General features: G+C 36.2%; 53 protein-coding genes (2 of these 53 only partly in view). 27 read left to right on the top strand and 26 right to left on the bottom strand.

Features of this window, described 5'->3' with window-relative positions:
* Positions 1 to 170, bottom strand: the beginning of a protein-coding gene (locus PUH65_RS03450) for a Pnap_2097 family protein (RefSeq protein ID WP_305520355.1). The gene continues 931 nt to the left of window position 1, outside the view; the window shows 170 of its 1101 coding nt (coding positions 1-170); its start codon is at positions 168 to 170; the stop codon falls past the left edge of the window.
* Between the two features lie 146 nt (positions 171 to 316).
* On the opposite strand from PUH65_RS03450, the gene PUH65_RS03445 reads away from it, so the two are divergent.
* Entirely contained in the window at positions 317 to 997 is a 681-nt protein-coding gene (locus PUH65_RS03445) for a carbonic anhydrase (RefSeq protein ID WP_305520356.1), read from the top strand.
* A gap of 21 nt (positions 998 to 1018) precedes the next feature.
* On the opposite strand, the gene pth is transcribed toward PUH65_RS03445, so the two are convergent.
* From pth to mfd, 3 genes are read right to left on the bottom strand one after another with little or no spacing between them, the layout of a single operon-like run.
* A complete protein-coding gene (pth, locus tag PUH65_RS03440) occupies positions 1019 to 1582 on the bottom strand; it encodes an aminoacyl-tRNA hydrolase (RefSeq protein ID WP_305520357.1) in 564 nt (187 codons plus the stop codon).
* Positions 1583 to 1591: 9 nt separating this feature from the next.
* Positions 1592 to 2467 (bottom strand): hypothetical protein, encoded by an 876-nt coding sequence (locus PUH65_RS03435; RefSeq protein ID WP_305520358.1) that lies wholly within the window; start codon positions 2465 to 2467, stop codon positions 1592 to 1594.
* Positions 2468 to 2522: 55 nt separating this feature from the next.
* Positions 2523 to 5951, bottom strand: coding sequence for a transcription-repair coupling factor (gene mfd / locus PUH65_RS03430; protein ID WP_305520359.1), 3429 nt, complete (start codon positions 5949 to 5951; stop codon positions 2523 to 2525).
* A gap of 264 nt (positions 5952 to 6215) precedes the next feature.
* On the opposite strand from mfd, the gene PUH65_RS03425 reads away from it, so the two are divergent.
* The 5 genes from PUH65_RS03425 to PUH65_RS03405 all read left to right on the top strand — a co-directional run bounded on the left by PUH65_RS03425 (position 6216) and on the right by PUH65_RS03405 (position 9740).
* Positions 6216 to 6641 carry a hypothetical protein gene (locus PUH65_RS03425; RefSeq protein ID WP_305520360.1) on the top strand — a complete coding sequence of 142 codons (426 nt, stop codon included), beginning with the start codon at positions 6216 to 6218 and terminating at the stop codon, positions 6639 to 6641.
* A 225-nt stretch (positions 6642 to 6866) separates the two neighbouring features.
* Entirely contained in the window at positions 6867 to 7148 is a 282-nt protein-coding gene (locus PUH65_RS03420) for a hypothetical protein (RefSeq protein WP_305520361.1), read from the top strand.
* A 67-nt stretch (positions 7149 to 7215) separates the two neighbouring features.
* Complete coding sequence (locus PUH65_RS03415) at positions 7216 to 7584, top strand: hypothetical protein (RefSeq protein WP_305520362.1); 369 nt, start codon at positions 7216 to 7218, stop codon at positions 7582 to 7584.
* Positions 7584 to 8195: a hypothetical protein gene (locus PUH65_RS03410; protein ID WP_305520363.1), complete on the top strand. Its 612-nt coding sequence runs from the start codon at positions 7584 to 7586 to the stop codon at positions 8193 to 8195. The genes PUH65_RS03415 and PUH65_RS03410 overlap by 1 nt, the downstream gene beginning before the upstream one ends.
* 45 nt (positions 8196 to 8240) lie before the next feature.
* A complete protein-coding gene (locus PUH65_RS03405; protein WP_305520364.1) occupies positions 8241 to 9740 on the top strand; it encodes a GH3 auxin-responsive promoter family protein in 1500 nt (499 codons plus the stop codon).
* A 3-nt stretch (positions 9741 to 9743) separates the two neighbouring features.
* Here the strand turns inward: PUH65_RS03405 and PUH65_RS03400 are convergent, their stop codons facing one another.
* The gene (locus PUH65_RS03400; protein ID WP_305520365.1) at positions 9744 to 10082 is read right to left on the bottom strand and encodes a multidrug efflux SMR transporter; all 339 of its coding nucleotides are present in this window, start codon (positions 10080 to 10082) and stop codon (positions 9744 to 9746) included.
* A gap of 212 nt (positions 10083 to 10294) precedes the next feature.
* Between PUH65_RS03400 and PUH65_RS03395 the strand changes: the two genes are divergently transcribed.
* Positions 10295 to 11533, top strand: coding sequence for an MFS transporter (locus tag PUH65_RS03395; protein ID WP_305520366.1), 1239 nt, complete (start codon positions 10295 to 10297; stop codon positions 11531 to 11533).
* Positions 11534 to 11740: 207 nt separating this feature from the next.
* Here PUH65_RS03395 and PUH65_RS03390 read toward each other — a convergent pair whose 3' ends face one another.
* Genes PUH65_RS03390 through PUH65_RS03375 form a run of 4 tightly spaced genes read right to left on the bottom strand, consistent with a single transcriptional unit; the run spans position 11741 to position 14188 of the window.
* On the bottom strand, positions 11741 to 12415 hold the full coding sequence (locus tag PUH65_RS03390) for a T9SS type A sorting domain-containing protein (protein ID WP_305520367.1): 675 nt from the start codon (positions 12413 to 12415) through the stop codon (positions 11741 to 11743).
* 13 nt (positions 12416 to 12428) lie between these two features.
* Positions 12429 to 13007: a phage tail protein gene (locus PUH65_RS03385; protein WP_305520368.1), complete on the bottom strand. Its 579-nt coding sequence runs from the start codon at positions 13005 to 13007 to the stop codon at positions 12429 to 12431.
* A 35-nt stretch (positions 13008 to 13042) separates the two neighbouring features.
* The gene (locus PUH65_RS03380) at positions 13043 to 13621 is read right to left on the bottom strand and encodes a phage tail protein (RefSeq protein WP_305520369.1); all 579 of its coding nucleotides are present in this window, start codon (positions 13619 to 13621) and stop codon (positions 13043 to 13045) included.
* A gap of 24 nt (positions 13622 to 13645) precedes the next feature.
* A complete protein-coding gene (locus PUH65_RS03375; protein WP_305520370.1) occupies positions 13646 to 14188 on the bottom strand; it encodes a phage tail protein in 543 nt (180 codons plus the stop codon).
* A 285-nt stretch (positions 14189 to 14473) separates the two neighbouring features.
* On the opposite strand from PUH65_RS03375, the gene dnaB reads away from it, so the two are divergent.
* The 10 genes from dnaB (at position 14474) to PUH65_RS03325 (ending at position 26956) form a co-directional block, all read left to right on the top strand.
* Positions 14474 to 16069, top strand: coding sequence for a replicative DNA helicase (dnaB, locus tag PUH65_RS03370; protein ID WP_305520371.1), 1596 nt, complete (start codon positions 14474 to 14476; stop codon positions 16067 to 16069).
* Positions 16070 to 16071: 2 nt separating this feature from the next.
* Positions 16072 to 16554, top strand: coding sequence for a ribonuclease HI (gene rnhA, locus PUH65_RS03365; protein ID WP_305520372.1), 483 nt, complete (start codon positions 16072 to 16074; stop codon positions 16552 to 16554).
* 190 nt (positions 16555 to 16744) lie between these two features.
* Positions 16745 to 17374, top strand: a complete 630-nt coding sequence (locus tag PUH65_RS03360; protein WP_305520373.1) for an NAD(P)H-dependent oxidoreductase — start codon at positions 16745 to 16747, stop codon at positions 17372 to 17374.
* A gap of 33 nt (positions 17375 to 17407) precedes the next feature.
* On the top strand, positions 17408 to 18982 hold the full coding sequence (gene nadB, locus PUH65_RS03355; RefSeq protein WP_305520374.1) for an L-aspartate oxidase: 1575 nt from the start codon (positions 17408 to 17410) through the stop codon (positions 18980 to 18982).
* Complete coding sequence (locus tag PUH65_RS03350; RefSeq protein ID WP_305520375.1) at positions 18979 to 19821, top strand: sulfurtransferase; 843 nt, start codon at positions 18979 to 18981, stop codon at positions 19819 to 19821. Before nadB ends, PUH65_RS03350 begins: the two co-directional genes overlap by 4 nt.
* A 54-nt stretch (positions 19822 to 19875) precedes the next feature.
* Complete coding sequence (nadC, locus tag PUH65_RS03345; RefSeq protein WP_305520376.1) at positions 19876 to 20736, top strand: carboxylating nicotinate-nucleotide diphosphorylase; 861 nt, start codon at positions 19876 to 19878, stop codon at positions 20734 to 20736.
* A gap of 219 nt (positions 20737 to 20955) precedes the next feature.
* Positions 20956 to 24264 carry a TonB-dependent receptor gene (locus PUH65_RS03340; RefSeq protein ID WP_305520377.1) on the top strand — a complete coding sequence of 1103 codons (3309 nt, stop codon included), beginning with the start codon at positions 20956 to 20958 and terminating at the stop codon, positions 24262 to 24264.
* A 143-nt stretch (positions 24265 to 24407) separates the two neighbouring features.
* The gene (locus PUH65_RS03335; RefSeq protein ID WP_305520378.1) at positions 24408 to 24854 is read left to right on the top strand and encodes a hypothetical protein; all 447 of its coding nucleotides are present in this window, start codon (positions 24408 to 24410) and stop codon (positions 24852 to 24854) included.
* Between the two features lie 26 nt (positions 24855 to 24880).
* Positions 24881 to 25873 carry an aspartate-semialdehyde dehydrogenase gene (locus tag PUH65_RS03330; RefSeq protein ID WP_305520379.1) on the top strand — a complete coding sequence of 331 codons (993 nt, stop codon included), beginning with the start codon at positions 24881 to 24883 and terminating at the stop codon, positions 25871 to 25873.
* A 78-nt stretch (positions 25874 to 25951) separates the two neighbouring features.
* Positions 25952 to 26956: a cation diffusion facilitator family transporter gene (locus tag PUH65_RS03325; RefSeq protein WP_305520380.1), complete on the top strand. Its 1005-nt coding sequence runs from the start codon at positions 25952 to 25954 to the stop codon at positions 26954 to 26956.
* A gap of 32 nt (positions 26957 to 26988) precedes the next feature.
* Here PUH65_RS03325 and PUH65_RS03320 read toward each other — a convergent pair whose 3' ends face one another.
* On the bottom strand, positions 26989 to 27438 hold the full coding sequence (locus PUH65_RS03320; RefSeq protein ID WP_305520381.1) for an exosortase F system-associated protein: 450 nt from the start codon (positions 27436 to 27438) through the stop codon (positions 26989 to 26991).
* A complete protein-coding gene (xrtF, locus tag PUH65_RS03315; protein WP_305520382.1) occupies positions 27425 to 27967 on the bottom strand; it encodes an exosortase family protein XrtF in 543 nt (180 codons plus the stop codon). Before xrtF ends, PUH65_RS03320 begins: the two co-directional genes overlap by 14 nt.
* Positions 27968 to 28020: 53 nt before the next feature.
* On the opposite strand from xrtF, the gene PUH65_RS03310 reads away from it, so the two are divergent.
* From PUH65_RS03310 to PUH65_RS03290, 5 genes are all read left to right on the top strand, one after another.
* Positions 28021 to 29040, top strand: a complete 1020-nt coding sequence (locus PUH65_RS03310; protein ID WP_305520383.1) for an aminoglycoside phosphotransferase family protein — start codon at positions 28021 to 28023, stop codon at positions 29038 to 29040.
* Between the two features lie 35 nt (positions 29041 to 29075).
* Positions 29076 to 29480, top strand: coding sequence for an RNase adapter RapZ (locus PUH65_RS03305; RefSeq protein WP_305520384.1), 405 nt, complete (start codon positions 29076 to 29078; stop codon positions 29478 to 29480).
* 70 nt (positions 29481 to 29550) lie between these two features.
* Entirely contained in the window at positions 29551 to 30264 is a 714-nt protein-coding gene (locus tag PUH65_RS03300) for a nucleotidyltransferase family protein (RefSeq protein ID WP_305520385.1), read from the top strand.
* A gap of 33 nt (positions 30265 to 30297) precedes the next feature.
* Positions 30298 to 31026, top strand: coding sequence for a TIGR00730 family Rossman fold protein (locus tag PUH65_RS03295; RefSeq protein ID WP_305520439.1), 729 nt, complete (start codon positions 30298 to 30300; stop codon positions 31024 to 31026).
* Positions 31027 to 31068: 42 nt separating this feature from the next.
* Positions 31069 to 31539 (top strand): DUF6702 family protein, encoded by a 471-nt coding sequence (locus PUH65_RS03290; RefSeq protein ID WP_305520386.1) that lies wholly within the window; start codon positions 31069 to 31071, stop codon positions 31537 to 31539.
* A 100-nt stretch (positions 31540 to 31639) separates the two neighbouring features.
* On the opposite strand, the gene PUH65_RS03285 is transcribed toward PUH65_RS03290, so the two are convergent.
* The 8 genes from PUH65_RS03285 to PUH65_RS03250 form a co-directional block, all read right to left on the bottom strand.
* Entirely contained in the window at positions 31640 to 31969 is a 330-nt protein-coding gene (locus PUH65_RS03285; protein ID WP_305520387.1) for a metal-sulfur cluster assembly factor, read from the bottom strand.
* Complete coding sequence (locus PUH65_RS03280; protein WP_305520388.1) at positions 31966 to 33231, bottom strand: hypothetical protein; 1266 nt, start codon at positions 33229 to 33231, stop codon at positions 31966 to 31968. Before PUH65_RS03280 ends, PUH65_RS03285 begins: the two co-directional genes overlap by 4 nt.
* Positions 33232 to 34065: a DUF2249 domain-containing protein gene (locus tag PUH65_RS03275; protein ID WP_305520389.1), complete on the bottom strand. Its 834-nt coding sequence runs from the start codon at positions 34063 to 34065 to the stop codon at positions 33232 to 33234. It abuts the gene before it with no gap.
* Between the two features lie 5 nt (positions 34066 to 34070).
* Positions 34071 to 34556, bottom strand: a complete 486-nt coding sequence (locus tag PUH65_RS03270; protein WP_305520390.1) for a hemerythrin domain-containing protein — start codon at positions 34554 to 34556, stop codon at positions 34071 to 34073.
* 74 nt (positions 34557 to 34630) lie between these two features.
* Complete coding sequence (locus tag PUH65_RS03265; RefSeq protein WP_305520391.1) at positions 34631 to 35779, bottom strand: DUF2249 domain-containing protein; 1149 nt, start codon at positions 35777 to 35779, stop codon at positions 34631 to 34633.
* A gap of 52 nt (positions 35780 to 35831) precedes the next feature.
* The gene (locus PUH65_RS03260) at positions 35832 to 36266 is read right to left on the bottom strand and encodes an Rrf2 family transcriptional regulator (protein ID WP_305520392.1); all 435 of its coding nucleotides are present in this window, start codon (positions 36264 to 36266) and stop codon (positions 35832 to 35834) included.
* A 204-nt stretch (positions 36267 to 36470) separates the two neighbouring features.
* The gene (locus PUH65_RS03255) at positions 36471 to 37862 is read right to left on the bottom strand and encodes a DUF5689 domain-containing protein (RefSeq protein ID WP_305520393.1); all 1392 of its coding nucleotides are present in this window, start codon (positions 37860 to 37862) and stop codon (positions 36471 to 36473) included.
* Positions 37863 to 37892: 30 nt separating this feature from the next.
* Complete coding sequence (locus PUH65_RS03250; protein WP_305520394.1) at positions 37893 to 40757, bottom strand: carboxypeptidase-like regulatory domain-containing protein; 2865 nt, start codon at positions 40755 to 40757, stop codon at positions 37893 to 37895.
* A gap of 204 nt (positions 40758 to 40961) precedes the next feature.
* Here PUH65_RS03250 and PUH65_RS03245 point away from each other — a divergent pair, with 204 nt between their 5' ends.
* On the top strand, positions 40962 to 42158 hold the full coding sequence (locus PUH65_RS03245) for an endonuclease (protein WP_305520395.1): 1197 nt from the start codon (positions 40962 to 40964) through the stop codon (positions 42156 to 42158).
* A gap of 73 nt (positions 42159 to 42231) precedes the next feature.
* Positions 42232 to 42645 carry a DUF6146 family protein gene (locus PUH65_RS03240; RefSeq protein WP_305520396.1) on the top strand — a complete coding sequence of 138 codons (414 nt, stop codon included), beginning with the start codon at positions 42232 to 42234 and terminating at the stop codon, positions 42643 to 42645.
* A gap of 124 nt (positions 42646 to 42769) precedes the next feature.
* Here the strand turns inward: PUH65_RS03240 and PUH65_RS03235 are convergent, their stop codons facing one another.
* Both PUH65_RS03235 and rho read right to left on the bottom strand, forming a co-directional pair.
* The gene (locus PUH65_RS03235) at positions 42770 to 43366 is read right to left on the bottom strand and encodes a superoxide dismutase (protein WP_305520397.1); all 597 of its coding nucleotides are present in this window, start codon (positions 43364 to 43366) and stop codon (positions 42770 to 42772) included.
* Positions 43367 to 43537: 171 nt separating this feature from the next.
* Positions 43538 to 45382 (bottom strand): transcription termination factor Rho, encoded by a 1845-nt coding sequence (gene rho, locus PUH65_RS03230; RefSeq protein WP_305520398.1) that lies wholly within the window; start codon positions 45380 to 45382, stop codon positions 43538 to 43540.
* Positions 45383 to 45535: 153 nt separating this feature from the next.
* On the opposite strand from rho, the gene PUH65_RS03225 reads away from it, so the two are divergent.
* Positions 45536 to 45925 (top strand): DUF4293 family protein, encoded by a 390-nt coding sequence (locus tag PUH65_RS03225; RefSeq protein ID WP_305520399.1) that lies wholly within the window; start codon positions 45536 to 45538, stop codon positions 45923 to 45925.
* 130 nt (positions 45926 to 46055) lie between these two features.
* Positions 46056 to 47894 carry an ABC transporter ATP-binding protein gene (locus tag PUH65_RS03220; RefSeq protein WP_305520400.1) on the top strand — a complete coding sequence of 613 codons (1839 nt, stop codon included), beginning with the start codon at positions 46056 to 46058 and terminating at the stop codon, positions 47892 to 47894.
* 143 nt (positions 47895 to 48037) lie between these two features.
* Here PUH65_RS03220 and mutS read toward each other — a convergent pair whose 3' ends face one another.
* Complete coding sequence (gene mutS / locus PUH65_RS03215) at positions 48038 to 50623, bottom strand: DNA mismatch repair protein MutS (protein WP_305520401.1); 2586 nt, start codon at positions 50621 to 50623, stop codon at positions 48038 to 48040.
* A gap of 73 nt (positions 50624 to 50696) precedes the next feature.
* Between mutS and PUH65_RS03210 the strand changes: the two genes are divergently transcribed.
* Positions 50697 to 51233 carry an RNA methyltransferase gene (locus PUH65_RS03210; protein WP_305520402.1) on the top strand — a complete coding sequence of 179 codons (537 nt, stop codon included), beginning with the start codon at positions 50697 to 50699 and terminating at the stop codon, positions 51231 to 51233.
* A 68-nt stretch (positions 51234 to 51301) separates the two neighbouring features.
* On the opposite strand, the gene PUH65_RS03205 is transcribed toward PUH65_RS03210, so the two are convergent.
* The 4 genes in view from PUH65_RS03205 to PUH65_RS03190 are tightly spaced (at most 34 nt apart) and all read right to left on the bottom strand, a layout consistent with a single transcriptional unit that may run on beyond the window.
* Positions 51302 to 51826: a 2'-5' RNA ligase family protein gene (locus PUH65_RS03205; RefSeq protein WP_305520403.1), complete on the bottom strand. Its 525-nt coding sequence runs from the start codon at positions 51824 to 51826 to the stop codon at positions 51302 to 51304.
* 33 nt (positions 51827 to 51859) lie between these two features.
* Entirely contained in the window at positions 51860 to 53269 is a 1410-nt protein-coding gene (locus PUH65_RS03200; protein WP_305520440.1) for an efflux transporter outer membrane subunit, read from the bottom strand.
* Between the two features lie 34 nt (positions 53270 to 53303).
* A complete protein-coding gene (locus PUH65_RS03195; protein WP_305520404.1) occupies positions 53304 to 56456 on the bottom strand; it encodes an efflux RND transporter permease subunit in 3153 nt (1050 codons plus the stop codon).
* A 4-nt stretch (positions 56457 to 56460) separates the two neighbouring features.
* Positions 56461 to 57671, bottom strand: the 3' portion of a protein-coding gene (locus PUH65_RS03190) for an efflux RND transporter periplasmic adaptor subunit (RefSeq protein WP_305520405.1). It continues 19 nt past the right edge of the window; only the last 1211 of its 1230 coding nucleotides appear in the window; its start codon lies off the right edge, out of view — the gene reads right to left on this strand; it ends in the stop codon at positions 56461 to 56463.

Genomic DNA, 57671 nt, shown 5'->3' with positions numbered 1-57671 from the left:
AGATTACTGAACGCAAGCCATTCTTTATTAGGAATCATTTTGCCCAATCTATTTTCAACCTCCACGCGCAAGGAAACCAAATCAATACTGTCGATATTTAAATTCCGAAATTCATCAGCATAATTTTCTTCGGTAAGTGTGGGCAACAGTTTTTGGACAATCGTTTTCATTCAAATGTATTTACGTACAAAAATATCAATCTTTCTCTGAAGTCGCTTACATTTAGTACAAAAAACATATTTTTGTGTATCGAAAATTTCACTGTTCATTAATTAGCATTAATTGAACTTCAATAGTTACCAAATTCCATGTTTATATGAAAAAATCCTACGACGCTATTTTTGAAAATAATAGAAAATGGGTAGAATCGCAAGTTGCGGAAAATCCAGAGTTTTTTAAAAATTTATCACTTACCCAAACTCCAGATTTTCTGTACATCGGTTGCTCCGACAGTCGAGTTTCTGCAGAAGAAATGATGGGCATGAAACCAGGAGAACTCTTTGTTCATCGAAATATCGCCAATGTGGTAAATACTTTGGATATGAGCGCAACTGCCGTAATTCAGTATGCTGTGGAACATCTTCAGGTAAAACATATTATCGTTTGCGGACATTATGGTTGTGGTGGAATTAAAGCCGCAATGACGCCGGAAGATTTAGGTCTTTTGAATCCGTGGTTGAGAACGATTCGTGACGTTTACCGTTTGCATCAGTCAGAATTAGATGCGATTGCCGACGAGCAAAAACGCTACGACCGATTGGTAGAACTGAATGTTCAGGAACAGTGCATCAACGTTATTAAAATGGCTTGTGTGCAGGAAGAATATTTGGTTGATGAATATCCGATTGTGCATGGTTGGGTTTTCGATATGAAAACAGGAAAAATTATCGACCTAGAAATCGACTTTGAAAATATACTGAAAGACATTCAAAAAATTTACAACTTAACCAACTCAAATTGGGTAATGAGCAAACAGAAAAACAAAAATATGCAGTAAATTTAGAATAAAGAAAAAAACCTATTTACCATTAAAAGAGGTCATTGCATTCTGGATTCCGGCAAATACAAAAGACAAACAGGCTTTAGCAGACTTCTCGATTCGTTCGGGAAGTTTTTCTTTTTCTTCCCCTTCCCATTTTCCGAGAACATAATCAACTTGCTTTCCTTCGGAAAACTCAGCAGAAATCCCAAATCTTAAACGCGGATAATTCTGAGTTTGAAGTTGTTCCTGAATACTTTTCAATCCGTTGTGCCCTGCATCAGAACCTTTCATTTTCATTCTTAATGTTCCGAAAGGCAAAGACAAATCATCAGTTACGATCATTAAATTCTCTAAAGGAATATTTTCTTTCTGTACCCAAAATTTCACGGCATTTCCAGACAAATTCATGTACGTATCAGGTTTTAGAATAAAGACTTTTCTGCCTTTGTATTTCCCTTCTGCCATCAAACCAAAGTTGGAGGATTTAAAAGGTGCTTCAATAGTTTCGGCAATTTTCTCTGCAACTTTAAACCCAACATTATGCCGGGTTTCTGTATATTCTTCCCCTTTATTGCCGAGACCTACGATAAGGTATTTCATTTTAAAATCTTATTGATATTGAAATGTTAACGTTCCTAAATTATGATCAGCAACTGCTTTTGTTGGATAACCATCGTTATCATAAGTATAAACATAGGTCGCCGATTGGCCATCAACCGTAATTTTTCTATAGTTGTTCGCAGAAAAACCTGTCACCGCAGAACTTTCAAATCCGTAAAGTGAACTTATTATATTGTAAGTTTCAGGCAAAGTATTAAAAGGGTTTACTTTAGTGTCGTAGTCGCTAAGGTTACTTGTAATGACAATCGGGGGAATCGTAACTGGTGGCGTTGCAGGAAATATAGTAGAAAATTTCCAAGTGGAAATGTTATTTGATGTATAAGTGATATCGCTTTGTAAAGAAAACATATCGTAAGTAACAGTTGGATCTACACTATCCACCCCTACCATTTTAGATAAAATTTTCGATATTTTATTATTGGTATAACTCGCAGTTATGGTATTTTTAAAAGAGTTTCCGGTGTCTTCTTTACCCACTCCTCGCGCTTCAACAAATCGTCCATTATTATAGGTAATTGTAAAATTAGTCGTGGTTATTATAGAGCCGTCATTCTGTAAGATTTCTATTTTATTGATATTGTTGTTGTCATAGGACAAACTGTAAGAAATAGAGTTATCACTTGTTTGCACCTTGATCAATTTCCCCAGCCCATAAGTATAATTAAAAGTCACGATTTCACCGCTATCATCTTTTGAGGTTACCGATTTCAACTGCTTTACGACACCAGTTGTTCCACCTCCACCATTTTGATTTGGATTATTCACTCCAAAAAGCAAATCGCCATTTTCATCACGTCCCGGTTCGCAAGAGAACAGAATCACCAAACTGAAAACAAAACTTAGAAAACCTATAATTTTTTTCATTATTTAAAAACATTTGAGCAAAAGTACTCTTTTTTTAGAAATTATTTTTACTGAATTACGCTCCTAAAATCCTTTCCAAAACTGAATTCACCTCATCTACATTCTGCACATTTTCTTTGCGCATCATCAGTTGATTTCCCTCTTTACTGGTTTTCTCTTTCAAAGTCGCTTCTTTCGGATTTTTCGATAAGTAAGAAATGATATTCCTGAATTTTTCACTTTGATAGAATTTATCCTGAGGATTTGGCGGGAAATAACCGAGGAAAGTTCCGTTCTTCACTACGATTTTATCAAAACCAATATCAGCGGCAATCCATTTTAATTCGACAGATTTTAAAAGATTGATCGCTTCTGATGGCAATGCACCGAAACGGTCAATAAGTTCCAGTTCTAATTTATGCAGATCTTCTTTGTTTTCAATCTCTGCTAGTTTTTGATACAGTGACAATCGCTCTTCAATACTTTGAACATAGGAATCCGGCAACATCAATTCTAAATCGGTATCGATATTCACTTCTTTGGTTGACTTAAAGAGTTTTTTACGGTCTTCTTCATTATCAAATAAATCTTCGAATTCCTCATCATTCTGAAGTTCCTCAAGTGCTTCCTGCATGATTTTTTGGTAGGTATCAAAACCCATTTCATTGATGAAACCACTTTGTTCACCACCCAATAAATCTCCGGCACCACGAATTTCTAAATCCTTCATCGCAATCTGAAACCCACTTCCCAAATCAGAAAACTGTTCAATCGCTTCCAATCTTTTTCTGGCATCATTCGTTACCATATCAAATGGTGGCGTGATCAAATAACAAAATGCTTTCCTATTACTTCGTCCGACACGACCACGCATCTGGTGAACATCTGCCATTCCAAAACGTTGAGCATCATTGATGAAAATCGTATTCGCATTCGGAACATCAACTCCACTTTCAATAATCGTAGTAGAAACCAACACATCATATTTGCCTTCCATAAAATCAAGAACATTTCGTTCAAGTTGCTTTCCGTCCATCTGCCCGTGTCCTGTAATTACTTTAGCATCAGGAACTAATCGTTGAATTAAACCCGCGATATCTTTTAAATTTTCAATTCTATTATTAATGAAATAAACCTGTCCATCTCTTTGAAGTTCATACGAAATCGCATCCCGAATCATCTCCTCATCCCAACCAACAATCTGCGTTTCCACAGGTTGACGGTTTGGTGGTGGAGTTTTGATGACTGATAAATCCCTCGCCGCCATTAATGAAAATTGCAAAGTTCTCGGAATCGGTGTCGCAGTTAAGGTTAAAGTATCAACATTACTTTTAATGGTTTTCAATTTGTCCTTAACTGAAACTCCAAACTTATGTTCTTCATCAATAATTAAAAGTCCGAGATCTTTAAATTTCACCGAACTTCCCACCAATTGATGCGTTCCAATAACAATATCAATTTTACCGGATTTCAATCCTTCTAAAGTTTCTGCTTTTTGTTTTGCCGATCGGAAACGGTTCATATAAGAAATCGTCACCGGAAAATCTTTCAGTCGTTCTGTAAAACTTCGATAATGTTGAAATGCCAAAATCGTAGTCGGAACTAAAATTGCAACTTGTTTTCCATCGGTTGCGGCTTTAAATGCAGCTCTAATTGCAATCTCCGTTTTTCCGAAACCTACATCACCACAAATCAAACGATCCATTACGGTATCGTTTTCCATATCTGTTTTTACATCAACCGTCGCTTTTTCCTGATCGGGCGTATCTTCATAAATAAAACTGGCTTCCAGTTCATTTTGTAAATAAGAATCGGGTGTGAAGGCAAATCCTTTCGCAGTTTTTCGCTGTGCATATAAACGAATCAAGTCAAAAGCGATTTGTTTTACTTTGGCTTTTGTTTTCTGTTTTAAAGCTTTCCAGGCAGGAGAACCGAGTTTCGATAAAACAATTTCACGACCGTCTGGACCGTTATATTTTGAAATTTTATTTAAGGAATGAATACTTACATACAGCAAATCCCCATTTTTATAAGTTAGTTTAAAACATTCCTGAACTTTTCCATTATTGTTTACTTTTACCAAACCCATAAATTTTCCAATTCCATGGTCGATGTGTGTAATATAATCGCCGACTTTCATCTGCATTAAATCTTTCAGTGTAATCTGTTCTGATTTGGCAAAAGAGTTTTTGGCTTTAAATCTTTGGTAACGGTCAAAAATCTGGTGATCGGTGTAAACCGAAATTTTATAATCTAAATCTACAAAACCTTCGTGAAGCTCCGATTTAAAGGATTTAAACAAGAATTTTGATTGCTTCTCCGAAAGATTTTTTGCGTCGGTCTCATCCTCTGAAGAAGATAAAGAAGTTTGTTGCGAAATCAAATCTTCAAAAATCGATTCTAAACGCTCTTTCTGCTTCTCGGTAGAGAAAGAAATCCAGGTTTGGAAACCATCATTTTGTTTTTCCTCTAAATCTTCTAACAGGAGTTCAAACTTTTTATGAAAACTCGGCTGTGGCGTTTGATTCAATTGAATAATTTCGGCGTCGCTTCCTTTTACTTCTTGTAAAGTAAAATCGATCCACTCAAATTTATTGATGTCTGTGATGAAATCTTCCTCTGAAACAAATAAATCTTCCGGTTTCAAATGCCTGATTTCTGTACCTAAAGTTTCGAACTTCGTTTGTGCTTTCTCGTAAAAGTTTTTAATAAAATTAAAACCTACAAAAGCGTTTTTAGTAATTACAACTAAATCTTTCGGTGCTAAATCAAATAAAGAAACTTTGGTTCCCTGAGCAGAAAAATTCATATTAGAAACCAACTGAAATTCTTTAATCTTCTCTTTTGAAAGTTGAGTTTCAATATCAAAAGTCTTGATGCTTTCGACTTCATTTCCGAAAAAAGTAATTCGATAAGGCTCTTCATTAGAGTAGGAGAAAACATCTACAATTCCACCTCTCACTGAAAACTCGCCTGGTTCAGACACAAAATCGGTATGGTTAAAATTAAACTGATGAACCAATTCTTCGGTAAAATTAAAATCCAGTTGATCGCCTGTTTTAATCGTGTGAGAAATTGCTTTGAAATCATCTTTCTTCATCACCCTTTCCGCCAAAGAGGCAAAAGGCGCAATCATGACTCGAGGTTTTTTATCGTTATGAATTCTATTTAAAACTTCAGTTCTTAAAACCAAATTGGCATTCTGCGTTTTCTCAATTTGATAAGGCTCCAAATGTGTTGGCGGAAAATAAAGCACATTTTCCTTGCCCAATAAATCCTCTAATTCCGACGTAATATATAAAGCGTCCTCTTTATCATCGGTTAAAAACAGAAGCGATTTCTTTTTAATCAAAAACAATTCTGCGGCAAAAACTGTAGGAGAAGAACCTGCAAAAGACTTTACAGCAAGGTGTTTGTTATGATCGAGTTGCGTAAACAATTCCTTTCCAAATCCTAAATGTAGAAGTTGAGGTAGAAATGTTTCGGTGATGTTTTTTAACTGCATATAATATGATGACGGCTCAAATCGTCTTTAAAAATGAAAAGTCTGAAACGGCAAAAGCGATTTCGGGACTAATCCGAAATCGTTTGAAGGTGCAAATTTAGGGATTATTTTTTATCGGTATAAATTCAATTCGAGGATGTTTAAAGTTTCAATAAAATGGTAATTTTTATTAAATACTATTAAATTTTGCTAAAGTCTAGGCGCTAAAAAGCGGACGGCACAAAGTTTGAAAAATGTAGAAATTAATATTAAAAATAAAAAATTATGAGACAGACTAAATTAGAAAACAGAAAAAGTACAATCCAGCAAGCCTTAAAATTTCTTGGATTATTTGTCCTTGCAATCTCTCTATTTACGTTTACCTCTTGCAGAAGTGATGACGATCCGGTAGATAACGATTTTTTCGCTGGCACTTACAAAGGTGCGATTTCTTACAACGATGGATCCTCCACCATATCAAAAGATGATGGTAGCGTATTCGTAACTAAAATTGCCAGTGGGACGAAATACAATTTCCGTTTTTCTGATGGAATTCCTGATTTGAATGGTGTTGAGTTTAAAAAAGAAGGAGATAACGTTTTAGTGATGGTTGGCGGAACTGCTACTTCATACATTAGAATTGATAACAATGATTTAAAAATCCTTTACATCGCTGATGGTAAAACATGGACTGCAAACGGAAAAAGATAATTTTCATCACTTTTAAATACACAAACTGTTTCATTTCGGTGAAGCAGTTTTTTATTGAATAATTCTGATTTTGATTCGTATAAATATCTTTTATTAAAATTAAAAATCAAATAATAAAAGTGTACGTTAAAATTTGGTTAAAGTTAATGGTCAAGAATATTTAAGCACATAATTTGTTTATTTTTATTCATCTAAAACACAACAGAAACGTAAATATTAAAAAAAATGAAAAAATTATTATCAGCATTATCCGTGATTTTAGGACTCGGACTTGCAAGTGCACAACAGGTAGCGCCAAAAGAAACTGCAAAAATGACTCCTGTAAAAGCAACTAAAATGGAAACTGCAAAAAAAGCAGAAGTTGCAAAGCCGGCAATGGCAGCAAAACCCGTCGCAACAAATTCGGCAGTGAAAATGAAAAAAGACGGAACACCGGACAAAAGATATAAAGCAAACCAACATTTGAAAAAAGACGGAACACCGGATAAGAGATATAAAACAAAATAAAACAGATTTTAATCTGATCTGCCTCGGAAGTTATTTCGAGGCTATTTTATATCTTTAAGAAAAAATTATGAGACTTTTTTTTACAGTTATAACTCTATTTTTACTCAGCGTTTTTGTGGGTTGTAATTCTGAAAACCGCGATAATTCCCGCGCTTACGTGGAAGGAAAGATTACCGGAAACCAACTGGATTATAATGAGATTACAGTTTTCCTGAAAAGCGACGGTAAAAACATTGCCGAAGCAATTCCAACCGGCTCAGGAACATTCATATTATCCGGACCCTTACTTTCCGACTCATTTTCTTTGGTTTTAAATAAAAAAGTAAAGTCGTTTACCGCTTCGAAATCGGGTTGTAAACTTTCGACAGATGCTTTAGAAATTATGATTCCGACAGGAACAAGTTATATTACTTTTAACGAAATAATCCTGGAATAATGAGAATTAAACTTCTACTGTTTTTAGTATTTCCAATTTTATTTTTCGGTCAGAAAAAGAAAAACGGACTCGATGTTGTTTCCAATATTGAGGTGAAAATGATTGCGATGAAACCTATTGGTAATAACCATTTAGCGAAATTACTCATGCCTTTCTACGGATTCGGATTCGGCGGAAACTTAATGACACCAATCAATTTCGGAGTTGGTTTAGATTATAACGTTCTCTTTTCTAATGTAAAATACGGCGAACAGAACCGCTACGGAAATATCGGCTCACCAACCATTACCAACATCGATGTTTATCTGACGCATCGCGAAATGATATCCGAAGATTTCTCTGTAGAGGAAATGGCAGGTTTTAGTTTTTATCGGCAAACGAACTTATTAGTCGATGCAAAAAGTCAAAAAATAAAAGACAACGCCACCGGTTTTAACCTTGGTGGAAAAGCCTTATATACATTAGACCGCGAGGGTTATCAACAGGTATTTATTGCAGGGAAAGTTAATTTTTATTTTAATAATATTTATAATGAAAATCCTGCAGTCCAAAAATTTTATAACCGCTCTACTTTCTTAAGTTTAAATGTAGGTTATCGGTATAACTTTTAAAGTAATTCTGAAATAGGATTGATGAAAATGCTTTAAATTTGCCTTATGATCAATTTCATTAAGAAAAACATCGCTTTAATCTGGGCAAAAAAACATGTTAAAGAAACCCAGTCTTTTAAACAAAATGCCGTAAAAGATCAGGAAAACCTTTTAATTTCTCTGGTGCAAACTGCCGAAAAAACTTTATTTGGGCGAACCCATCAATTCGAAAATATAAAGAGTATTCAAGACTTCCAGGCGCAAGTTCCAGTTGCAGATTACGAAGATTTGAAACCTTATATTGAAAAAGTAAAAAAAGGTCAAAGACAAATTCTCTGGACGGATACTCCGGAATATTTTGCCAAAACTTCTGGTACGACTTCCGGCTCAAAATACATCCCAATTTCAAAAGAAGGAATGCCTTACCAAATCGCTGCCGCGCAAAGTGCGATCTTTCATTATATCGCTCAAAAAAACAATGCTGATTTTGTAAATGGCAAAATGATCTTCTTACAGGGAAGTCCGGAATTAGATGAGATCAACGGTATAAAAACCGGAAGACTTTCGGGAATTGTGGCGCATCACATTCCATCTTACTTACAGAAAAACCGTTTGCCGAGTTTAGAAACCAACCTCATCGAAGATTGGGAAACGAAAGTTGGCGCCATTGTAAAGGAAACCGAAAAAGAAAACATGACTTTGATTTCGGGAATTCCACCTTGGTTGATTATGTATTTTGAAAAACTTATTGAACGAAACGGTAAAAAAATAACGGAACTTTTTCCTAATCTTCAACTCATCATTACGGGCGGCGTTAATTACGAACCTTACCGCGAAAAGATGAATGAACTTCTGGGAAAACCCGTTGACACTTTGCAGACCTTTCCGGCGAGTGAAGGTTTTTTTGCCTTTCAAGATAATTTTGAAAAAGAAGGATTATTACTTTTGACCAATCACGGAATTTTCTATGAATTTATTCCACTTGAAGAATATGGAAAACCTGAAGCGAAAAGATTGACTTTAAAAGATGTAGAACTTCATAAAGATTACGCTTTAATTTTAACGACCAATTCTGGACTTTGGGCTTATTCCATCGGCGATGTTGTACGGTTTATTTCTAAAGATCCTTATCGAATTTTGGTATCTGGAAGAACCAAACATTTCACCTCTGCGTTTGGTGAACACGTGATTGCCTTTGAAGTTGAAGAAGCCTTAAAAGCAACAGTCGAAAAATTTCCGGCACAAATCACGGAGTTTCATTTGGCACCACAAGTTAATCCAGCAGAAGGATTGCCTTATCATGAATGGTTTATCGAGTTTGAAAAAGAACCTGAAGATCTGGAAAACTTTAGAAAAAATCTGGATGATGAAATGCGGAAAAGAAATACCTATTACAATGATTTAGTTTCTGGAAATATCTTGCAGCCTTTACTTATAACCCATTTAAAGAAAAATGCATTTCAGGATTATGCCAAATCTGAAGGAAAATTAGGTGGACAAAATAAAATTCCACGTTTGGCAAACGATAGAAAAATTGGTGATTTCTTAGAAAATTTGAAGAAGTAATTTTTAATTTGAAACTACCTTCAACCCAATCACAGAAGCGATTAAAGTAAAAACAAAAAACATCCGCCAAAAAGTAGCAGGCTCATTAAAAATAAAGATCCCCATAAAAACCGCACCTACTGCGCCAATTCCTGTCCAGACCGCATAAGCCGTTCCGATTGGAATCGGACTTGCTCCCACAGAAATTGCTTTGTACAATAAAAACATACTCAAGAAAAGTGAAATCACAAAACCCACCCACCAGAAATAACTTTCCTTTCCTGTGCTTTCCTGCGCTTTTCCGAGACAAGTGGCAAATCCGGTTTCAAATAAGCCACCGATAATTAGTAAAATCCAATTCATTTTTCAAAGATAATTTTTTTAATTAAAATTAATGATGAGATAAAAAGCCACGAATGCACGAATAAAAAACAAAAAGAATTCCCATCTGAAACTAGCAAACTCACTGAAAGAGAAAAACATCACAAAGCCAATTCATGCACTCAGGGCAAAAATAATTAAATCCATCTGCTGATTTTGAAGTGTTTTTCAAATCTAAAATTTACTTTTGCAAAATGATTTCTCTGCAACCCCTTCAAACTCTTAAAATCCCCGAATTCCGAAACCTCATGACAGGTCGTTTTTTTCTGATTTTATCTTTCAGAATGCTGGCAACCTTACTGGGTTGGTGGGTTTATCAATTAACTAAAGACCCTTTCGCCATTGGTTTAATTGGTTTAGCAGAAGTAATTCCAGCAGTTTCAACGGCACTTTATGCAGGTCACGTTATCGATAATTCCGAGAAGAAACGACTCTTACTTATTTGTAATTATGCGTATGTTGCACTTATTGCTTTGCTTGCAATTCCGGCATTTTTCGGACACCAACTTTTACACTTCAGCAACCTTCAAATTTCCTATTATATTTATGGCGTCATCTTTTTTACAGGATTTTGCCGCGCATTTATAGGGCCGATTATACCATCAATGATTCCCAAAATCGTATCGAGAGAGACACTTCCTAACGCGATTACATTGAACCAGGCAACATTTCTTACCGCCTCGGTTTCTGGTCACGCCTTGGGCGGATTCTTAATTCACTGGATTGATATTTCCGGAACCATTCTCGTTATTGTGGGCTTAATGATTTCCTCTTCGCTTTTTTTCTGGGCTCTCAACAAACATCCTTCAGAAAACAGCGACCGAACAATGGGCGTAATGAAAAGTATGCGCGAAGGACTGGCCTATATTTATAAAACCAAAGAAATTTTGGGCGCTCTTTTTCTGGATATGTTCGCCGTACTTTTTGGTGGCGCCATTGCAATGATTCCTGTTTTCGCCACAGACATTTTAAAGGTCGGCTCTGAAGGTTTTGGTTTACTCAATGCAGCCTCAGATATTGGTTCTATGTGCATTATCATGTTTCTGGCCTTTGTCCCTTTAAAGAAAAATCAGGGGAAAATTCTACTGGTTGCCGTCGCAGGTTTCGGACTATGCATTATCGGTTTCGGCTTATCGCAACTCTATTGGCTTTCATTTTTCTTACTGGTTGCAAGTGGAATGCTGGACGGAATTTCCGTGGTCATCCGTGGAACAATTGTTCAGTTAAAAACACCCGATCATATTCGTGGCCGCGTTTTAAGCGTGAATTCAATCTTCATTATGTCGAGCAATGAAATGGGACAGTTCGAAAGTGGTGTTGCAGCAAAACTTCTGGGCGTGGTTCGCTCTGTAGTTTTTGGCGGAACCATGACGGTTTTAATTGCGCTTTTAGTTGGCACCACCGTTCCGAAACTTCGCAAAATGAACTATTAATTTTTTAGGAGCATTAAAGGTATCGCTTTTTACCAAACCAGTCCGGCTCTTCATTGCAATCTTTTTTCACCTTTGTGCAAGGTAAAAAAAAGGATTTCCATTACGATCCGGGCTAAAAAGCACCACAGACGTTTTTATTCCAAATTTTAAATAAAAAAAACTCACAGCCTTTTAAACTGTGAGTTATTATTTAAATTTAAAACCTGATTATTTCTTAATAAATTTCACAGATTTTGTTTCGTTAAGAGTATTAATTTTCAGGACATAAACTCCTGCATTAAGGTTAGAAAGATTAATTTTATTTAAGTTCCCTGTAAAACTTCTAACCAAATCACCTGATGAAGAAAAAACCTCGAGTGATTTGATCACAAAATCTCCTTTTATATTTAAAAAGTTTTCAACAGGATTTGGGAAAATCATCATTTCTGATTTTGTAAAATCAACAGTATTTAGGACGGTATCTTGTAAGTCTCCAACCAATGTTGCATTAGTACTGGACAAATTTCCGCCACAAATTGAGTTGGTTACCGCTATGTTTTCAACCCAAGTTCCTACCTTTAAACTTGGCGGTTTTTGAATTGTTGCTGTTTCATTATAAAACATAACATAAGGCGCAGTAAAAGTCCCCTCACCTTCATCGGCTAAAAACTCCCATCTACTTGCGGAATCGTTCCATAGTAATTTAAATTCACAAGAACCAAGACCACTGCACGCTTGCCCATCAACTGGTGTTGTGATATAAATGCCTCTACCAGTAACATCAGTTTCTGTTTTATTAAATATAAAGTCTTGCGCATCAAACAAAGGGACACATCCCTGAAATGTAATTGTTTGGCTTTGTGCAAAAGTTGAGAAGAGTATAAAAAATAGTATTTTTTTCATAATAATTGTTTTTTTATTGACGTGGTGGAAAAATTCCCTGTAAAGCAATAATGAAATTCACCGTTACATAGGGTTGCAAATTATTAATTGGCTGGTTTCCTCCAGTTGAATTCAACATGGTGTAGTTATAAGTTGTATTTGGTACGCTGTCCGAATATTCCTTATCCAAAAGTTTTGTAGTTGCAGGAAAATTTCCTGTTGGCGAACTTTGGTTTGCATTAGAAGTAACAGCCCTTACCCCATGAGTATGAGTTGGCAGTTGATCTACTGTTAAATTAATTATTTCAGAGCCTCCATTCTCTCCAATAGTTTTATTTGTTAATCCTGAACCCGTTCCAAAAGAAACAGGTGTTCTTCCCCTCAAATCTGGTAAAGCGAAATTGGTCATTCCATTTCCACCATACATTGTTCCGAGCAAAGAAAACAATGCCGTGTTTTGAGCTATTGGCAATACTTGACCATTGCATAGTGCCCATCCTTCTGGTGCAAAATTACCTGCAAACATTCGAATTTCTCCTACAAATTGATCCTGTGAATACAATTTGAAATTCACAGATAAGATAAATATTAATAATAAAATATATTTTTTCATGTTTTAAAATTTAATGGTTACTTTTTTTCCAACAATTAATTCCGCGGAGGATAAATTCCCGATATTGCGATAATAAAAGTTACAGTATTAGTAGGCGCTTTAATCGAAAACGCTTGCCCACCACCAGTATAACCTATCATTGCAGCATTCATTGTAGTATCCGCTGCGGATGTTGAGTATTCTTTATCTAAGTTTTTTGTATTTGCTGGTAAATTTCCGGCTGGTGAATTTTGATTTCCTTCTACAGTCACTGCAGTCACTTGATGACTGTGAGTAGGCATTTGGGAGATCGAAATCGTTGCGGTTTCAGATCCTCCCGTTTGTCCTAATGAATAATCACTTAAACCAGGACCTTGCCCAAAATGAACAGGCACTTTTCCCCTAAAGTCCGGCAAAGCAAAATTAGATTGCCCATTTCCGCCGTAAGTAGTTCCTAACAAAGAAAACAATGCTTGGTTTTGATTAATTGGTAAGATTTGACCATTACAGAGTGCCCAGCCTTTTGGAGGGAAATTACCCGCAAACATTCGAATTTCTCCCAAGTATTGTTCTTGTGAATATAATTTGAAATTTGAACATAAGATTAATATGAGAATTGAAATATATTTTTTCATAGGAATAATTTTAAATAGGTAATTTTAATTTTGAGAAGGATAAATACCGTAAAGTGAAATAATAAAGTTTACTGTAAGATAAGGTTTCAAAAGATCTACTGGCTGGCTTTGACCAGTAGTACGAATCATAGTACCGCTCATGGAAGTATTAGAAGTGGCTGAATCGGAATACCCTTTATCCCATAGTTTTGTATCTGCTGGGAGATTTCCTGTAGGGGAATTTTGAGTACCCGTTGCTTTTACAGCATTTACACTATGGTTATGATTAGGTATTTGACTCTGTGTTAAAATTACATTTTCACTACCAGAAACTTGTCCAACAACAGAATTGGAACCCTGACCAAGCGGCATACGTCCACGTAAATCAGGAACAGCGAAAGTCTGTTGACCGTCTCCACCATAAGTAGTTCCAATAATGGTAAAAAGAGTTTCATATTCAGCAATGCTCAACAAAGAACCGTCGCAAAAAGCCCAACCAGCTGGCGCAAAATTACCCGCAAACATTCTAATTTCTCCAACGTATGGAGTTTGAGCATGAAGTTTAATGCTTGATAATGTGAGCAGCAAGAAAAAAATAAATAGTTTTTTCATATTTTAAAAGTTTTGTTAAAGGTAAAAATAAATTTAATGAAATAATTAAAATTTTTATATATTTATCCCTATTTAGATAAAATATACTATCCAAAACAAAAAATACAAGGCATTATTAAAGTTAGATTACTTATTCAAACAAAAATGATGAATTGTTGATAACACACTATCATAAACTACTAACCACCAGCAACTTAAATAGTTTGCATTTCTTTTCTAACAATATCCTTTATTAAATTTTATTAAATTTATCTTTGCACTATGGCACAAAAGGAAACATTATCTTCATTAATTCATGGTAATTTCGCTAAGGAACTTTCTATTTCCGATGGCAAAATGCCCCCAAACGCAATAGAATTCGAGAAACTTGTTATAGGAACTTTTTTAATTGATAAAAAAGGTTTGGATTATTCCATCGATTTATTAACCGCCGACGTTTTTTACGATCCCAGACATCAGGAAATTTTCCGTGCAATTGTAAAATTGTTCGAGGGCAATCATCCGGTGGATTTAATGACCGTCATTCAGGAATTAAAGAAAACCGATAAATTAGCACTTGCAGGCGGTGATCATTATATCATCGATTTAACAATGGGTGTTTCTTCCAGTGCACATATTGAATATCACGTTCGGGTAATTTTAGAGAAATTTATTTTAAGAAGTTTAATTAATGTTTCCGCAAACGTAATCGACAGTTCTTACAAAGAATCTACCGACGTTTTCGAACTGCTGGATAAGGCCGAACAGTCTTTTTTCGAAATCACCAACGGAACCATTAAAAAAGGTTTCGACACTGCAAATACTTTGGTTACTCAAGCTATTGAAACCATTAAAGCCTTAAAAGACAAAGAAGGAATTTCCGGTATTCCCTCCGGATTTAAAGATATTGACAAAGAAACTGGAGGCTGGCAAAATTCAGATTTAATTATTATTGCAGCACGTCCGGCGATGGGTAAAACTGCGTTCTTACTTTCTATGGCGAGAAATATTGCCGTAGAACATAATATTCCAATGGCTTTATTCTCTCTGGAGATGGCTTCGGTGCAGTTAATCACCAGAATGATCGCATCTGAAACTGGGATCTCTTCTGAGAAATTACGTAAAGGTCAAATGTCTGATGAAGAATGGCAACGCTTATTCTCAAACGTATCTGCTTTAGAAAACGCTCCCTTATATATTGATGAAACTCCGTCCCTTTCTGTATTTGACTTCCGTGCAAAATGCCGAAGACTGGTAATGCAACATGGAGTAAAAATCATCATGGTGGATTATCTTCAATTGATGACAGCGAATTCCGGAAAAGGTGGCGCAGGAAACCGTGAGCAGGAAATCGCAATGATTTCCCGTTCTCTAAAAGCGATTGCAAAAGAACTGAACGTTCCTGTTATAGCACTTTCTCAACTTTCCAGAAGTGTGGAAACCAGACCAGGAAAAAGACCAATGCTTTCTGACCTTCGGGAATCCGGAGCGATTGAGCAGGATGCCGATATTGTTTCCTTCATTTTCCGACCAGAGTATTATAAAATTACAACCTGGGACAATGATGAAGACGGCGGTGAATCATCAACCGAAAATCAGGCAGAATTAATTATTGCAAAACACCGTAACGGTGCTACTGCAGACGTAAGAATGTCCTTCTATAAAAATATTGCAAAATTTGCCGACCTCGATTTATTCGGTGGCGGCGGCGGATATGGTTATCAATCTTCTAATTTCGGTCAACCAGATACTCCCGGCGGTTTTGAAAAAATCAAAACGACCATCGATCCAGGTGCTGCTTTTGATTTGCCAAGCAATCAAAACCTTTCCGGTTCTTCGATGAACGATTTAGATGACGATGATGATTTTCAATTTTAGGAATGAGTCTTAGAATAGAAATTTATACCGACGGTGCCTGTAGTGGCAATCCCGGAAAAGGCGGTTACGGAATCGTAATGAAAGTCCCGGAAAAGAATTACGAAAAAAGATATTCTCAAGGTTTTCGCCTCACAACCAATAACCGCATGGAATTATTGGCGGTAATAACGGCTTTAGAAAAACTGAAATCTACCGAAAACGATATTCACATTTTCACCGACAGTAAATATGTTTCCGATGCCATCAATCAGAAATGGATTTATGGCTGGATTAAAAAAGGTTTTAAAAATGTAAAAAATCCTGATTTGTGGAAGAGGATGGTTCCTTTAATTAAAGCGCACAAAACTACTTTTCATTGGGTAAAAGGTCACGCCGGACATCTGGAAAATGAAATCTGTGATCAACTTGCTGTAAAAGCAGCACAAACAGAACCTCTTCTTATCGACGAGTTTTTCGAAAAACAGCAGAACGGCGGACTTTTTTGATGGTCAATTTGCTTCGTATAAATTTGCCTCGCAGCGAATGGTCAATTTGCGTTGCTGTGAATAGTCAATTTTTAAAATTGATTTATATAAATCCACCATTCACTTATTCACTCAAAGAAAATTCACCTTTAGAAATTCAGTCGAAGAAATTCATCTTCCAAACTTCAAGTCATTTATTTATCTTTGTTAGATGAATTACCTCGAGGCACTGAACAAAAGATATTCGGTTAAGAAATTTGATCCTGAAAAAAATGTTTCCACGGAAGCGCTTCATAATATTCTTGAAGCAGCGAGACTTTCCGCAAGTTCCTTGGGATTGCAACCTTATCGAATCATCATTATACAAAATTCGGAAATGAAGGAAAAATTAATTCCGGCATTTTACAATCCATCCCAAATTTCGACGTGTTCGCACTTAATCGTTATTGTTTCGAAAAACAGTATTGGAAGTGAATACATTAGTAATTACTTTAGTCATATTTCCGAAACGAGAGAAGTTCCTTTGGAAAGTTTAAATCCTTTTAAAGAAAGCATTAACAAACATATTCAGCATTTAAATTCAGAAGAAGTAATGATTTGGGCTGATAAACAAAGTTATATTGTTTTGGGAAACCTGATGTTCGCCGCGGCTTTAGAAAATGTTGATACTTGTCCCATGGAAGGATTTAAGCAAAAAACAATTGACGAAATTCTGGGACTGGATTCAGAAAAAGAAAGAGTTGCAGTGACTTTAGCCCTTGGTTACCGCTCTGAAGAAGATGCGTTTCAGAAATTAAAAAAAGTGAGAAAACCGAATGATAAACTGTTTAAATTTATTTAATTAAAGTTTGAACTTAACTCTTGAAATAACTCAATGATAAAAGCAGACGTACTCGTCATCGGATCAGGAATCTCCGGACTTTCTTATGCGATCAAAATTTCGGAAAGAATGCCCGAAGCCAAAATTATCATCGTCACCAAAGCAGATGAAGATGAAAGCAATACCAAATACGCTCAAGGCGGACTGGCTGTGGTTACAGATTTTGACAAAGATAATTTTCAGAAACATATCGACGATACCATGAGAGCTGGCGACGGTGAAAACAATCTGGAAGTCGTGAGAATGGTGATTGAAGAAGGTCCAGACCGATTCCGGGAATTGGTGGATTGGGGAACTCAATTTGATAAAAAAGACGGCCATCTTATGCTCGGAAGAGAAGGCGGCCATACTGAAAACCGAATCGTTCATCACAAAGATATTACGGGTGCCGAAATCGAACGCGCTTTATTGGCAACAGTGAATAGGTCACCGAATATAGAAATCATGGCACATCATTATGTTATCGATTTGATTACGCAACATCATGTTCCAGGAAAAGTTTTTGACCTTGAAAAAATCGATTGTTACGGTGCATATATTTTGGATGAAAAGAATAAAAAAATCAAAAAAATTACCGCGAAAATAACTTTGGTTGCGACAGGTGGAGCCGGTCACGTTTATAAAAACACCACCAATCCGATCATTGCAACTGGAGACGGAATTGCTTTCGTACACAGAGCACGTGGGAAAATTTCGAATATGCAGTATTACCAGTTTCATCCAACTGCATTATTTTCGAAGCGAGATGGAATGTTATTTTTAATTTCAGAAGCAGTTCGTGGTGACGGTGCAAAACTCAGAACCAAAGACGGAAAGAAATTCATGCAAAAATATGACGAGCGTGAAGAATTAGCGTCCCGTGACATTGTGGCAAGAGCCATTGACAATGAATTGAAAATCTCCGGTGATGATTATGTTGGTCTCGATTGCAGGGAAATGGATCAGGAAAAATTTATTGAACATTTTCCGAATATTTACCAAAAATGCATGGATGAAGGGATTGATCCTTTTACCCAACTAATTCCTGTTGTTCCGGCTTGCCATTATTTAATGGGCGGAATCGATGTTGATATGGACGGACAAAGTTCCATCAAAAATTTATTCGCCGTGGGAGAATGTACGAACTCCGGACTGCATGGCGCCAATCGACTGGCCTCAAACTCTTTATTGGAAGGGTTGGTTTTTGGGCATAATGCTGCTTTGAAAACGGTGGAACTTTTAGAAATCAATGATTTTAATTTTGATGATTTAAAAGCAGTCCCGGAATGGAATGAAGAAGGAATGAAAATGATGGATGAAATGGTCATGGTTTCTTATCTCCGAAGACAGTTACAGGAAATGATGAGCGACTTGGTGAGCATCGTTAGAACAAATGATCGACTGGCATTAGCGAAGAAAAAACAACACGAGATTTTCGATGCTGTGAATGAATTGTACAACTATTCGATCATGTCTCCCCAACTTTCTGAACTGAGAAATTTAACCAATATTTCCTATCTCATTATCAAACATTCTTTGATGATGACCGAAAACAAAGGTGCCTTTTATAATAAAGATCTAGTAAAATGAAAATACCCCCAATCATCAACGCGGAAGAGTTAGCAGTTTTAAACAGAGAAAATCTCGTAATTGTTGACGCCGGAAGTGGCGGTTCTGCTTATGAGAAATATCTGGAAGAACATATTGACGGTGCTTTATACGTGGACGTAAATAATGATTTAGCCCAAATTCCGAAAGATGCAAAAAATGGCGGAAGACATCCTTTGCCAAGTTTGGAGAAATTTGAGGAGGTTTTACACCGTTTAGGCATTAACCAAAATTCCCATGTCATTGTTTATGATGATAAAAATGCTTCAATTGCGGGAGCAAGATTTTGGTGGATGTTAAGAGCGGCAGGAATCGAAAAAGTACAGGTTTTGAATGGAGGTATTCAAAAGGCAAAAGAAAAAGGACTAGATGTAAACTCAAAAATCGTGGAGCCAAAATCCATTGATAAACTTTCTTTAAAAGAATGGAAACTTCCAAAAGTTGACATCGACTTTATTACGCAATATTCTGAAAATCCTGACTACGTTGTTATTGATGTTCGTGAAAAAGACCGATACGACGGAAAAACCGAACCAATTGATGAAATAGCCGGACATATTCCGGGTGCCATTAATATTCCTTTTAAAGAAAACCTGAACGAAGACGGAACTTTTAAAAGTCCTGAAGTCCTTCATGAAAAATATAGCGAAGTTTTAAAAAATCATTCTTCTCATAAAGTAGCAGTTCATTGTGGATCTGGAGTTACGGCTTGCCACACTTTATTAGCAATGGATTATGCAGGATTTGAAATTCCGAATCTTTATGTGGGTTCCTGGAGCGAGTGGTCGCGGAATGATAAACCTGTGGCTAAAAATATTTGATTAAATTTAAACTTTTATCAAATTAGAAATAAAGATTCCTTTAAATATAAATAAATGAAAAAACCAATATACGTCACGAAAGACGCTTTGAAAACTTTTATTAAAAACGCCTTAGAAGAAGATATTCAAGATGGTGACCATTCTACCTTGGCTACTATTCCTAAAAATTTAGAACAAAAAGCAAAACTTTTGGTGAAGCAAAATTGTATTTTGGCCGGCGTTGAACTGGCTGAAATGATCTTTAAACAATTTGATAAAAACTTAAAAGTAGAACGTTTACTTAAAGATGGTGACTCGGCAAAAGTTGGAGACATCGCTTTTTACGTAACCGGAAGTGCACGATCGATTCTTTCTACAGAACGATTTGTGTTGAACTGCATGCAAAGAATGAGTGGGATCGCAACCTTAACTCACGATTGGGATTCTCGGTTATTAGGAACAAAAGCAAAACTTTTGGATACGAGAAAAACAACTCCCAATTTCAGATTGTGTGAGAAATGGGCGGTTGCCATTGGTGGTGGAACCAATCACAGATATGGTTTGTATGATATGATTATGCTAAAAGATAACCACATTGATTACAATGGAAGCATTACCAACGCTGTAAAAATGGCTAAAACTTATACTGAAAAAATCAAGAAACCTTTAAAAATAGAAGTTGAAACCAGAAATCTGGACGAAGTAAAAGAAGCTTTGAAAGCAGGAGCAGACAGAATCATGCTAGACAATATGGATGTGGCAATGATGACCGAAGCCGTAAAAATAATTGGCAATAAATGCGAAACCGAAGCATCTGGTGGTATTACAAGAGACCAACTAAAAGAGATTGCGAAAACGGGTGTAAATTATATTTCTGCAGGTGCACTTACGCATTCAGCAGAGAACATTGATTTGAGCTTAAAAGCGGTAAAATAATTTATTGAAATTGTAATTAAAAAAGCCACTTTAGTACAAATAGACAACACCAATTGAGATAATAGGCAATAAATAACAATTTTAAAAGATTGACTTACAGATAAATAGCCTAAAAATTAACAAAACTTTAAAATTTAACAATTTGTTAACGAAAGTACCGTTTAAATATAATATTTTTGCATCAAACTTACTGTAAAAAGTAAACTAAAATTAACTGATATGAATTTTAATCCACTAAAGAAGACTGTCCTCGTTGCTGCTATTGCATTTGCAGGTTATGGTAACGTACACGCACAGGTTACTACCAGTAACATGTCGGGTGTTGTAACAACCATGGACGGTAAAAAAAGCACCGGCGCAACCATTAAGGCAACGCACATGCCATCAGGAACGGTTTATTCGGCAACTGCAAATTCTGCAGGAGTTTTTAACTTATCCAACATGCGTGTTGGTGGACCTTACAAAGTAGAGGTTACCTATGGTACTGAACAACCAATGATATACGACGATGTGTACTTGGAACTTGGTCAACCCTTTGCGCTGAATCCAGTATTCGGTGAGAAAACAGCAAATATTGCTGAGGTAATAGTTACCGGAGTAAGCAGAAACGCTAACAAAACGGGAGCTGCAACAAACGTTGGTCAAAAACTAATTCAGGAACTTCCGCAATCTTCTAGAAGTATTACAGATTTTACGAGATTAACTCCACAAGCAAACGGTAATTCATTTGCTGGTCGTGATGCTCGTTATAACAACCTTCAGATTGATGGAGCGAATTTCAATAACGGTTTTGGTTTAAGCAACAGCCCACTTCCAGGGGGTAACTCGCAGCCAATTTCTTTAGATGCAATTCAGGAAATCTCTGTAAACATTGCCCCTTTTGATGTTACACAGTCTGGTTTTACAGGTGCTGGTATTAATGCGATTACCAAATCAGGTACTAATAAATTCCATGGTTCATTATACGGTTATTATAATGGTAAAGAATTGAACGGTTGGAAAATAAATGGTGAAGACATTCAAAAAGTGTCTGGTGCTAAAATGACCAATGGTCTTACTGTAGGTGGACCAATTATTCAAAATAAATTATTCTTCTTTGTTAGTGGTGAAAGAGAAACTGCTACTGGAGCAAATGCTTCTGGCGCGAATCTTTGGAAAGCTTCACAAAACGGAATTTCAGATCCTGCAAATAACATCTCAAGAGTTAAAGAATCTGACCTAATCGCTGTTCAAAATCACTTGATCAACAGATGGGGTTATAATCCAGGACGTTACCAAGGTTATGCTAATGAAGCAGAACAACAAGGTGACAAATTCCTAGCTCGTTTAGACTGGAACATCAGCGATAAACACAAGTTTGCGGTTCGTTATAATATGTTGAAAGGAACATCACAGCAACTTGCAAATGCTTCTTCAGGTCCAGCACCAAGATCTTCTTGGAGTCGGGTGAGTGATAAAGCAATGACTTTTGAAAGTGGTAATTACGGATTTGAAAACACGGTAAGTTCTGTTACAGCTGAATTAAATTCAACCTTCAACTCGAGTCTTTCAAATAAATTATTATTTACCTACTCGAAAATTCAAGACAAAAGAACATCACCGTCAGAATCTCTTTTCCCATTTGTTGATATCTGGGATGGTTCGCCAACTGGTGGAAACTACATCAGTTTCGGTACAGAATTATTCTCTTACCTGAATGATGTTGTGAATGATAACTTCTCATTTACCAATAACTTAACCTATACCACAGGAAAAAATAACTTCACTGCAGGTATCGCATACGAAGTTCAAAAATTTGGTAACTCTTATACCAGAATGGGAACAGGTTATTACCGTTATGCTTCAGTAGAAGATTTCTTGAAAACAGGAACATCCGCAGAGGTTGCACCAATTATGTTTGGTTTAACTTATCCATATGCTAATCAAGATACTTACTCTAGAGTTAACTTCGGTTTAGCATCTGCTTATTTACAGGACAGAATTACATTAAATGACAAATTCAACGTTACAATAGGTTTAAGAGCAGAACTTCCTAATTATTTAAATGATCTTACAGCAAATCCTTCAATTGATGCTTTAGATTTATTAGACAAAAACGGAAACCCAAGAAACTATGCTTCAGGTGAATGGCCAAAATCTAAAGTTTCTCTTTCTCCACGTTTAGGATTTAACTATGACGTAATGGGAGACAGAAGTTTAACTTTACGTGGAGGCACAGGAATCTTTACAGGTCGTGTTCCTTTCGTATGGTTAACAAATATGCCAACCAATGCGGGAGTTTTACAAAACACTGTAGAGCCAGGTTCTTATGCTGAAGTTGCAGGATGGATCGGAAACGTAAGATTCCAGCCACAAGACATTTATTACTATGTAAATAACCCACCAGCAGGTGCAGGAAGTGTGTTCATCAACAATCCAAAAGCAGGTGCACCAGCATCATTCGCTTTAGTTGATAGAGATTTCAAAATGCCATCAGTATGGAGATCAAGTTTCGGTGCTGACTACAAAATTCCAAACTCTGTATTCACATTAACAACAGACATTCTCTATACTAAAGACGTAAATTCTGTATTCCAATATGGAGCAAACAGAAAAGAATCTACAGCGAGAATGACTCGTCAAGATCGTGCTTATTACCCGAATGCTGCATCATACCAATACAACACTGCAATTGGAGCAAACAGCGCGGTAGTTTTAACGAACTCTGATACTAAAGGAACTGCTTTCTCTGCAACGTTTGGGGCAAATATGAGAACATGGAAAGGACTTTCTGGGTCTGTATTCTACACCTTCTCTGAAGCAAAAGAAATCTCTGCAAACGCAGGATCAAGTGCAAGTTCAGCATGGCAAGCATCACCAACAGTTGATTCACCAAATCAACAAGATTTGAGTATTTCAAACTTCTCAGTTCCACACAGAATTGTTGCAAATATTAGTTATAACATCAAGAATACGACAATTGGAGTTTACTATTCAGGTGCAAACCAAGGAAGATTCTCTTACTACTACTCTAATGATGTGAATGGTGATGGTATCGCGAATGACTTAATGTACATCCCTAATGTTGGAGAAGTAACTAAGTTTGCTGATATTAAAAGTGGTACAACTACTTTGTTTACTGCAGGACAACAAGATGCTGCTTTCAACCAGTTCATCGCTGATAATGGTTTAGAAAAATACAGAGGTCAAATTCTTCCACGTAACGAATTCTTGTTACCATGGTTAAACCGTGTTGATGTAAGAATTGCTCAGAATATCTTTACTGATATGGTTCAAAAAGGAGACAAAGTTGCAATTACTTTAGATATCTTAAACTTTGGTAACCTACTTAATTCAGAATGGGGAATTCAGGACAATACGGTAAGTTCTTATGGAGCAGCAGTATTAGGAAGATCAGGGAATCTATCTCCTGACCCAACTTTTACAATGCTACGTGATGGAGCTGATTTAGTTAAATCACCATACAGACCAGCAAGTTCAAGATTTACTACTTGGAGTGCAATGCTTGGATTTAAATATTCATTCTAACACTTTCAATGTGATATAAAAAGAAGCCTTACAATTAATTTTGTAAGGCTTCTTTATTGGCTTTAAACTGAACTTTAACAATTCACGGACTATACACGAATCACCGGTATTTTTTTTATCTTTGCCCTTAACAAAAAAATACTATGGATACATTTAAAATTATCACCGAAGCACACAAAGGTTTTGCTTATTTGATTTTGCTTGCGGGCATTATTTTCATCGTTGCATTATTGGCTACCATGTTTGGCTACTCTGGTAAAATTTCCAAATTATTGCGGAAATCGACTTTATTTACCATGATTCTATTTCATATTCAGTTGATCGTAGGGATTTTCATGTTGGTGTTTTCTCCAGGTCTGAAAGGAGCTTTGGAAACAGGAACATTAATGAGCAACGCTGCAGCGAGATTTTCTTATGTAGAACATCCAGTGTCAATGTTGATTGGTGTTGTTTTAATGACCATCATTAATAAATACATGAAAACCAACGAAACTCTTGCAATGAAAATTGTAATTATGGGACTAATCGCTATGGCACTTTTCGCTTATGCTTTCCCATGGGTCAGAGTTTTCCCTTCAATGTTTGCATAAATAACTTAAAAAAAACAATATTCTCAATGAAAATAGCAGTAGTAGGTGCTACCGGAATGGTGGGTCAAATTATGTTAAAGGTTCTGGAAGAAAGAAATTTTCCGATAACCGAATTAATTCCTGTCGCCTCCGAAAAATCAATCGGTAAAAAAATCATCTTCAAAGGAGAAGAATTCGAAATCGTTTCGATGCAAGATGCTATAGACCGAAAGCCCGAAATCGTTATGTTCTCTGCAGGCGGAACAACCTCTTTAGAATTTGCTCCGAAATTTGCCGCAGTCGGAACAACAGTAATCGACAACTCTTCTGCGTGGAGAATGGTCGCTGATAAGAAATTAGTCGTTCCGGAAATCAACGCGAATGTCTTAACCAAAGAAGATAAAATCATTGCAAACCCAAACTGTTCTACGATTCAATTGGTAATGGTTTTACATCCTTTAAATCAAAAATATGATGTTAAAAGGGTTATCGTTTCAACCTATCAATCGGTAACAGGAACAGGTAAAAGCGCAGTAGATCAGTTAAATGCAGAGGTTGTAGGCAATAAAGATGTTGCTAAAGTTTATCCGTATGAAATCTTTAAAAATGCATTGCCACAATGTGATGTTTTCGCTGAAGATGATTACACTAAGGAAGAAATTAAGTTGATGACAGAACCCAAGAAAATCATGGGCGATGATACTTTTAATATTACGGCAACTGCAGTTCGTGTGCCTGTTCAAGGTGGACATTCTGAAAGTGTAAACATCGAATTTGAAAAAGACTTCGATCTGGATGAAGTGAAAAATCTTCTTGCAGAAACTCCAGGAGTCATTGTTTTAGATGATGTAAAGAACAACATTTATCCGATGCCTTTATATTCCGAAGGAAAAGACGAGGTATTTGTGGGAAGAATCAGAAGAGATATTTCTCAACCTAAAACACTAAACCTCTGGATTGTAGCAGATAACCTGAGAAAAGGCGCAGCCACAAATGCGGTACAGATCGCAGAATATCTCTACCAAAACAAATTAGTCTAAATTAAATGCTCACATTAGGTGGGCATTTTTTATGGATTAGATGAATCAAACATTCTCTATAAGTCTAATAAAACTCAAATGTCAGAAATTAAAAATAATACCAAAACCAATTTTACTTTCCAGCGAAATGTTGCCATCGTGGGCATTCTACTTTTCCTAGGGAAATTATTGGCCTGGCATTTAACCAATTCCGATGCGGTTTTTTCTGATGCTATGGAAAGCATCGTGAACATTATTGCGGCATTTATGGGACTGTTTTCACTTTACCTCGCCGCAAAACCAAAAGATGTGGAACATCCTTACGGTCACGGGAAAGTAGAATTTATAACTTCTGGTATTGAAGGTGCACTAATTATTTTCGCTGGTGTTATTATCATCGTTCAATCAATCGATTCACTTTTACACGGAAACGTTCCTAAGCAATTAGACTGGGGAATTTGGATCATTGCTGCAACAGCGGTCATTAATTATTTAATGGGACATATTTCCTATAAAAAAGGAATCAAAGAAAATTCGTTGGTTTTACAAAGTTCTGGCAAACATTTACAAAGCGACACTTTTACAACCATTGGCGTTGTCGTAAGTTTGGTCTTGGTCTATTACACAAAATTGTACTGGATTGATGCACTAGTTGCCCTACTCTTTGGGGGTTACATTATGTTTGTGGGATATAAAATCATTCGGAAGTCATTATCGGGAATTATGGATGAAGCAGATTTAGGAATGCTTCAAAGTTTATCAAAATTCCTCAACGAAAATAGAAAGCCACAGTGGGTTGACATTCACAATATGCGGATTCAGCAACACGGAAGCGGACTTCATATCGATGCGCATTTCACTTTGCCCTGGTATTATGAACTACGGAAAGCCCACAATGAAATGGAAGATTTATACAAACTTATTGGCGAAAATACCAACCGAACAATTGAGTTTAACTTTCACCTGGATGATTGTAAATCTTTTTCCTGCGAAATTTGTGAGTTGAGCGAATGCCCAGCAAGACAAAAAACATTCGTTAAAAAAATAGAATGGAACGAAAAGACAATCGCGCAGGTTCCGAAACACTCTTTGAAAAACAATTGATTTGAAGAAAAAAACACAACCTTTTCAGTCTTCTAAGATTGAAAGGGTTTTTTATTATCCAAAAGCATTTTTCTGTAATAAAACAAAGGAATTATCAAGAGTAAAATCAACGGTTGAATGACAAACCTTCTCATATAGAAAGAGAAAAGATAGCCAACTTCAAATTTGGTATGAATACAATATAGGTAGATAGGAAAAGTAATTACAAAGACAATAAGCATTAAAAAAATTGCCTGCAAAGTCCACTGCTTATTTTTAAAAATTAAATAAACCACAGCGGCTGATAAAATTAAATTCAACCCAAATCGGAAAAGATAATTCAGGATTAAAGGAAGCCAATTGAAAGCCGGAAAAGACGCATGCTTATTAGCCAAATGAAAATAATCTTGAAAAGGATCATAAAAAAGATTGCTTTCAACCATTCTCACAGATATCAATCCAAAAATAGCAACTGCTACTAAAAGCCATTTAAGAATTTTCATCTTCAACGTTTTTTAAAGCGTAAAACTTAATCCAAATTAACCAGAGAATAACGACAGTTCCGTAGATGATTGCCGGGAATAAATAATCATGTCCAATTTTAGAATACTGTGGATGTTCAACAAGAAGAACGTTCAAACCCACAATCCGCAAAACATTCATAATATGCAGAACTACTAAACCAACTGCAGCAAAAACAAAAGTTTTAAAACTTTCATAAAAGGCAAAGATAAAGGCCAAAAATAAAATCATGACCGAAATTGCGTTACAACCTTCTACCATACGGGAAACGTATTTTCCGCTGACAAAAAACCAGGTAGTTTCATCTTCTGGTTTTCCCTCTACCATTTGAGACGGATAACCGATCAGATTTTGTACAAAATCTACTTGTCGCATCGCCCAACTGGAAAAAGGATCCAGCCCGGCATTTTTATATCCATTCAAATAAAACTGATAGCCCAAAACCAACACCACATATAAAATGATGAAACGAAGGAGCACTTTTAGAACTGGCTTGAAATCATTAAACATACCTGCAAATATACTCTTTTACAAAATACGTTTTTCCCTATCTTTGTAAAAGTATGACTGACCAAAACGCAAAATATTTTTTCGAAAATTATACCCATGAAGCCGCTCAAGATTTTTTTACTTTAGCACAAAGTGGCTCTGCAAGAATTAATTATGTAGGCAAAAGTTCTGGCAAAAACTATATCATTACCTACAATGAAAATATTCCCGAAAACGAAAGTTTTTATTATTTCTCCAATCTGTTTTCTGATTTAAAGGTGAACGCACCAAAGGTTTTAAAAATCTCTGATGACCGGAAATTATACATTCAGGAATTTCTTGGTGATCAAACTTTATCGGAAGTAATTGAGAAAGAAGGTTTGACTGAAAGAGTAAAAACTTTGGTAAAAAAAACATTGCAGCAACTCGCAGAAGTTCAAATTAAAACGGAAGATCAAATCGATTATTCACAAACTTTTGAATATGCAAAATATGATGAATTACCCATTACCAGCGATTTATTTTATTTTAAAAGTTTCATCGCAGACGTTCTAGAAATCCCTTATCACAAATCTTCTCTGTTAATGGAATTTAAAAAAATAGTTTCAAAAATAGAGCAATTGGAACCGAAAGGAATTATGATGCGCGATTTTCAGGCAAGGAATATTATGGTGAATGACGACGACGAAGTCTTCTTTATCGATTACCAGTCGGCCATGAAAGGTCCGCTCATTTACGATGTCATTTCTTTTCTTTTTCAGGCAAAAGCCAATTTCCCAGCAGATTTTAAAAATAAAATGCTGAACTATTATTTTTCTTTTTGGGGTGCAGAGAAACAACTTCAACTAAGAAACTCGGTAAAACCAATTCAGTTGATTAGGTTCTTGCAAGTCCTGGGAGCGTATGGCTTCCGTGGACTCATCCAAAGAAAGCAGCATTTTATTTCAAGTATTGATCAAGGAATTGAAAACCTGTATCAATTTTCAACATCATGGGAAGAAATGAATGAATATCCAGCATTGAAAAATTTGATTTCTGAATTAAAATCAAAAAGCGTGGAAGATAAAATTAAAAACATCATCTTTAACCAGTAAGATTCTGTCTTAATGGTTTACTAATAAATAATACAATGAGTTTAACAATAGAAATACACAGTTTTTCCTATAAAAAAGGAGGAATACCAAAAGATAATTCCGGAAATGGTGGCGGCTTTGCCTTTGATTGCAGAGGAATTCTAAATCCTGGAAGAGTCGAGGAATACAAAGTTCAAACAGGTTGCGATATCGGCGTTCAGGACTATTTAGAAACAAAGACCGAAATGCCCAACTTTTTAGATTTGGTTAAAAATATCGTTTCCATTAATATTGATAATTATATCGCCCGAGATTTCGACCATCTTCAAATTAATTTTGGATGTACTGGCGGACAACACCGTTCGGTTTATGCCGCAGAAAAAACAGCTGAATTTATTCGGGAGAAATATCCGCAAACAACCGTTACACTCAATCACGACGAACAACCTCAACTAAACTAATGATTGATGAGTGATTATTGATTGATTATGTTCCCATCAATTATCACTCATCAACTATCACTTATAAATTATGAAAGCACTTATCTTTGCTGCAGGAAAAGGAACCCGACTGAAACCCTTTACAGATCACCATCCAAAAGCAATGGCATTGGTTAATGGCGTTCCTTTGTTGGAGCGAAATATCAAATATTTGCAAGGCTTTGGGATCAATGATTTTGTAATTAATATTTATCATTTCGGTGAACAGATTTCAGAATTCCTAAAAAAGAACAATAACTTTAATTCAAATATTGAACTTTCAGACGAGAAGGATGAATTGCTTGAAACGGGTGGTGGACTGGTTTTTGCTCGAAAATTTTTGGATCACGGAGAAGATTTTTTAATCATGAATGCCGATATTTTAACCGACTTAGATTTAAACTTTTTCGTAGAATATCATCAGGAAAAAAAAGATTTTGCTACTTTAGCGGTCTCTGACAGAAAGAGTTCCAGAAAATTACTCTTCAATCCGGAAATGATTTTGAAAGGTTGGTTGAATGTAGAATCTGGTGAACAACGGCTTGCAGAATTTAACAAAGGTTTCAAACCCCTGGCTTTTAGTGGAATTCATTGTGTAAATCCCGAAATTTTTAACAAAATAAAAAGAACCGGTAAGTTTTCCATCATGGAAGAGTATCTGGATTTGATGACGAACGAAAGTATTCACGGTTACGAACATTCGGCGACCATCATTGATGTTGGTAGACCAGAATCAATCTTGGAAGCAGAGAAAATATTTAAATAAAAAATGAGCAAAATAAATAGAGGAAAAGGAACAATGAAAATAGAGAATAATGATCCTTTTGAAATAGATCAAAAAGTACAAAATTCATTTAAAGAAAAAACCTGGGATGAAACCATAACCAAAGACAGTTGGATGGTTTTTAAAATCATGGCAGAATTTGTAGATGGTTACGAGAGAATGGCGAAAATTGGACCTTGCGTTTCGATCTTTGGTTCAGCCCGAATGAAAACTACTGATCCTTGCTACGAAATCGCCGTAGATATTGCAGAAAAAATTACAGAAATCGGTTTCGGAGTGATTACTGGCGGTGGTCCAGGGATCATGGAAGCGGGAAATAAAGGTGCGCGAAGAGGCGGCGGAAAATCTATAGGCCTTAATATTGATCTTCCTTTTGAACAACATTTTAATCCATATATCGATAAAGGTCTGAGCATTGATTTCGATTATTTTTTCATTCGAAAAGTAATCTTTGTAAAATATTCTCAAGGATTTATCGTGATGCCAGGTGGTTTCGGTACTCTGGATGAATTAATGGAAGCAATTACTTTAATTCAAACCAATAAAATAGGAAGATTCCCAATTGTTTTGGTCGGTTCTAAATTTTGGTCGGGTTTACTAGACTGGTTTAAAAACACTTTATTAGCAAGCGGAATGATTTCTGAAGCGGACCTCAGCTTGTATCGAGTTGTAGATACGGCAGAGGACGCAGTTGCCCATATAAAGGCGTTTTACGATAAATATCAGGTCAACGTAAACTTCTAGTTGGCACTATATTTGAGATTATTCATATACAAATCAATCAAAATGAAAAAATATTTATATATTACTGGGATCTTTGCACTGATGCTCACGATGAGTTTTGCAGTTGCAGACTTCTACTCCTCCATGACGAAGGTTGATTATTTGGAAGCAAGTAAAACATTAAAGTTTACTACAAAATTAAATACTTCCCATATTTCAGATGCTATTAAAATAAACCCTAATACCGCAGGATTTGAAGCAGAAGTTAAAAAATACGTGAATAATAATTTTGATTTGTATGTTAACGGAACCGCAAAAAATCTAACCTTTACTGGAAGTCAAGTCAATGGCGAATCAGTTTGGGTTTATTTCGAGTCTAATGGAATAAACGAAATTAATACCATCAGAATTAAAAACACGATTCTGTTAAGTGTATTTCCAAAACAGTTTAATCTGGTGAATATTGCTTACAAAGGCAATCAGAAAACCATGAATTTTCAAAGAGGAAAAGAAGTGAATGAAGTTAGTTTTTAAGAAACTTCAAATAAAAACAAAATCCGTTTCAACGAACTTGAGACGGATTTTTATTTGAAATGCTCAATGCATTTCTTTAACAATTATAAAAAACTAAGAATTATCTATTATTCAGCTGCTGCATTCCTTCGGAGGAAACCATATCGTAATTCCAGGCAGGTTCGAAGACGAGATTGATTTCCACTTCATGATCTGGAAGTTCTTTTTCTAAAACATTCTTAACTCCGGTTTGAATGGCCTCTCCCATTGGACAATGTGGTGTGGTTAAAGTCATGGTAACTTTAATGATGGTATCATTTATTATTTCAACATCATACACCAAACCTAGGTCGACAATATTGACCATTAATTCAGGATCTATAACTTCACAAAGCGCCATTTCTGCACGGCTTATTTTATCGTAATTTTTATCGGTAGAATCGAGTATCATGATTTGTTATTTCTTTTGTGTAACAATAATTTAAAGACATTAATATTATATAAAGTAGCAACAGCAACCCATAAAACGGCACCAATTCGGATGATGATTACCTGTTGTAGAATAATTCCCAAAGCAAATACCAGAAAGGCAGCAATGAAAATCCTGAATTGCCAAATGGTGAGTTTCTCGCTGTACAAATCTTTTGGAAGTGGCACTTTTACTTTTCCGGAAAGGTTTTTATAATGATCATTCCAAACGATGAAAGGAAGTGTTTTAAAGGTTTTTCCTAAAATTATACTCGTAATCCAACCCATGAATAAAAGCGTTCCGTAAAGCATGGTCCAGCGATAACCACTTGAAAAATAAACGGCCGGTAAAAGTAAGATTGAAAGCACCAACGCTAAAAATGAAAGAAACGCGTGTTTCATCAACAACTCTACTCTTTTTCTTAAACGGTTTTTGAAGTTATCATATAAATACAGTAACCAAAAAATAACTCCGATTAAAACAATCGCTGCGTATATTAAAATTCTAGGACTTACTCCGACAAAATAACCATCTGCAAGGAAAAGAATTAATCCTAAATTTTGAAAAATAAACGCCCATTTCAACAAATAGTCTTTACTTGATTTACCCAACAAAAACATAGGAACTAACTTGGAACTAACTCCAGTAATTAATTGCAGAAACCAACCGGCAAATCCAGCATGAGAATGAAGTTTTAATATTTCCAAATGACTTAGTTTAAAAAAAGGAAATTTTAAATTAATCGCCAGCAGCAAACCAACAATTACCGTAAACAAAAGCCAAGTGGCAGAACTTATCAGAAAGAGTTTTTGAATAGAATATTTTTTACATATCCTACTCGTTTTCAAAACATTAAATAAATAAAGCACCGCTGAAATCACAATTAATGAACCGCCGGCAATCATCACCCAACCAACGGATAAATTCCAGAAATTGGTAGTGAGTAAAATCATTCCCAAAGTCAAAGTATACCAAACAAAAGCCGCCATTTTTTCGCTGTATAAATCCTGTTCGCAAATCACAGGCAGCAACTGATGAGCCGCTCCGAAAATAATCATGGTTCCCCAACCTAAAGCAGCAACATGAACAATCGTCAATAAATGCGGCGTGAAATAATGACGCGTAAATGATTCTGGGCTGAAAAACATCAACACACAGAGAACAAAAAACATAACCGCTCCCGTTGCGTAAAACGGAAGGACAGCGCTATTTCCCGGGGCTTTTCCGATATTAATTTGTGCCATCTATTTTTTGAAAATCAACATTTTCACATTCCCTTCTTCTCTATTATTGATGTGAACTTGGTAGTTTTTATCCGCAAGTTCTTCCAGTAAATAAACAGGAACTCTTTTATGATCAATGTACAAGGCATTTCCTTCTGGGAGTTCTTGTAATTCAGAAAGAATCAATTCCATCGGGCCAGGCATTTCGAGTTCTCGGACATCGATTTCTTTGGTTTGTTCTTTGGTGAATTGACGACAAATTTCGGCAAAACTTTCTTCATCATTCATCTGTAATTTTTCTTCAGCAGTTTCTGAAGAATGAGAAGTTTCTTTTTCTTTTTTCAAAAAATAAGTATTGAATTCTTTATCATTAATGGTTTCAACGAAAGTGGCTTCTGCTTTTTCCTGTTTTAAAAGATGAATTAAAGGCGTCGGTACAAAATTATTAATGATACAAAGAATTTTACCCGGTTCAGTTGTTTTGAAACGTCCCAGAATTTCTTTCAAAGGATCTGCGCCATTATCGATAATTGGTCGAACATCATAAAAGTCAATATCGTCTTTATTTGCCTGTTGCAACCACGTGGGTTTCGTTTCTGAAGTGGTTTCTTCTTTCGTGAAAACTTCTTGTTCAAAAGTAAAACCTAGCGGTAAAAGAACTCTTTTGAACTCTTCAACAGTTGTACCGCCCATTTTCGCGGCTTCACCAATCGTAACTCGGGAGGCCATGATTTTTCTAAGAATTGGATTTTTTAATTTCTCCAAAGGTTTTGCCAAAGAAGCAATCGCATCTACACTTTTCGAATTGGCTTTTATCAATTCAGAAATTTTCGTTTTAGCCGTAATATTTTCCATAGTTGTTATTTTGGGGTGACCCAGAATTCATCTGAGTAATCTTCTGCTGCAGTATGTTCTTCATGATGAAGGATGTTTCCGATTTCTCCTAATTTATTTTCAGAGAACTTTTTTTCCAACCACGGAAATAATTCTCGTTCTTCATATCTGGTGTGGTCTTTTATTAAATCTGAAAGTTGAGCGAATAAATCATAACTTTTTTCCTCTGAGCGAAGATTGATTTCATTAATTCTGGAAAGAATCTGCTGATGTTCCTCTAAACCTTTTTTCACTTTTTCATCTTCATGATCGAAAAAAAGTAATTTTTCTTCTGTCTGAAAATGCTGTTCCAGATGAGTTTTCCAAAACCAGTTGATATATTTGGTAATTCTTTGCGGTTCAACTTCCTTCGCAATACCTTGTTTTATTTTCCAGCAAAACAACAGTGTCGCATGGTGTTCGCGGGAAATCGGTATGAGGTTTTCGTTTCTTTTAATAGGCTTTTTTTCCATCTCTTTTAAAATAACTGTTAATAGAAAATTGAGTTCCTGCCAGTTTTTAATAATAACCAGCAGGAAACTTCAAATTAGTTTGCTTTCGCAAGTTCTGCATCTAAAAGAATTGCTTTCGGAAAAAGGAAATTATTTTCCAAATGAATGTGTGTTTGCAAATCAGCCTCAAATTCTTTTATTTTTTGGAAAAGATATTGGTAAGAACTGCAAGCATCAGCCGGAAGCGTATAATCATTGGTCAATGTTCGGAAGAAAGATAAATCTGCAATTGCGATTTCATGGTCTTTTCTAAGGACATTTATTGGATCTTGAAGCGAGCCGACTTTGTAGGTGATTTCGGTTTCCGCATCTCTTTTTTTCGCCACAATTTGTTTAATCACTGGGAATAAGACCTCTTCTTCTCTTACGGTATTATCAATTAAATCCTGTAAAAAGTGATACATTAAAGTTGAAAGTCGGTTTAATTCCTGATGTCCATCACCGTGATGTTCGGCCACTTTTATCGCCAAATCATTTAGGTTTTCCGCATTATCTTTAATATACCGGTGATGCGTATTTACAATATAATCAATGAGGAAATCGAGGTCCCATTTGTCATAATCATAAACGGGCGCTTTTACTACTTTACCCGCATTTGGATCGTCTGCTAAATTATATTTCTCGGTGCTACAAGCAAATTGTACCCCTTTGGCTTTTAGCATTTCGGCTTTTTGAATGTCTTTTTCAGAAATGGTTCCTGAGGTTTCACTCACTGCATTCTTAGCGATCTGAACTTCATATAATTCTGGACCTTTAAGCAAATATTCCCAAGTGAAAATATCGCCACGCTCGGCAAGCAATTCATAATAAAGCGGTTTTGGATCGTGATCATTTTCGATAATGAAACTTTCGCCTGCTTTCAAAGCATCGAAATATTGAAAAATAGTTGGGTGTTTAAACTTTGGTTCAATGGCAGTTACGTTTAATCTTTCTACTTCTTTTTGCGCTTTTAAAGGATTTTTGCAAATTCTTACGATGAACCATTCCGGACCTTTCTCTAAATATTCCCAAGTGAAAATATTTCCACGTTCGCCGATCAATTCATAATACAATGGTTTTGGATCGTGGTCATTTTCAATCACGAATTCTTCGCCGGGTTGCAAAGCATCAAAATATTTAAAAATAGTTGGATGTTTCATGCGAGGTTCTAATTTGGTCACATCCAGAGTTTCTATTGTAGCCATTTTTTATAAGTTTTTTTGTTAAAAATATATTGGTGATTTTTATTAAAGAGAATTACTCTCTTCTCAATTGTAATTTTTCGAGGGAATTTTCCGTTCTAAACTGGCTTAAAGTTGTTTTGCCATAAATCTCATACAATTGGTCTCTCGCTTCTTTGTATGTATTGTGAATAGGGCAAGGATTCGTTTCTGAACAGAATGCTAAGCCGAGTCCGCAACCTGCAAACATTTTATCACCATCGATTGCCGTAATGATATCTGCAAGAGAATATTTTGCTTCATCATCGGAAATATAGAAACCGCCGTATCTTCCTTTGGAAGATTGTAGAAATCCTTGCCGGCTTAAACCCTGCAGGATTTTTGCGATGAAAAGTTCTGGTGAGTTTATTTTTGCTGCAATCTCTTTAATGTTAATCATACTTCCGTCGCGAGACTGCTGCGCGATATAAATCATCGCCCTTAATGCATATTCACAGGTTTTTGATAACATCCTTTTTGATTTTGATAAGACAAAGATATAAAATATTTCCAAATAGGACTAATTTGTCTTATTTAAATTTAGAATTAAATTTTAGTGCAAATCTCCATTAAGAATGAAAGAAAATGGAGTGAAAACTCTGGTAATCTTTGGTAACAATAAAAAATCCGCCTCTTTGCAGAGACGGATTGGTATAAATGATAAGAAAACTAATTCTTAATCTACTTTGATGTTATCTAACTGGATGGTTGTAGTAACTCCTCCAGTTGCGCCAACATATTTGAACATGATATAACCATTTCCTGTTAAAGTCGATGGGAATGTATAAGTACCTGCTGGTACGAAAACTCCGTAACCACTTGTTGGTGTTTTAGGAATGGTAAAACTTGAGGTAATATCTGTTAATGTTGCAGCAGTTGCATCTCCTTTTGGAATATAATTAGTAGACGTATAAACTTTTAAAGCGTCACCAGTATAGAAACCAACATTCACATTGAAAGATAATTTTTTACCTGCTGTAAAGTTAACCGGAACGATGAAGAATGTTTCGTATGGTCCTGAACCTGCATTTGCACTAAGTTCAATATAATTGTTGCTGCTGAAGTTTTTCATCTGCCAATATCTGTTTCCTAATACAGGATCATTGATATACGGTGCGAAAGTATCTAATAAAGCGCCAGTAAATCCTTCGAATGTTTCATTCAATGTAGTAGGGTAGGTAATCGCTGTACCTCCTTTTGGTGGAGTTGGGTCGAATCTTGTTCCTGTTGGTGGAATTTTCACATCGTTTAAACTTCTGATTAACATTTGGTAACCTGCGTTATACTTGCTCACTACGAAAGTTAAAGTACCACTTCCTTTTGGTAAAAGAGTTGCACCATAAGATGCAAAACCAGAACTTCTAAGAACGGTTGAACCTCCTACTGCATCTTCAATTTTACGATCAGTATCTACACCTGCACCAGCTGTATAGTTGATGTATTGTTTGTTTACCGGATAAAGTTCAGAGATATTGAACTGTACATTAGGAACACTCACCAAAGTATTGATATATTTGTCTTGCATTGCAGCCGCTAAACTTGGCAATTCAGTTGGTTTAATGGTTACGACATCCATTGTATTACCGTTGCAAACTGCAGAGATATATTTACTAAATAATACGCCCGGGATTCTACCGATTGCAAAAGTAGGATCTACAGAACCAATTTTCACGGAACCACGATCTAAACCTAATCTTAAACCTTTAGCATTAATTCTAACATGAGTTCCTACTGGGAAATCTGCATAGTTACTCGCTCTGTCAACTTCCATTTGCAAACCAGCAGTTGGATTTTCTGGTTTATCCTGAAAAGAGATCGTTTTGTAGAAGTTACCGTTTTCATCAGATGAAACGATATAACCGTCAAAAATTTGATCAGTAGTGATTAGAAGATATCCAGTTGCCGGAGCTTGTGCTTTAAAATCAGCCATAGAAATGGTTGCAGCATCAAACTTATTATTACAATTAATTGGTGGCGTATCCCAATCATCCTTATTTACACAAGAGCTTACTGCAAGCGCTGAAACAGCAACTACAAAAGCGGTTTTAAAATATTGTTTGAAATTCATTTTATTGTTTTTTAAAATTCTGATTACTAATTAAAATCTAACTTGAAGGTTTACGAAATAAGATCTTCCTTGGGTGTACCAATATTTTGGACCGAATAATGGGAATTCTCTTGCATTTTCTTCAACATATCCTGGGAATGTTACTCTTCTTGTTTGCTCAAAACCACCGGTAATATATTTGGTATTATCTAAAATATTATTTACAGATGCAGTAAGCAATACATAATAAGCTCCCAGTCTCCAAGACTTACCTACGTTAGCATTCAGGAATGAAGCCGATGGAAGTTGTTTTGGCTGTAATACTCTTCTTAATTCATTTTCATCAAGACCTGCGTACGGAGTTCCTGTTACTGGATTCTGTACAAATCTTTCTGTTCTTAATAATGGAGATGGATCCAGGTAGTTATCATCTAAATAATTCCAGTTTGCACCAAACCACCAGTATTTCGTAGAGTTATATCTGAAACCTATTGAATAACCTTGTTGTGGGGTTCCTCCTTGTTTTGCACCTTTCAAATATGCTTTCCCTAAATCTTGGTAAGACTTTCCATTTTCAAAAGTTCCAGCTGCATCAGAAGCAAAATAAACATTCGGGTCATTTCTATACGTAAACTGACCGTAACTTGCTAAACCTTGAACTGATAAAGTTGGTAAGATTTTAACATCAACACCTAATTCACCACCCATATTTCTTTTCTCAAGATTCGACATAATCTGAGTAACAAAAGCACTTTGTACATTCGCAACCGTTCCGTCTTGTCCTGCTGATTCTAATTGAATACCATCTGCAAAGAATCTCTGAACATTGGTGTCATTTTGAGTTTCAACCAAATAACCAGTTAATCTCATTTTAAAGAATGGACTATTAATCACATAACTTAAATCGTTTGCATTAATGATTGTACTCTCCGCATTTGGTGCAGTAGATGAATTTACTCTTGGATTAATAAATAAATCTTCTAAGAATGGCGCTTGATTAAAGTAAGCTCCGTTATAAACCAAGAAGTTTCTACCGTTCAATTTATAAATCACCTGTCCTTTCAAACCGAAGTTCCAGAAATTATAATCTGCACTCTTTCCGTAAGAATCTTTGTACAAATAATGATTGTAATGTCCTTCTCTAAATGAAGTTGAATATCCTGCTAAACCAGAAACAAATACGTCAAATTGACCTGCTTGGAATTTCAAACCTGGATTTACTTTAACTTCTTGTCTGCCAAAACTGTAATCGTAATTAATTTTATCTCCTACTCTTTTTGCAACGTCGGTTTCCCCGTCGTTATAAAGTCCGCTTTTACCTGGTTGATTGGTAGCAGCAAATGGATCTCTGTTCAAAGCAAAATCAGCACCTAAAAGATCTTTTACTTCTCGGTATAAATCTGATTTATAGTTTTCGTAAGATACATTTAATAAGAATTTAGAAGTAGGACTAAAGTCATAAACATAATGCGTTCCTGCATTAAAGATTTTATCATCACTTACATCAGCAACCTGAAAATATAAAGCACGCTTCCCTGTAGAACCATAATATTCTCCAGCTGGTTGTGCCATATTTCTTCTGTACAATCCTTCCCAGTTTAATTGAGTGTACGCTGGGTCTCCATTTTGCCATCCTGCTAAAGCGTCTTGATAAGCTTGTTGAGCTGTGGTTGGAACACCACCTTCAATAACCGCCACCGAAGCATTCGGATCTAAAGAATCGTAATAACTTGGTAAGTATCTGTAGTAAGTTGGTGATGGATTTTGTACGTTTTGCCAATCTAATCTCGCTCCTTTATCTTTACCGAACTGGTAAGAAATTGCGGTACGAAGACTTGATTTATTATTGATTTTCCAGAAATCCTGCATTTGGAAAATTGGTTGGAAACCAGATTTTACTCTTTCGCTTCTTTTTTTACCATCTTGCCAACCCCAGTATGAGTTGTAATGTACGCCTCTGTAATCATAAACCTCTTGCGTGCTTGGGCTCGCCGTAGATCTAGTGTAAGGTGCAGCAAATGCATTAAAAGTAAGGGTATGGGAATCACTCAATTTCTTCTCGATTCCTAAATAACCACCCCAAGCATCATAGAACGTTCCTTCCTGGATTCCTTCCTGTGCCCATCTTCTTGCAGCCATTGCAGTAAACGCCCAACCACTTCTGCTCATTCCTGAACTGTAACGAAGCGATGCTCTGTTTCTGTAATTTCTGTTGGTTAATGAATAGGTTGCCTGGAAACCCTTTCTATATTCACTTGCATTGGTGTTTTTATAAATAACAGAACTCGCACCACCAAATGAGTACTCCGAAGGAGCATGGTTAGCTGAAGTCTCTGGGTATCTGGTGATTTCATTCAAACCTCCCCAGTTTCCAAAGTCTACATTTCCGTTATCAGATTTCACCATAGAAACCCCATTCATAATGGTTTCCCCGGATCTACCGTCAATACCTCTTGGTCGGAACCAATAGGCCCCTAAATCATAAGCTGCAATTCTACTGAAAACATCTTGTGAAGATTGCAATAGACCAATGGTTGTACCTTGACTGCTGTTTTCTTCATCTCCATTACTTTCAATAATGGCAAGACCTTGATCTGCTCCAGTTAAACTAGAATAGAGCGTAATAACACCCAAGTCTTTTTTCTTTTCGTCATTAACATCAAATTCCATCACTTTGGTTTCGAAATTCGGTTTTGTAATGACAATTTGATAATGTCCTGTTTTCAGATCGACAAACTGAAAATATCCAATTTTGTCGGCTTTTACATCATTACCAGATCCCTTTAAATCAATCTCTGCATTTTCAACTACTTTACCGTCTGCATCTTTCAAATAAGCATAAACCGTAGTTTGTGCAAAGTAAAACGATGCCGGAAGCAAGGTGAATAAAGAGATTAAAGATAATTTTTTAATCATGTTGATAATTTATTTTTCGCTTTATGAATTAAAAATCAATTCATTCAATTAATAAGGGCAAATTTAAGCATAATTATATTACTTAAGATTTATTTAACATATTTTCGACTCAATACATGATATTTATTAGCAGAATATGAAATTTAGCGTTGCCGAAAATATATTATTGCTAACTTTGCGTTATAAATATAATTATAAATTATAATGAAAAAAATTGTAAGTTTTGTATTCTTAATCGCGTTCTGTTTTATATTTGGTCAACAGAAAGGTCAACTAAGAAAAGTGGCGACCATTGGATTTATGAATGTTGAAAATCTTTGGGACACCATTGCATCTGCTGACTATATTGATGGAACAAAAGATGTAAGCAATCCCGCATTCCACAGAAGTGTGCCTTTAGATTCCCTTAAATATCTTGAAATTACCGAAGATTATCGTGGTGAATGGAGAGATGAACTATTAAAAGGAAAAAAAGTAGTTCGTAAACAAACCCTTGCGGATGACTTTACTTACAATAGTGCTAAAAACTGGAATACCAAAAATTACAACATCAAAATTGCCAATCAAGCAAAGGTAATTTCTGAAATGGGTGCTCAATACACCAAAACTGCTCCAGTAATCGTAGGATTAATCGAAGTAGAAAACAGACAGGTTATTGAAGACTTGATCAAACATCCACTTCTTGCGAAATACGATTATGGTATCATCCACTACAATTCTTATGATGCTCGTGGAATTGACGTTGCAATCATCTACCAAAAAAGAAGATTTACGCCGAGCAATTCCTTAAAGAAAGAAATAAAAATTTATGATGATAATGGAAAAAGAGCCTATACGCGTGACATTGTTGTAGCAACTGGATTTTTAGATAACGAAAAAGTTGCCATCTTTATGAATCACTGGCCAGCAAGAAGCGGCGGTGAAGCACGTTCTTTACCAAGAAGAAATGCAGCAGCCAAAGTTTTAAAACAACAAATGGACAGTGTGAGACTAAAAGACCCATCAACGAAATTATTCGCAATGGGAGACTTTAATGATGATCCCGTAAACACCAGTCTGAAAAACATTTTACAAGCAGTGGGAAGTCCGAAAGAACTTAGTCCCGAAAAACCTTACCTTAACTTAATGTATCCTTTGTTTAAAAAAGGAGTAGCTTCTTTGGCTTATCAAGATGCACCGAACCTTTTTGACCAAATCATTGTTTCAGGTAATTTGATTTCTGATTCCGTAGGAAAGGAATACTCTGTATATAAAACAGAAGTTTTTGCTCCACCTTATCTTATTACAAGAGAAGGTCCATGGAAAAATTACCCATTACGCTCTTGGAGTGGCGACACTTTTACAGGGGGCTACAGTGACCATTTCCCTGCCTTTGTAGTGGTACAGCGTGAGGCCCAATAACAACAATAAATTAAACCGTTTTTCGAAACGGTTTTTTTGGCTGTAAATTTGATGACCTTATAAAAACATTACAGTGAATAAAATAATTTTTCTTTTAAGTTTGATGGTAATAACCATAGGTTGTGCTACTCAGAATACTGCAGCAAAACAAGATAAAGAAACCCACACCATCCAGGCACAAAAAAATGATGATGGCGAATATGATTTAGAAGTTTTGGATGGTCAGTTTTCCTATTTCCTGAATGCCATTGCCAGACCAATCAGCATGTACACAGAAAGCACGCTGAAAAGCAGAAACCAAATACTGGTTAGTGAATGGAATTCTTATTATGTTTCCGGTCGCTACAAAAACATCATTGAATCCTCTATCGACTATGATCCAAGCATTGACTATGGACTTAAATATGAGTATAAACTCTATCAAGTGTTCGCTTTTGTAAAATGGAAATATGGTTTGAAATTAAATGGATTAAGTGCAGTTGATTAATTTTAATAAAATTCCAGAAAGAGACAATTTTATACAAAATAGAAGATATTTCTACCAAATATAAAACATACAAAAAACAAAAAAGTTCAGAAAATTCTGAACTTTTTTATGGAGTTAATTAAATTTATTTATTGAATTTTTCTTCTACTTTATCCCAGTTTACCACATCGAAGAATGCCGATACGTAATCTGGTCTTCTGTTTTGATAATGCAAGTAATAAGCATGTTCCCAAACATCAAGTCCTAAAACTGGTGTTCCCTGGCAGTCTGCAACTGGCATTAATGGATTATCTTGATTTGGACTGGAGCAAACCGCAACAGAACCATCTGCTTTTTTACATAACCAAGCCCAACCTGAACCAAATCTGGTTTTTGCTGCTTCTGCGAAATCAGTTTTAAATTTTTCAAAACCACCATAAGCATCAATGGCTGCTTTTACGTTTCCTACTGGTTCTTTGCTCCCACCAGGAGTCATAATTTCCCAGAACAATGAATGGTTAAAATGTCCACCACCATTATTTCTAACCGCAGCTTTATCAGTTCCGGTTGTGCAGATTTCTTCAATAGTTTTACCTTCCAATTCAGTTCCTGCAATTGCTTTATTTAAGTTATCGATATATGCTTGGTGATGTTTTGTATGGTGAATTTCCATAGTTCTTGCATCAATTGTTGGCTCTAGTGCGTCGTACGCATATCCTAATTTTGGTAATTCAAATGACATAATTTTTTTGATTAAATGTTAATAGTCAAATTTAATCATTAATTAGACCAATTCCAAAAAACTCAGATTACTTTAATAAATCTTTAACATTGATGAAAACAAAAAAAACCGCCTCAAAAAGCGGTTTTAGTATTGAATTATAATTCCCTTTTAAAAGAAAACTAAATTATTTTACTTATTCATCGACATCAAAAACTCTTCATTATTCAAAGTGTTTTTAATGCTTCTGTTTACAAATTCCATTGCTTCAACAGGATTCATGTCTGCCAAATATTTTCGTAAAATCCACATTCTTTGCTGAACCGTATCTTCCAAAAGCAAGTCGTCTCTTCTTGTACTCGATGAAGTAAGATCGATTGCAGGATAGATTCTTTTATTGGCAATTTTTCTATCGAGTTGAAGTTCCATATTTCCAGTTCCTTTGAACTCTTCGAAAATCACTTCATCCATTTTAGAACCAGTATCAATCAAGGCTGTTGCTATAATGGTTAAAGAACCACCACCTTCAATATTTCTGGCCGCACCGAAGAATCTTTTCGGTTTATGTAATGCATTCGCATCAACACCACCCGATAAAATCTTACCAGAAGCTGGAGTTACGGTATTATAAGCCCTTGCCAAACGCGTAATTGAATCTAATAAAATCACTACATCATGTCCACACTCTACCATTCTTTGCGCTTTCGACAAAACCAGATTCGCCACTTTTACGTGTTTGTCTGCTGGCTCATCAAAGGTAGAAGCAATCACTTCAGCATTCACGCTTCTCTCCATATCAGTTACCTCTTCCGGTCTTTCGTCGATGAGTAAGATCATCATATATGCTTCCGGATGATTAGCAGAAATTGAATTTGCAATCTCCTTCAACAACATGGTTTTACCCGTTTTTGGCTGTGCAACAATCATTGCACGCTGGCCTTTTCCAATCGGTGTAAATAAATCTACAATTCTGGTAGAAGGTGTTGCATTTTTACCTGTTAAATTAAATTTCTCTTCCGGGAAAAGTGGCGTTAAAAATTCAAAAGCAACTCTGTCTTTAATAAACTCAAGATCTCTTCCGTTAACTTCTGTCGGCTTTAATAAAGAAAAATATTTTTCACCTTCTTTTGGTAATCTTACAATTCCTCTAACCGTATCACCGGTTTTCAAAGCATAATTTCTAATCTGGTTCGTCGATACATAAACATCGTCGGGAGAAGAAATATAAGAGAAATCTGAAGAACGCAAGAAACCATAATTATCTGGAAGAATTTCCAAAACACCTTCGATTGTTACCAATCCATCAAAATTAAATTCTTTTTTCGCCGGCTCATCCTGAGGCTCACCGCTTTGTTGATTTTTATTTTGATTCGGGTTTTTATTTTGATTTTGATTCTTGTGTTGGTGTTGCGGCTGTTTGTTTTGATTACCGCTTTGGCTTGGATTCACACTCTGATTGGGATTTCCGTTTCCGTTTCCTGATTGATTCGGATTAGAATTTTGATTTTTTGGTTGTTCTGGTTTGGTTTCTGATTGAACCTCAGTCTCCGTGACAACTTCTTTTTCTTTGTTTTCAGTTTCCGTTTTTGGCGGAGCAACACGTTGTCTTTTTTTCTTTTGTTGATTTTGAGTAACTACTTTAGGTTGTTCAGAGCCTGAACTTTCAGCAGGTTTTTCCATTTCAACATTAGCAGGAACTTCCTTTGTTTCCTCAGAAGTGACTTTCGCAACTGTTTCCGGAGCCTCTTTTGGAGTTTCAGCAGAATCCTCTACCGGTTTTTCTACTTTTTTCTTTGGAGTTGGTTTTTTTACCGCTGGTTTTTTAGGTGCCGGACTTTTGGGTTCGTCTTTATTCATAGGCGTTTCTGTCGCGTTATAATAATCTTTTACTACTTTCGTATTGGATGCTTGAAAATCCAAAATAGCAAAAATCTTATCATTATCGTTGCTGTTTTTAGCCGTTTTAACGCCCAGATCGTTTGTGATTTTAGTCAAATCTGATTCGGATTTTGACCTTAATGTTTCAATGTTGAACATAAATGTTACGCAAAAAGTAAATTATAAGTAATTGTGAGTGTGAGAGTTAAGTCAGGTGACTTTTCTTATTTAGGTCGTTTGTAATGCAAATCTACGTTTATTTTTTAATTATGCAAAAAATTATTGTTATTTTTGTAGGCAGAATCGAATTATATGTTGCAGAGAATACAGACCGTATGGATGTTTTTGGCGATTTTAGGCGCCGTGTTTTTGTTCATTACTGGGCAAGACTTTTCCCTTTTTGGCCCAGTTCCTTTTATATCTGTCTCTTGTGTAATCCTCGTATTATTTGGATTCATAAGCATCTTAAGTTATAAAGACCGAAAAAGACAGATCCAGCTGAATAACATCAGCATGATTATAAACGCTTTGTTGCTCGGTTTATTGGCGTATTGGTTACTCACTTTATCCGGAGGAATAGATTTTCCTGAGAAGGGTATTGAGCCAGTTTTTCCTTTATTATCAATTATATGTTTGCTCATTGCCAATGTATATATAAGGAAAGACGAAAGGCTCGTAAAATCTGTAGACCGTCTTCGATAAACGTACAACGATTTTTTTTGAGTGAAACAGTCCCAGTTTGGGACTGTTTTTTTTGTCTCAAAATAACTCGCCTATATATTTAAAAATAATCCAATAGAAAATGCTTATTTTTGCGGATTAAATTCCTTGAATGAAACCTTTCCAAAGAATCCTTTTCTTCGCAAAACCACACCAGAAATATCTTTTCGCAAGTATGTTCTGCAATATTATGTACTCCCTTCTCAACATTTTTTCGGTCGCAACCATGCTTCCAATCTTGGGGTTAATGTTTGGAACGGTTGAAAAGGTTGACACCTCAAAAGTTCCGGTTTACTCGGGTAGAATTGTAGATTTTTTCGGTTATGCAAAGGATTGGGCGTATTATTCAATTCAACTGAAAATCGATCAGCACGGCGCAGTGCAAGTTCTCGCACTACTTTGTGGAATAACCGCTGCAGCATTTTTATTGCGAAATGCATTTCGTTATTTAGGCGCCTATCTTTTAGTCAATTATCGCGTTGGAATCACCAAAGATTTACGAACTGCGATGTATGATAAATTTTTAAAGTTACCCGTTTCCTTCTTCACCGAGAAAAGAAAAGGAGATATGATGTCACGGATTTCGAATGATATTGGTGGTGTAGAAGGTGGAATCATGGGCAGTTTGGTCGATGTGATCAACTCGCCTTTCATGATTATTACTTCCCTGATTACTTTATTTATTCTTTCACCACAACTGACTTTATTCTCTTTACTCGTATTTCCTGTTATGGGTTGGTTAATTTCCTGGGTAGGAAAAAGTTTAAAAAGACAAGCGACTGCAGCACAGGAAGAATTAGGCAACCTGTTTTCTTTGGTTGATGAGACTTTAAAATCATCTAAAGTTATTAAGATTTTTAATGCCGATAAAATCCTGAAAAATAGATTTAATACAACGACTGATAACTGGCAAAAATACGCCATAGGAATGAGTCGCCGTCGGGAAATGGCTTCACCTATGAGTGAGTTTTTAGGATCGGTTACGATTTTAATTATCACCTGGTTTGCTGGTGTTCAGATTCTAACCGAGCAAACAATGGAACCCGAAACTTTCCTGGTATTTATCGGAATGTTTTTTCAAATCTTGGATCCAGCAAAAAAATTGTCAAGTGCTATTTCCAATATCCAAGGGGGAATGGCGAGTTTAGACCGTGTTTCGGAAGTATTAGATTACGATTTAAAAGTTGATGAAATAGAAAATCCAATTCCTATTTCAACATTAAAAAATCAAATCGAATTTAAAAATATTGGCTTTTTCTACGATATGGATAATGTGATTTTAAAGAATTTTAACCTCACCATTCCAAAAGGAAAAACCATCGCTTTGGTTGGTCAATCCGGCTCTGGGAAAACAACAATCGCAAATTTATTGGCCAGATTTTATGACGTTTCTGAAGGAGAAATTTTAGTTGATGGGGAAAATGTTAAAAACCTAAAAGTACCCGATTACAGACATCTTTTAGGAATGGTTACCCAGGAATCGGTTTTATTTAATGATTCTGTTTTCAATAATATTTTGATGGGGAAACCCGATGCAACAGAAGAAGAAGTAATCGCAGCAGCAAAAATTGCAAATGCTCACGAATTCATCGACCATCTTCCAGAAAAGTATTACACCAACATCGGTGACGACGGTAACAAACTTTCCGGTGGACAAAAACAAAGAGTTTCAATTGCGAGAGCCGTTCTAAAAAATCCACCGATTATGATTCTGGATGAAGCAACTTCCGCTCTCGATACAGAAAGTGAAAGATTCGTTCAGGATGCTTTAGAAAGAATGATGGAAAACAGAACTTCACTGGTTATTGCGCACCGACTTTCAACCATTCAAAAAGCAGATTGGATTGTGGTTATGGAACGTGGAATTATTGTAGAACAGGGAACTCATCAGGATTTGTATGAGAAAAACGGGATCTACAGAAAACTTGTTGATTTACAGAATTTTGGGTAAATAATTATATTCAATATCTTTTTCAAACTTTACAAAAGACAAAATCCCGAAATTTCGGGATTTTGTCTTTTTGTATTCAGGGATGTATTTTGATTTGAGCAGAAAATCCTAATTCTCCTCATTCTTTAATCAATATTATACAACTATCGCCCGATCATTTTCTTAATCGAATTCAACTTCATCAATGCTTCAATCGGCGTCAAAGTATTGATATCTATTTTGGTTAATTCTTCACGAATATTTTCTAAAACCGGATCATCCAACTGAAAGAAAGAAAGTTGCATATTCTCATCTGTAATTGCTTTAGCAGAATCTTTAGAACCGCTATGTGAACGGCTTTTTTCTAAAGTTTTCAAAACTTCATTCGCACGGTTCACTACTTTTGCAGGCATTCCCGCCAACTTCGCAACGTGAATTCCAAAACTGTGTTCACTTCCGCCAGACAATAATTTCCGCAGAAAGATGATACTTCCTTTATGTTCCTGAATGGAAACGTGGAAATTTTTAATTCTTTCAAAATTCACCGTCATTTCATTGAGTTCGTGATAATGCGTGGCAAATAAAGTTTTCGGTTGCGTAGGATGTTGATGCAGATATTCCGCAATTGCCCAAGCAATGGAAACACCGTCATAGGTTGAAGTTCCTCGTCCGATTTCGTCTAAAAGGATTAAACTTCTTTCAGAAATATTATTCAAGATATTTGCGGCTTCATTCATTTCTACCATGAACGTTGATTCACCAGAAGAAATATTATCGGTCGCTCCAACTCTCGTAAATATTTTATCTAAAACTCCGATTTCTGCATGTTTTGCCGGAACGAAACTTCCGATTTGTGCCATTAAACAAATGATTGCAGTTTGTCTTAAAATCGCCGATTTACCCGCCATATTCGGACCGGTAACCATAATAATCTGTTGGGAATCTTTGGCCAAAAACAAATCATTCGGAATATATTTTTCACCCAAAGGCAAAGCGTTTTCAATAATTGGATGACGCGCTTCTTTCAGATCAATTTCAAAACCGTCATTCAAAACCGGTTTCGTATAAGATTCAGAAACGGCAAGTTCAGATAATCCAACTCCACAATCGAGTTCCGCAATAATTCTGGAATTCTCCTGAATTTGATCGATGTAAATCATCACATTTTCACAAACTTGTCGGTAAAGAAGATGTTCGATTTTTGAAATCTTTTCTTCCGCGCCTAGAATTTGTTCTTCGTATTCTTTCAATTCTTCTGTGATGTATCTTTCAGCATTCACCAAGGTTTGCTTGCGAATCCAATCTTCGGGAACTTTATCTTTATGAGAATTACGAACTTCAATAAAATACCCGAAAACATTATTAAAGTTAATTTTTAAACTGGTGATTCCGGTGCGTTTCACTTCACGGTCACACATTTCATCCAGAAAGTCTTTTCCTTTGCTTTGAAGACCACGCAAATGATCGAGTTCTTCTGAAATACCGGTTTTAATTACATTTCCTTTTGAAATATTTACCGGAAGTTCATCATTTAAATAATTAATTAAATATTGAATAAGTTCATCCAAATTAATTAAAGGCGATAACCAAGTCAAAACCTCATCGTGTAGATGAAGTAATTCTTTAATAGTTCGAATATTAACTAAACTCTGACGAAGATAACCGAGTTCTTTAGGTGAGATTTTTTCGGAAGCCAATTTTCCCATCAAACGATCTAAATCAGAAATCGATTTTAATAATTGTAAAATCTCGTATTTCAGATTTTCTTCTTTATTAAAAAACTCGATTAAATCTAATCTTCTGTTTATTTCGTTGACCGATTTTAAAGGCAAAATCAATCTTCTCCGCAACAACCTTCCACCCATCGGAGTCGAAGTTTTGTCAATAATATCGAGCAAAGATTTTCCCTGTTGACTGCTTGAATAAACGATTTCTAAATTCCGCAACGTAAAATGATCCATCATGAGATAATCATCTTTTGGAATCAGTTTTATTTTGGTAATATGCTGTAAAAGTGCGTGATGCGTATCTTCCACCAAATAAGCGAAAATTGCTCCGGCTGCGACAATTCCTAATTTTAACTCTTCAATACCAAAACCTTTTAATGAATTGGTTTTGAAATGATTGGTTAGTTTTTCGTAGGCATAATTGTATTGAAAAGCCCAATCTTCTAATTTAAAAGAATTGCGGTTTTTCAATTGTGCAGGAAGTTCTGTAGTTCGCTGATAAATAATTTCACTCGGATCAAAAGTTCCAACGATGTGAAGCAACTGCTCTAAATTTCCTTCTGAAGTTAAGAATTCTCCGGTCGAAACATCAACCAAAGCCAATCCGTATTTCTCTTTTACTTTATGAACAGAAAGTAAAAAGTTATTTTTCTTCGAAGTTAAAACCTGTTCATTGAAAGTTACGCCGGGAGTTACCAATTCGGTCACGCCACGTTTTACAATTCCTTTAACCCCTTTCGGATCTTCAAGTTGATCACAAATCGCAACACGAAGTCCGGCTCTCACGAGTTTCGGTAAATAAGAATCCACAGAATGATGCGGAAAACCAGCGAGTTCAATATGACCTTCACCGTTGGCTCTTTTAGTTAAAACGATTCCTAAAATCTGCGAAGTTCGAATTGCGTCCGTTCCGAAAGTTTCGTAGAAATCTCCGACTCGAAACAGCAAAAGCGCATCAGGATATTTCGCCTTGATGGTATTGTACTGCGTCATTAAAGGAGTTTCTTTCTTTTCTTTTGCCACGGACTTGAGTTTAAAAATTAATTAACTTAAAACATTAAGATTGAAAAACCTTAATTTTGCCAAAAATACGAAAATGTCATCCACAAAGAAACTGAAACTCGAAGAATTAGGAAGAATAGATATCGAAACCTTTAAAGAGACTACAAAAACACCGCTTGTTGTGGTTTTAGATAATGTTCGAAGCATGCACAATGTGGGTGCGATTTTCAGAACTGCGGATGCTTTCTTAATTGAGAAAGTAGTCCTGTGTGGAATTACACCTCAACCACCACATCGTGAAATTCACAAAGCCGCTTTGGGCGCGACAGAAAGCGTAGATTGGGTTTATGAAAAAGACATTGCGGAGGCGCTTCAAAATTTAAAAAAGGAAAACTTTAAAATCATAGGAATTGAACAAACGACGAGTTCAGAAGTTATCACAGACTATCCCATTAATAAAGACGAAAAATATGCTTTGGTTTTAGGAAATGAAGTGGATGGATTGAGCGACGAAGCACTTTCGTATTATGATACTTTCCTGGAAATTCCGCAGTTGGGGACGAAACATTCGTTGAATGTGTCTGTTTGTGGTGGAATTGTGATGTGGGAATTCTTTAAAAATTTAAAATAAAAAATTGCTACGAATGCACGAATGAATTTTAATTAAAAAAAAATCGTGCATTCGTGGCAAATAAATAATCAATTCAAATATTTGATTTTAAGAAGATTCCACTTTTTATTTTCATGTTTGAAGAGACAGACTTTGTCTACTAAAAAAGAATCTTCGAAAGTTTTTTTTTGGTATTCTCGCCAGGCTTTCTGAAAATTTTCAGGACTTAAATCTTTGTATGCAACCGTAAGATGAGGATGAATTTTCGCATAAGAATGAAACTTCATCATCGGTTGAACCTCATCGTATAAGAGTTGAAATTCGGTTGAACTTTCGGGTTTTATAAAAATAACTGGTTTGTCTTTATTTGGAAAACATCCAAAGTTTTTCAAAATCACCTCAAAAGGACTAGACTTCAAATTCATTTCAGAAAAATTTCCCATCAATATTTCTTCCTGATTTTCATCGAAATGAAAAGGTTTGATCAAAGTGATATGAGGGAAATTTTCAAATGATTTTATAGAATTAAACCGCTCAGCAAAATCTTTACTGAAAACTCTGGCTTTCTGACGAAGTTCCTTATGTGGAACAACTGCAATAAAATACAAACTCATTTGAAAATTTCGATTCCTCTTTAATCTGAAACATTATCTCCAACCACCACCAAGAGCGCGGTACAATTCAATTCCTGCATCTAACTTAGAATATTCCGCCGTTGAAATATTTAGTTCTGCATTCAGTTGATTCACACTTGCGTTGATGACTTCCAGATAGTTTGCCATTCCGTAATTCACCAATTCCTGGGAATATTGAACAGAGTTTTTATAGGCCTCCATTTCTTTCTTTTTCAAGTTAATGAAACCATCCTGCGACTGATAAATCTTCAAGGCATCAGAAACTTCTCGTCCAGCGGTAAGAACTTTCTTTTTAAAGTTTAAATAGGCGATTTCTTTCTGGGCTAAACTCACTTCATATTGCGTTTTGATCTGTCTTTTATTTAAAATCGGTTGGGCTAAACCTGCAACAACATTAGCAAAAAGTGAACTCGCACTGAATAACTGATCTAAATCTTTAGAGACGATTCCAGTACTTCCAGTCAGTCTTAAACTTGGATAAAACTGCGCTTTTGCAGCATTCGTTAATTCAAAAGCACTCATCAAATTATATTCTGCCGCTTTCACATCTGGACGGTTTTCCAACAAATTTGCAGGATAACCTAAGGCCAAACTCACGGGCATTTTCTGAGCAGCAATAGTAGTTCTTTCTATAGAATGAGCAGGTTCGCCCATCAAAACACTCAATGTATTTTCGAGTAAAGCAATCTGAACATCAATATTTATCAACATTGATTCGGCATTAAAAACCAGAGCCTGACTTTGCTGAACTGCAACTTCAGTTACCGTTCCAGCATCTTTCAAGGCTTTCGTAGTCTCAAGATTTTTATTTCTTAAATTAATGGTTTCATTGATGATTCTTTTTTGATCATCAAAAGTCAGCAACTGATAATAAGTTGACGCAACGGCGGCAACTAAATCGCTTTTCACCGCTTGGTGTGCTGCAACAGTTCCTAAATAATTGGCTAGTTCTGCCTTTTCCTGGGCTTTCATTTTCCCCCAAATATCAACTTCCCATCCAACATTTGCAGAAACATCGAATTGATTTCCGTATTTTCTTTCCCCAATCAATTGCCCCGATTGGGTATTCAAAGACTGGGTTTGAAAGGTATAATTCGGACCTGCAGAAAGAGTCGGTAAATAGGCTGCTTTGCTTTGTTTTAAATAAGAATCTGCGGCAGAAATGTTTTGCAACGCAACTCTTACGTCTAAGTTATTTTCTAAGGCTTTCGCGATATGCTTTTGCAAAACCGGATCGGTAAAAATTTCTCTCCACGAAACGGTTGCCATACTCATGGAATCTTTCGGCAACAAGTCGGTGCGGAAAAGATTTTCATTAATGGCTTCTTTCGGTCTTTCATATTTTTCGCGCGTCATACATGAGGTCAGAACGAACGCTGAGATCAAAACTGAAAGTATTTTTATATTGAAATATTTATTCATTTTATTAATTTTCATAAAAGTTTTTGACTTTCAATTATTCGGATAGATTAATATCTTTTTCTTTTAAAGGCACCACTTTTTCCTGCAGATATTGGAAGATTACATACAATACAGGAATCGCAACCAATCCGAAGAAAGTCCCAATTAATAATCCTGTTGCAGCACCTGTCGCAATCGAACGGTTACCTACAGATCCAATCCCACTCGCAAACACCAAAGGAACCATACCGAAGATAAACGCAAATGAAGTCATCAAAATCGGACGTAACCTGGCTTTAGCAGCATTAATCGCCGACATTGCAATTGATTCGCCATGATGACGCCGCTGAACGGCAAACTCCACAATCAAAATCGCATTCTTGGCGAGTAATCCAATCAACATGATAATGGCAATCTGGAAATAAATATTGTTCTCCAAGCCAAAAATTCTTTGACCGAAAAAGGCTCCGATTACTCCTAAAGGAAGAGAAAGAATTACGGAGAATGGTAATAAATAACTTTCATACTGAGCAGCCAAAATAAAGTAGACGAAAAGGAAACTCAATAAAAACACAACGTAAGTTTGAGAACCAGCTTTCATTTCTTCTTTCGTTAACCCCGTAAATTCTACGTCGTAGTTGGCAGGCAAGTTTTCTGCGGCAACTTCCTGAACGGCTTTAATTGCATCACCGGTAGAAAAACCAGGATTACTGGAACCATTGATCGCTACAGAGGTAAATAAGTTATAACGCTCCAATGATTGTGGACCAAAACTTTTTTCCAACGTAACAAACTGTGAAATTGGAGCCATAGCGCCAGAAGCAGTTTTCACGAAAATAGAATTCAAATTTTCCGGCGATTTCCGATCATCCGGTAATGCTTGAATCATTACTCTAAATTGTTTTCCATATTTGGTAAAATCTGAAGAATAAATTCCTCCGATATATCCTTGCATCGTACTCAAAATACTGTTCAATGTAACACCACTTTCTTTTGCACGAGGTACATTAACCACCATTTCATACTGTGGATAGTTGGTATTAAAGGATGTGGAAGCAAACTGAATTTCCGGTCTTTGCATTAATGCACCCACAAAACTTTGAGTGACCTTGCTTAATTCATTAATGTCGCCACCAGATTTATCAAGTAACACCGTTGAAAATCCATCACTCGTTCCAAATCCAGGAACACTTGGCGGGGAGAAGAAAATAATTTTTGCGTCGGGATATTTGCTGGTCATTCCAAATAAACGCCCGGTAATCTCATCGATACTTTGTCCGCCTGCTTTTCCACGTTCATCAAAGGGTTTTAATTTAATAAAAGCCTGACCAACATTGGACCCAGATCCTGACATAAACCCACGACTCGCAGTAAAGGTTACGTTCTGAACTCCCGGAAGTTTACGGGCTTCTTTCTGAAGATCTGATAAAACATTATAGGTTCTTTCCAGCGAGGCTCCCGGTGGAAGTTGTACGTCTGTAAATAAAATCCCACGGTCTTCTTTCGGAATAAATCCTGTTGGCATGGTAGAACTTGCCCACCAGAAAGTAACTGCTCCTGCTGCAAAAATCACCAGCAAACTCACCCATTTATTTCTTAAAATAAAATTAAATGACTGTCCATATCTTTTGGTTCCCGCATTAAATCCAGCATTGAATTTAGAGAAGAACTTCTGCATAAAATTCATGCTTGCGTATTCCTTCGTATGATGTGCAGGTGGTTTCAAAAACATTGCACAAAGCACCGGACTTAAAGTCAAGGCATTCACCGCAGAAATTAAAATCGCAATAATTAAGGTAATCCCGAACTGCTGGTAGAAAACTCCAGTTGGTCCTGTTAAGAAGGTTACCGGAATAAACACGGCCGCCATTACTAAGGTAATTGAGATAATTGCACCTGTAATTTCGTCCATCGCTTCGATGGTTGCTTTTTTTGCATCGGAGATGCCGCCTTCCATTTTTGCGTGAACGGCTTCGACCACAACAATCGCATCATCGACCACAATTCCAATGGCGAGCACCAAAGCAAAAAGCGTCAATAAGTTAATCGAATAGCCAAACATATTCAAGAAAAAGAACGTTCCGATAATCGAAACCGGCACAGCAATCGCTGGAATTAAAGTTGATCTAAAATCCTGAAGGAATAAGAATACCACTAAGAATACCAAAACGAATGCTTCCAATAAAGTAGTAACTACTTTGTGAATGGAGGCATCTAAGAACTCATTTGTATCAAAGTTAATATTATAGCCAATTCCTTCCGGTAAAGTTTTTTGGGTTTCCGCTAACAAGGTTTTAATATTGTTAATAATATCCTGTGCGTTAGATCCCGGCGTCTGGAAAATTCCCATGGAGATGGAACGGTTTCCATTACTTTCACCAATTCCGGCATAAGACTGAGAATCCAGTTTAATTTCTGCAACATCTTTTAAACGAAGGTATTCCCCATTTCCTAAAGCGCGAAGAATAATGTTTTCAAATTCATCAACTTCATTATATTTTCCTTTGTAGGTAATGATATACTGAAAAGATCCTCCACTATTTTCACCTAAGGCTCCGGCGGCGGCTTCTCTTGACTGATCATTAATCGCGGCAGAAACTTCGGCAGGTTCTAAACCGTAGGCAGCCATTTTTGCAGGATCCAACCAAACTCTCATGGAATAATTTTTCCCACCAAAAACCTGAGCATCACCAACACCATTTACCCTTTTTAATTCAGGAATAACATTAATGTTTAGGTAATTCTGCAACCAAACCTCATCCAGTTTAGGATTCGAGGTGTAAAAACTCAAGAACATCAAAGCACTCGTTTGCTGCTTGCTCACCTGCACCCCGGATCTTGTAACCTCTGAAGGCAGAAGTGGAATTGCACGCTGAACCTGATTCTGAACGTTTACCGCTGCGATATCCGGATCGATTCCCTGTTTAAAGAAAATCTGAATCGAAGCAGAACCATTGTTTCCGGCAGAAGAAGAAATATAATCCATACCTTCAACTCCATTCACCTGTTCTTCGATTGGAATAACTACACTGTTCATTACCGTTTGCGCGTTGGCACCGGTATAGTTTGCGGAGATACGCACCGTTGGCGGCGCAATATCTGGATACTGTGTGACCGGCAAAGAAATTAATCCCAGAATTCCCAAAATCACAATCATGATGGAAATTACCGTAGATAAAACCGGTCTGTTTATAAATTTTTTAATCATCTTTTTAGAAAATCGGTTTTATAGCATTAATAAGATCATCAAATTTCTTCGGTTCCGGTTTTACAGGAGTTCCGGATTTTAAAGTTCCTACCCCTTCGGCTACAACTATATCTCCTTTTTCTGCTCCTTCTTTAATAATGACCATATTGTTTACACGATCAGTTACTTTAATCACAGCACTTTTCGCCGTATCCTGTTTTACTTTATAAACGTAAACCAAACCTTGCTGCTCAATTGTAGCACTTTCCGGAATTACCAAAGCATTATCATAAGTGATAGGAATTCTTACTGTTCCACTATTTCCGTTGCTCAGCAATTTTTTCGGATTCGGGAACGAAACGCGGAACTGAATACTTCCGGTGTTTGCATCAATTTGTCCGGTCACTGCTTTTACGTAGCCTTTCTCTTCATATACATCGCCGTTCGCCAATAAAAGTTCGATGGCAGGCATGTTTTTTATTTTCTCCGGAACAGTTGCTCCGACAGAATTTTTCAGAAAATCAAGATATTCTTTTTCGTTCATTGAAAAATAAGCATATAATTCGCTGGTATCTGAAACCGTAGAAATCGGCATTGGGTCGCCAGGTCCAACCAAACTTCCGTTTCGGAAATTAATTTTTCCAATCACTCCGGAAATAGGCGCACGGATAACAGAGTAATCCACGTTTGCCTGAGCACCCTGGTAATTCGCCCGGGCCTGAGCAACACCAGCGGAAGCCTGTTGTTTCGCGGCAACCGCTTGTGCAACTTGCGCCTGCGCCCGGGCAAGATTCGCCTGAGCAGTCTGCAGTTGAACACTACTTATAATGTTTTTTTCTACCAAAGGTTTCAGTTTATTCACCTCTACCTGCGCTGCACTAACTGCAGACTGTGCTGCTTTTACGTTGGCATCAGCAGCAGAAACGCTGGATTGCGCCGCGCCCACTCCTGCTTTTGCAGCATTCGCGGACTGACTTAGTGAATTAGTTTCTAAACGGAAAAGGGGCTGACCTTTCGTAACATATTGACCTTCGTCTACCAGAACTTGAGTGATGTAGCCCTGCATTTTTGCACGAACATCATTATTTACACGGCCTTCGATACTGGCCGGAAATGTAGAATAACCAATTATATTTCGATTCTCAACAGCAACGGTTGACACGACTTTGGGACCTTGTGGTGGTCTTTGATCTCCTTTTTTGCAGGATAAAACCGACAAGGCAGAAAAGGATAGCA

The sequence above is a fragment of the Kaistella sp. SH40-3 genome (assembly GCF_030686865.1).
Classification (GTDB): Bacteria; Bacteroidota; Bacteroidia; order Flavobacteriales; family Weeksellaceae; genus Kaistella.
The sequence above is the reverse complement of the archived record's forward strand: the minus strand, read 5'-3'. Positions and strand labels throughout refer to the sequence as shown.

Coding starts and splice junctions, on each gene's coding strand:
- PUH65_RS03330 (WP_305520379.1), top strand. CDS start 24,881: ATGAAAATAGCAGTAGTAGGTGCTACCGGAATGGTGGGTCAAATTATG.
- PUH65_RS03225 (WP_305520399.1), top strand. CDS start 45,536: ATGTTGCAGAGAATACAGACCGTATGGATGTTTTTGGCGATTTTAGGC.
- dnaB (WP_305520371.1), top strand. CDS start 14,474: ATGGCACAAAAGGAAACATTATCTTCATTAATTCATGGTAATTTCGCT.
- PUH65_RS03280 (WP_305520388.1), bottom strand. CDS start 33,231: ATGGCACAAATTAATATCGGAAAAGCCCCGGGAAATAGCGCTGTCCTT.
- xrtF (WP_305520382.1), bottom strand. CDS start 27,967: ATGTTTAATGATTTCAAGCCAGTTCTAAAAGTGCTCCTTCGTTTCATC.
- PUH65_RS03235 (WP_305520397.1), bottom strand. CDS start 43,366: ATGTCATTTGAATTACCAAAATTAGGATATGCGTACGACGCACTAGAG.
- rnhA (WP_305520372.1), top strand. CDS start 16,072: ATGAGTCTTAGAATAGAAATTTATACCGACGGTGCCTGTAGTGGCAAT.
- PUH65_RS03335 (WP_305520378.1), top strand. CDS start 24,408: ATGGATACATTTAAAATTATCACCGAAGCACACAAAGGTTTTGCTTAT.
- PUH65_RS03360 (WP_305520373.1), top strand. CDS start 16,745: ATGAATTACCTCGAGGCACTGAACAAAAGATATTCGGTTAAGAAATTT.
- PUH65_RS03300 (WP_305520385.1), top strand. CDS start 29,551: ATGAAAGCACTTATCTTTGCTGCAGGAAAAGGAACCCGACTGAAACCC.
- PUH65_RS03305 (WP_305520384.1), top strand. CDS start 29,076: ATGAGTTTAACAATAGAAATACACAGTTTTTCCTATAAAAAAGGAGGA.
- PUH65_RS03195 (WP_305520404.1), bottom strand. CDS start 56,456: ATGATTAAAAAATTTATAAACAGACCGGTTTTATCTACGGTAATTTCC.
- PUH65_RS03210 (WP_305520402.1), top strand. CDS start 50,697: ATGTCATCCACAAAGAAACTGAAACTCGAAGAATTAGGAAGAATAGAT.
- PUH65_RS03260 (WP_305520392.1), bottom strand. CDS start 36,266: ATGTTATCAAAAACCTGTGAATATGCATTAAGGGCGATGATTTATATC.
- PUH65_RS03255 (WP_305520393.1), bottom strand. CDS start 37,862: ATGAATTTCAAACAATATTTTAAAACCGCTTTTGTAGTTGCTGTTTCA.
- PUH65_RS03250 (WP_305520394.1), bottom strand. CDS start 40,757: ATGATTAAAAAATTATCTTTAATCTCTTTATTCACCTTGCTTCCGGCA.
- PUH65_RS03320 (WP_305520381.1), bottom strand. CDS start 27,438: ATGAAAATTCTTAAATGGCTTTTAGTAGCAGTTGCTATTTTTGGATTG.
- PUH65_RS03340 (WP_305520377.1), top strand. CDS start 20,956: ATGAATTTTAATCCACTAAAGAAGACTGTCCTCGTTGCTGCTATTGCA.
- PUH65_RS03325 (WP_305520380.1), top strand. CDS start 25,952: ATGTCAGAAATTAAAAATAATACCAAAACCAATTTTACTTTCCAGCGA.
- PUH65_RS03425 (WP_305520360.1), top strand. CDS start 6,216: ATGAGACAGACTAAATTAGAAAACAGAAAAAGTACAATCCAGCAAGCC.
- PUH65_RS03200 (WP_305520440.1), bottom strand. CDS start 53,269: ATGAATAAATATTTCAATATAAAAATACTTTCAGTTTTGATCTCAGCG.
- PUH65_RS03265 (WP_305520391.1), bottom strand. CDS start 35,779: ATGGCTACAATAGAAACTCTGGATGTGACCAAATTAGAACCTCGCATG.
- PUH65_RS03390 (WP_305520367.1), bottom strand. CDS start 12,415: ATGAAAAAAATACTATTTTTTATACTCTTCTCAACTTTTGCACAAAGC.
- PUH65_RS03220 (WP_305520400.1), top strand. CDS start 46,056: ATGAAACCTTTCCAAAGAATCCTTTTCTTCGCAAAACCACACCAGAAA.
- PUH65_RS03380 (WP_305520369.1), bottom strand. CDS start 13,621: ATGAAAAAATATATTTCAATTCTCATATTAATCTTATGTTCAAATTTC.
- mfd (WP_305520359.1), bottom strand. CDS start 5,951: ATGCAGTTAAAAAACATCACCGAAACATTTCTACCTCAACTTCTACAT.
- PUH65_RS03415 (WP_305520362.1), top strand. CDS start 7,216: ATGAGACTTTTTTTTACAGTTATAACTCTATTTTTACTCAGCGTTTTT.
- PUH65_RS03310 (WP_305520383.1), top strand. CDS start 28,021: ATGACTGACCAAAACGCAAAATATTTTTTCGAAAATTATACCCATGAA.
- PUH65_RS03245 (WP_305520395.1), top strand. CDS start 40,962: ATGAAAAAAATTGTAAGTTTTGTATTCTTAATCGCGTTCTGTTTTATA.
- PUH65_RS03405 (WP_305520364.1), top strand. CDS start 8,241: ATGATCAATTTCATTAAGAAAAACATCGCTTTAATCTGGGCAAAAAAA.
- PUH65_RS03410 (WP_305520363.1), top strand. CDS start 7,584: ATGAGAATTAAACTTCTACTGTTTTTAGTATTTCCAATTTTATTTTTC.
- PUH65_RS03400 (WP_305520365.1), bottom strand. CDS start 10,082: ATGAATTGGATTTTACTAATTATCGGTGGCTTATTTGAAACCGGATTT.
- nadC (WP_305520376.1), top strand. CDS start 19,876: ATGAAAAAACCAATATACGTCACGAAAGACGCTTTGAAAACTTTTATT.
- PUH65_RS03350 (WP_305520375.1), top strand. CDS start 18,979: ATGAAAATACCCCCAATCATCAACGCGGAAGAGTTAGCAGTTTTAAAC.
- PUH65_RS03290 (WP_305520386.1), top strand. CDS start 31,069: ATGAAAAAATATTTATATATTACTGGGATCTTTGCACTGATGCTCACG.
- PUH65_RS03270 (WP_305520390.1), bottom strand. CDS start 34,556: ATGGAAAAAAAGCCTATTAAAAGAAACGAAAACCTCATACCGATTTCC.
- PUH65_RS03445 (WP_305520356.1), top strand. CDS start 317: ATGAAAAAATCCTACGACGCTATTTTTGAAAATAATAGAAAATGGGTA.
- PUH65_RS03205 (WP_305520403.1), bottom strand. CDS start 51,826: ATGAGTTTGTATTTTATTGCAGTTGTTCCACATAAGGAACTTCGTCAG.
- PUH65_RS03295 (WP_305520439.1), top strand. CDS start 30,298: ATGAAAATAGAGAATAATGATCCTTTTGAAATAGATCAAAAAGTACAA.
- pth (WP_305520357.1), bottom strand. CDS start 1,582: ATGAAATACCTTATCGTAGGTCTCGGCAATAAAGGGGAAGAATATACA.
- PUH65_RS03275 (WP_305520389.1), bottom strand. CDS start 34,065: ATGGAAAATATTACGGCTAAAACGAAAATTTCTGAATTGATAAAAGCC.
- PUH65_RS03285 (WP_305520387.1), bottom strand. CDS start 31,969: ATGATACTCGATTCTACCGATAAAAATTACGATAAAATAAGCCGTGCA.
- PUH65_RS03435 (WP_305520358.1), bottom strand. CDS start 2,467: ATGAAAAAAATTATAGGTTTTCTAAGTTTTGTTTTCAGTTTGGTGATT.
- PUH65_RS03395 (WP_305520366.1), top strand. CDS start 10,295: ATGATTTCTCTGCAACCCCTTCAAACTCTTAAAATCCCCGAATTCCGA.
- nadB (WP_305520374.1), top strand. CDS start 17,408: ATGATAAAAGCAGACGTACTCGTCATCGGATCAGGAATCTCCGGACTT.
- PUH65_RS03385 (WP_305520368.1), bottom strand. CDS start 13,007: ATGAAAAAATATATTTTATTATTAATATTTATCTTATCTGTGAATTTC.
- rho (WP_305520398.1), bottom strand. CDS start 45,382: ATGTTCAACATTGAAACATTAAGGTCAAAATCCGAATCAGATTTGACT.
- PUH65_RS03420 (WP_305520361.1), top strand. CDS start 6,867: ATGAAAAAATTATTATCAGCATTATCCGTGATTTTAGGACTCGGACTT.